At 62.0% G+C, this 56,095-nt stretch carries 56 protein-coding genes and 1 tRNA gene (1 of these 57 cut by a window edge); 24 read left to right on the top strand and 33 right to left on the bottom strand.

Translation table 11 applies throughout. From position 1 onward, the window contains the following. Positions 1 to 447, top strand: the 3' portion of a protein-coding gene (locus tag M2368_RS18635) for a hypothetical protein (protein WP_105659007.1). It extends 171 nt beyond the left edge of the window; 447 of the gene's 618 nt are visible here — the last part of the coding sequence; the start codon falls outside the window, past its left edge; its stop codon occupies positions 445 to 447. Between the two features lie 6 nt (positions 448 to 453). On the opposite strand, the gene disA is transcribed toward M2368_RS18635, so the two are convergent. Genes disA through M2368_RS18620 form a run of 3 tightly spaced genes read right to left on the bottom strand, consistent with a single transcriptional unit; the run spans position 454 to position 4,020 of the window. Continuing rightward, positions 454 to 1,527, bottom strand: a complete 1,074-nt coding sequence (gene disA / locus M2368_RS18630) for a DNA integrity scanning diadenylate cyclase DisA (protein WP_105659006.1) — start codon at positions 1,525 to 1,527, stop codon at positions 454 to 456. 34 nt (positions 1,528 to 1,561) lie between these two features. Then, positions 1,562 to 2,956 (bottom strand): DNA repair protein RadA, encoded by a 1,395-nt coding sequence (gene radA, locus M2368_RS18625; RefSeq protein ID WP_105659005.1) that lies wholly within the window; start codon positions 2,954 to 2,956, stop codon positions 1,562 to 1,564. Positions 2,957 to 2,991: 35 nt separating this feature from the next. Continuing rightward, complete coding sequence (locus M2368_RS18620) at positions 2,992 to 4,020, bottom strand: FUSC family protein (protein ID WP_483561607.1); 1,029 nt, start codon at positions 4,018 to 4,020, stop codon at positions 2,992 to 2,994. 326 nt (positions 4,021 to 4,346) lie between these two features. On the opposite strand from M2368_RS18620, the gene pstS reads away from it, so the two are divergent. The 6 genes from pstS (at position 4,347) to M2368_RS18590 (ending at position 9,348) form a co-directional block, all read left to right on the top strand. Next, the gene (pstS, locus tag M2368_RS18615) at positions 4,347 to 5,462 is read left to right on the top strand and encodes a phosphate ABC transporter substrate-binding protein PstS (protein ID WP_498724830.1); all 1,116 of its coding nucleotides are present in this window, start codon (positions 4,347 to 4,349) and stop codon (positions 5,460 to 5,462) included. Positions 5,463 to 5,581: 119 nt separating this feature from the next. Continuing rightward, entirely contained in the window at positions 5,582 to 6,517 is a 936-nt protein-coding gene (gene pstC, locus M2368_RS18610) for a phosphate ABC transporter permease subunit PstC (protein WP_105659002.1), read from the top strand. After that, positions 6,517 to 7,656, top strand: coding sequence for a phosphate ABC transporter permease PstA (pstA, locus tag M2368_RS18605; protein WP_105659001.1), 1,140 nt, complete (start codon positions 6,517 to 6,519; stop codon positions 7,654 to 7,656). The genes pstC and pstA overlap by 1 nt, the downstream gene beginning before the upstream one ends. A 47-nt stretch (positions 7,657 to 7,703) precedes the next feature. Then, on the top strand, positions 7,704 to 8,483 hold the full coding sequence (pstB, locus tag M2368_RS18600; RefSeq protein ID WP_105659000.1) for a phosphate ABC transporter ATP-binding protein PstB: 780 nt from the start codon (positions 7,704 to 7,706) through the stop codon (positions 8,481 to 8,483). A gap of 203 nt (positions 8,484 to 8,686) precedes the next feature. Beyond that, positions 8,687 to 9,151 carry a hypothetical protein gene (locus M2368_RS18595; protein ID WP_105658999.1) on the top strand — a complete coding sequence of 155 codons (465 nt, stop codon included), beginning with the start codon at positions 8,687 to 8,689 and terminating at the stop codon, positions 9,149 to 9,151. Then, positions 9,151 to 9,348, top strand: a complete 198-nt coding sequence (locus M2368_RS18590; RefSeq protein ID WP_105658998.1) for a helix-turn-helix transcriptional regulator — start codon at positions 9,151 to 9,153, stop codon at positions 9,346 to 9,348. The genes M2368_RS18595 and M2368_RS18590 overlap by 1 nt, the downstream gene beginning before the upstream one ends. Here the strand turns inward: M2368_RS18590 and M2368_RS18585 are convergent. The 4 genes from M2368_RS18585 to M2368_RS18570 all read right to left on the bottom strand — a co-directional run bounded on the left by M2368_RS18585 (position 9,345) and on the right by M2368_RS18570 (position 13,171). Beyond that, positions 9,345 to 10,373, bottom strand: coding sequence for an inorganic phosphate transporter (locus M2368_RS18585; protein ID WP_105658997.1), 1,029 nt, complete (start codon positions 10,371 to 10,373; stop codon positions 9,345 to 9,347). The genes M2368_RS18590 and M2368_RS18585 overlap by 4 nt on opposite strands. A gap of 5 nt (positions 10,374 to 10,378) precedes the next feature. Further along, positions 10,379 to 10,993, bottom strand: a complete 615-nt coding sequence (locus M2368_RS18580; protein ID WP_286134404.1) for a hypothetical protein — start codon at positions 10,991 to 10,993, stop codon at positions 10,379 to 10,381. Positions 10,994 to 11,230: 237 nt separating this feature from the next. After that, positions 11,231 to 12,442 (bottom strand): MFS transporter, encoded by a 1,212-nt coding sequence (locus M2368_RS18575; RefSeq protein ID WP_400344123.1) that lies wholly within the window; start codon positions 12,440 to 12,442, stop codon positions 11,231 to 11,233. Positions 12,443 to 12,505: 63 nt separating this feature from the next. Further along, positions 12,506 to 13,171 carry a hypothetical protein gene (locus tag M2368_RS18570; protein WP_105658994.1) on the bottom strand — a complete coding sequence of 222 codons (666 nt, stop codon included), beginning with the start codon at positions 13,169 to 13,171 and terminating at the stop codon, positions 12,506 to 12,508. A gap of 160 nt (positions 13,172 to 13,331) precedes the next feature. Here M2368_RS18570 and M2368_RS18565 point away from each other — a divergent pair. Beyond that, positions 13,332 to 13,404 (top strand) — tRNA-Lys (locus M2368_RS18565). 90 nt (positions 13,405 to 13,494) lie between these two features. On the opposite strand, the gene M2368_RS18560 is transcribed toward M2368_RS18565, so the two are convergent. From M2368_RS18560 to M2368_RS18530, 7 genes are all read right to left on the bottom strand, one after another. Further along, positions 13,495 to 14,085 carry a dienelactone hydrolase family protein gene (locus M2368_RS18560; protein WP_105658993.1) on the bottom strand — a complete coding sequence of 197 codons (591 nt, stop codon included), beginning with the start codon at positions 14,083 to 14,085 and terminating at the stop codon, positions 13,495 to 13,497. An 18-nt stretch (positions 14,086 to 14,103) separates the two neighbouring features. Continuing rightward, on the bottom strand, positions 14,104 to 14,355 hold the full coding sequence (locus M2368_RS18555; RefSeq protein ID WP_105658992.1) for a hypothetical protein: 252 nt from the start codon (positions 14,353 to 14,355) through the stop codon (positions 14,104 to 14,106). Positions 14,356 to 14,427: 72 nt separating this feature from the next. Next, positions 14,428 to 16,035 (bottom strand): ABC-F family ATP-binding cassette domain-containing protein, encoded by a 1,608-nt coding sequence (locus M2368_RS18550; RefSeq protein WP_498724829.1) that lies wholly within the window; start codon positions 16,033 to 16,035, stop codon positions 14,428 to 14,430. 212 nt (positions 16,036 to 16,247) lie between these two features. Beyond that, positions 16,248 to 17,030, bottom strand: coding sequence for a CPBP family intramembrane glutamic endopeptidase (locus M2368_RS18545; RefSeq protein WP_426736204.1), 783 nt, complete (start codon positions 17,028 to 17,030; stop codon positions 16,248 to 16,250). Positions 17,031 to 17,192: 162 nt separating this feature from the next. Next, positions 17,193 to 17,894: a demethylmenaquinone methyltransferase gene (locus tag M2368_RS18540; RefSeq protein ID WP_105658990.1), complete on the bottom strand. Its 702-nt coding sequence runs from the start codon at positions 17,892 to 17,894 to the stop codon at positions 17,193 to 17,195. 59 nt (positions 17,895 to 17,953) lie between these two features. Next, positions 17,954 to 18,925: an SRPBCC family protein gene (locus M2368_RS18535; protein ID WP_498724828.1), complete on the bottom strand. Its 972-nt coding sequence runs from the start codon at positions 18,923 to 18,925 to the stop codon at positions 17,954 to 17,956. A gap of 11 nt (positions 18,926 to 18,936) precedes the next feature. Next, positions 18,937 to 19,275 (bottom strand): ArsR/SmtB family transcription factor, encoded by a 339-nt coding sequence (locus M2368_RS18530; RefSeq protein WP_105658988.1) that lies wholly within the window; start codon positions 19,273 to 19,275, stop codon positions 18,937 to 18,939. A 502-nt stretch (positions 19,276 to 19,777) separates the two neighbouring features. Here M2368_RS18530 and M2368_RS18525 point away from each other — a divergent pair. The 7 genes from M2368_RS18525 (at position 19,778) to M2368_RS18495 (ending at position 27,393) form a co-directional block, all read left to right on the top strand. Then, complete coding sequence (locus tag M2368_RS18525; protein WP_105658987.1) at positions 19,778 to 20,377, top strand: TetR/AcrR family transcriptional regulator; 600 nt, start codon at positions 19,778 to 19,780, stop codon at positions 20,375 to 20,377. After that, positions 20,377 to 22,155 (top strand): alpha/beta fold hydrolase, encoded by a 1,779-nt coding sequence (locus tag M2368_RS18520; protein ID WP_133835049.1) that lies wholly within the window; start codon positions 20,377 to 20,379, stop codon positions 22,153 to 22,155. Before M2368_RS18525 ends, M2368_RS18520 begins: the two co-directional genes overlap by 1 nt. A 93-nt stretch (positions 22,156 to 22,248) precedes the next feature. Beyond that, positions 22,249 to 23,469: a GAF domain-containing protein gene (locus M2368_RS18515; RefSeq protein WP_498724827.1), complete on the top strand. Its 1,221-nt coding sequence runs from the start codon at positions 22,249 to 22,251 to the stop codon at positions 23,467 to 23,469. A 163-nt stretch (positions 23,470 to 23,632) separates the two neighbouring features. Next, positions 23,633 to 25,156, top strand: a complete 1,524-nt coding sequence (adh, locus tag M2368_RS18510; protein ID WP_105658984.1) for an aldehyde dehydrogenase — start codon at positions 23,633 to 23,635, stop codon at positions 25,154 to 25,156. Between the two features lie 149 nt (positions 25,157 to 25,305). Continuing rightward, positions 25,306 to 26,337: an alcohol dehydrogenase AdhP gene (adhP, locus tag M2368_RS18505; RefSeq protein WP_402741981.1), complete on the top strand. Its 1,032-nt coding sequence runs from the start codon at positions 25,306 to 25,308 to the stop codon at positions 26,335 to 26,337. 168 nt (positions 26,338 to 26,505) lie between these two features. Further along, on the top strand, positions 26,506 to 26,931 hold the full coding sequence (locus tag M2368_RS18500; RefSeq protein ID WP_013347532.1) for a DUF779 domain-containing protein: 426 nt from the start codon (positions 26,506 to 26,508) through the stop codon (positions 26,929 to 26,931). Positions 26,932 to 26,940: 9 nt separating this feature from the next. Beyond that, a complete protein-coding gene (locus tag M2368_RS18495) occupies positions 26,941 to 27,393 on the top strand; it encodes a pyrimidine dimer DNA glycosylase/endonuclease V (protein ID WP_105658982.1) in 453 nt (150 codons plus the stop codon). 20 nt (positions 27,394 to 27,413) lie between these two features. Here M2368_RS18495 and M2368_RS18490 read toward each other — a convergent pair whose 3' ends face one another. The 9 genes from M2368_RS18490 to M2368_RS18450 form a co-directional block, all read right to left on the bottom strand. Continuing rightward, a complete protein-coding gene (locus M2368_RS18490) occupies positions 27,414 to 28,397 on the bottom strand; it encodes a diaminopimelate dehydrogenase (protein ID WP_332595311.1) in 984 nt (327 codons plus the stop codon). Positions 28,398 to 28,511: 114 nt separating this feature from the next. Further along, a complete protein-coding gene (locus M2368_RS18485; protein WP_498724826.1) occupies positions 28,512 to 28,670 on the bottom strand; it encodes a DUF8730 family Cys-rich protein in 159 nt (52 codons plus the stop codon). 22 nt (positions 28,671 to 28,692) lie between these two features. Further along, a complete protein-coding gene (locus M2368_RS18480) occupies positions 28,693 to 28,971 on the bottom strand; it encodes a metal-sensitive transcriptional regulator (RefSeq protein ID WP_105658980.1) in 279 nt (92 codons plus the stop codon). A 27-nt stretch (positions 28,972 to 28,998) separates the two neighbouring features. Beyond that, positions 28,999 to 29,343: a thioredoxin gene (gene trxA, locus M2368_RS18475; RefSeq protein ID WP_105658979.1), complete on the bottom strand. Its 345-nt coding sequence runs from the start codon at positions 29,341 to 29,343 to the stop codon at positions 28,999 to 29,001. Next, on the bottom strand, positions 29,340 to 30,209 hold the full coding sequence (locus M2368_RS18470; RefSeq protein WP_133835054.1) for a sulfite exporter TauE/SafE family protein: 870 nt from the start codon (positions 30,207 to 30,209) through the stop codon (positions 29,340 to 29,342). Before M2368_RS18470 ends, trxA begins: the two co-directional genes overlap by 4 nt. 3 nt (positions 30,210 to 30,212) lie before the next feature. Continuing rightward, entirely contained in the window at positions 30,213 to 30,752 is a 540-nt protein-coding gene (locus tag M2368_RS18465) for a rhodanese-like domain-containing protein (protein WP_105658977.1), read from the bottom strand. Between the two features lie 32 nt (positions 30,753 to 30,784). Continuing rightward, a complete protein-coding gene (locus M2368_RS18460; RefSeq protein ID WP_105658976.1) occupies positions 30,785 to 32,170 on the bottom strand; it encodes an MBL fold metallo-hydrolase in 1,386 nt (461 codons plus the stop codon). Between the two features lie 119 nt (positions 32,171 to 32,289). Continuing rightward, positions 32,290 to 32,742, bottom strand: coding sequence for a hypothetical protein (locus M2368_RS18455; protein ID WP_105658975.1), 453 nt, complete (start codon positions 32,740 to 32,742; stop codon positions 32,290 to 32,292). A gap of 4 nt (positions 32,743 to 32,746) precedes the next feature. Further along, positions 32,747 to 33,415 carry a GntR family transcriptional regulator gene (locus tag M2368_RS18450; RefSeq protein WP_105658974.1) on the bottom strand — a complete coding sequence of 223 codons (669 nt, stop codon included), beginning with the start codon at positions 33,413 to 33,415 and terminating at the stop codon, positions 32,747 to 32,749. A gap of 130 nt (positions 33,416 to 33,545) precedes the next feature. On the opposite strand from M2368_RS18450, the gene M2368_RS18445 reads away from it, so the two are divergent. Beyond that, entirely contained in the window at positions 33,546 to 36,377 is a 2,832-nt protein-coding gene (locus tag M2368_RS18445; protein ID WP_208294307.1) for an FAD-binding and (Fe-S)-binding domain-containing protein, read from the top strand. A gap of 71 nt (positions 36,378 to 36,448) precedes the next feature. Here M2368_RS18445 and M2368_RS18440 read toward each other — a convergent pair whose 3' ends face one another. Beyond that, positions 36,449 to 37,909: an HNH endonuclease gene (locus tag M2368_RS18440; RefSeq protein WP_404598674.1), complete on the bottom strand. Its 1,461-nt coding sequence runs from the start codon at positions 37,907 to 37,909 to the stop codon at positions 36,449 to 36,451. Between the two features lie 333 nt (positions 37,910 to 38,242). Here M2368_RS18440 and M2368_RS18435 point away from each other — a divergent pair, with 333 nt between their 5' ends. Next, positions 38,243 to 39,724 carry an amino acid permease gene (locus M2368_RS18435; RefSeq protein ID WP_105662734.1) on the top strand — a complete coding sequence of 494 codons (1,482 nt, stop codon included), beginning with the start codon at positions 38,243 to 38,245 and terminating at the stop codon, positions 39,722 to 39,724. A gap of 599 nt (positions 39,725 to 40,323) precedes the next feature. Here the strand turns inward: M2368_RS18435 and M2368_RS18430 are convergent. From M2368_RS18430 to M2368_RS18405, 6 genes are all read right to left on the bottom strand, one after another. Further along, positions 40,324 to 41,304 carry a cyclase family protein gene (locus M2368_RS18430; protein ID WP_133835093.1) on the bottom strand — a complete coding sequence of 327 codons (981 nt, stop codon included), beginning with the start codon at positions 41,302 to 41,304 and terminating at the stop codon, positions 40,324 to 40,326. Continuing rightward, a complete protein-coding gene (locus M2368_RS18425; RefSeq protein WP_133835094.1) occupies positions 41,301 to 41,549 on the bottom strand; it encodes a hypothetical protein in 249 nt (82 codons plus the stop codon). The genes M2368_RS18430 and M2368_RS18425 overlap by 4 nt, the downstream gene beginning before the upstream one ends. Positions 41,550 to 41,566: 17 nt before the next feature. After that, complete coding sequence (locus M2368_RS18420) at positions 41,567 to 42,904, bottom strand: TRAP transporter large permease subunit (RefSeq protein ID WP_133835095.1); 1,338 nt, start codon at positions 42,902 to 42,904, stop codon at positions 41,567 to 41,569. Between the two features lie 33 nt (positions 42,905 to 42,937). Then, positions 42,938 to 43,714 carry an NAD(P)-dependent oxidoreductase gene (locus M2368_RS18415; RefSeq protein WP_133835096.1) on the bottom strand — a complete coding sequence of 259 codons (777 nt, stop codon included), beginning with the start codon at positions 43,712 to 43,714 and terminating at the stop codon, positions 42,938 to 42,940. A 20-nt stretch (positions 43,715 to 43,734) separates the two neighbouring features. Continuing rightward, positions 43,735 to 44,358: an RraA family protein gene (locus M2368_RS18410; protein ID WP_286172351.1), complete on the bottom strand. Its 624-nt coding sequence runs from the start codon at positions 44,356 to 44,358 to the stop codon at positions 43,735 to 43,737. A 318-nt stretch (positions 44,359 to 44,676) separates the two neighbouring features. Further along, positions 44,677 to 45,456 carry an IclR family transcriptional regulator gene (locus tag M2368_RS18405; RefSeq protein WP_133835097.1) on the bottom strand — a complete coding sequence of 260 codons (780 nt, stop codon included), beginning with the start codon at positions 45,454 to 45,456 and terminating at the stop codon, positions 44,677 to 44,679. Positions 45,457 to 45,594: 138 nt separating this feature from the next. Between M2368_RS18405 and M2368_RS18400 the strand changes: the two genes are divergently transcribed. The 4 genes from M2368_RS18400 (at position 45,595) to M2368_RS18385 (ending at position 49,003) form a co-directional block, all read left to right on the top strand. Beyond that, positions 45,595 to 46,095 (top strand): tripartite tricarboxylate transporter TctB family protein, encoded by a 501-nt coding sequence (locus M2368_RS18400; RefSeq protein WP_286172352.1) that lies wholly within the window; start codon positions 45,595 to 45,597, stop codon positions 46,093 to 46,095. A 1-nt stretch (position 46,096) separates the two neighbouring features. Further along, a complete protein-coding gene (locus M2368_RS18395; RefSeq protein WP_133835098.1) occupies positions 46,097 to 47,602 on the top strand; it encodes a tripartite tricarboxylate transporter permease in 1,506 nt (501 codons plus the stop codon). 39 nt (positions 47,603 to 47,641) lie between these two features. Further along, a complete protein-coding gene (locus tag M2368_RS18390; RefSeq protein ID WP_133835099.1) occupies positions 47,642 to 48,637 on the top strand; it encodes a tripartite tricarboxylate transporter substrate binding protein in 996 nt (331 codons plus the stop codon). A gap of 120 nt (positions 48,638 to 48,757) precedes the next feature. Then, on the top strand, positions 48,758 to 49,003 hold the full coding sequence (locus M2368_RS18385) for a hypothetical protein (RefSeq protein WP_166650884.1): 246 nt from the start codon (positions 48,758 to 48,760) through the stop codon (positions 49,001 to 49,003). Here the strand turns inward: M2368_RS18385 and M2368_RS18380 are convergent. Continuing rightward, positions 49,000 to 49,281, bottom strand: a complete 282-nt coding sequence (locus M2368_RS18380) for a hypothetical protein (protein WP_105658972.1) — start codon at positions 49,279 to 49,281, stop codon at positions 49,000 to 49,002. The genes M2368_RS18385 and M2368_RS18380 overlap by 4 nt on opposite strands. 453 nt (positions 49,282 to 49,734) lie before the next feature. On the opposite strand from M2368_RS18380, the gene M2368_RS18375 reads away from it, so the two are divergent. Both M2368_RS18375 and M2368_RS18370 read left to right on the top strand, forming a co-directional pair. Continuing rightward, a complete protein-coding gene (locus M2368_RS18375; protein ID WP_133835101.1) occupies positions 49,735 to 51,405 on the top strand; it encodes a thiamine pyrophosphate-binding protein in 1,671 nt (556 codons plus the stop codon). A gap of 73 nt (positions 51,406 to 51,478) precedes the next feature. Next, on the top strand, positions 51,479 to 52,516 hold the full coding sequence (locus tag M2368_RS18370; RefSeq protein ID WP_105658970.1) for an endonuclease/exonuclease/phosphatase family protein: 1,038 nt from the start codon (positions 51,479 to 51,481) through the stop codon (positions 52,514 to 52,516). On the opposite strand, the gene M2368_RS18365 is transcribed toward M2368_RS18370, so the two are convergent. Together M2368_RS18365 and M2368_RS18360 are read right to left on the bottom strand one after the other, a co-directional pair. Continuing rightward, positions 52,513 to 53,814, bottom strand: a complete 1,302-nt coding sequence (locus tag M2368_RS18365) for a D-arabinono-1,4-lactone oxidase (RefSeq protein ID WP_286134401.1) — start codon at positions 53,812 to 53,814, stop codon at positions 52,513 to 52,515. The genes M2368_RS18370 and M2368_RS18365 overlap by 4 nt on opposite strands. After that, positions 53,811 to 55,001, bottom strand: coding sequence for an alanine racemase (locus tag M2368_RS18360; RefSeq protein ID WP_105658968.1), 1,191 nt, complete (start codon positions 54,999 to 55,001; stop codon positions 53,811 to 53,813). Before M2368_RS18360 ends, M2368_RS18365 begins: the two co-directional genes overlap by 4 nt. A 113-nt stretch (positions 55,002 to 55,114) precedes the next feature. On the opposite strand from M2368_RS18360, the gene M2368_RS18355 reads away from it, so the two are divergent. Then, positions 55,115 to 55,879 (top strand): hypothetical protein, encoded by a 765-nt coding sequence (locus tag M2368_RS18355; RefSeq protein WP_105658967.1) that lies wholly within the window; start codon positions 55,115 to 55,117, stop codon positions 55,877 to 55,879. The last annotated feature ends 216 nt before the right edge of the window (positions 55,880 to 56,095 follow it).

Genomic DNA, 56,095 nt, shown 5'->3' with positions numbered 1-56,095 from the left:
CAGCAAACCCAGTCGGTTCCTTCGCCATCGCCAGAGCCGGAAGACGACGAAGCTGCGGCCAAGAAGTGCAAGAGCGACGAGGTCGAGATTACTGCGACTACCGATGCGAAAAGCTACGCCTCGGACAAGAAGCCGACCTTGCTGCTGGGCATCGAAAATGTTTCCAAGCGCGAATGCGAATTGAACGTCGGAACCACGCAGCAGGAGTTCCTGGTTTCCAGCGGCGCGGACCGCATCTTCTCCACCATCGATTGCCTGGATGGCGCAGAAGATGTGAACCTGGCCTTCAAGCCGGGGCAGAAGGAGAACGCGCGCTTCACCTGGAACCGCGAGCGTTCGGCTCCCGGGTGCAAGTCGGTCAGCGTGCAGCCGCGTCCGGGAACCTACAAGTTCACCGCCGCTATCGGCGACTTCGTTTCGGAGCCGGTCACCTTCACCTTGGAGTGAAAACGCCTAGATGTAGCGATCCAGCAACGAGGATTCGGCCATGCGGGCCAGCCCTTCCCGGATGGAGCGTGCACGCTGCTCGCCGACGCCCTCGATTTCCATGAGCTGGCTGGTGGACGCTGCCATGAGCAGCTGCAAGTTATCGAAGGACGCCACCAGGCGGTCCCCGACCAGCTTGGGCACCGTGCGGATCTGCGAAAGCAGGCGGTAGCCCTTCGGGGTCAGCTGGTCGTCTTGGCCAATGGTGGAGTGCGGGAACAGGATCTTGGTCAGGCCATCAAGCTCAATGAGCTGGGCATCGGAAACTTCATGCAGCGTCTCCAGGGCACGCTCGATATCCAGCTCCTGGCCTTCCGCGTCGGAATAGTCCCGCAGGAGCAACTGGTTATCCGCCTGGATGCCGGAGAGCAATTCCGCATGCTGGGCCGCCAGCAGGCGCCCATCGATGCCCAGCTCCAGCACGTAGCGGGAGATTTCTTCGCTGGTACGGCGCAGCATCTCGGTGCGCTGCAAGACAGCGAGCACTTCCCGCGCGGTGGCGACATCTTCAATTTCCGCAGCTGACAGGGCGCTGGTGACCTGGTCCAGGCGGTGGCGGTACCGTTCCAAGGTAGCAATAGCCTGGTTGCCGCGGGCCAGCAGGCGCTCGGCTGGCTCGAGCACATGGCGCTCGCCGTCGGCATAGAGGGTGATGGTCTGCATGGACTGCGAAACCGAAATCGTCGGGAACCCGGTTTGCGCGGCTACGCGTTCTGCCGTGCGGTGGCGGGTGCCGGACTCCTGGGTTTCAATCTGCGCATCCGGCATCAGCTGCACGCCGGCCTGCTGGATCTGGCGTCCTGTGCCGTCCAGAATGATCGCGCCGTCCATCTTGGCCAGTTCGCGGATGCGTGTAGGCGTGTATTCGGTGTTGATCCTGAAGCCGCCGGAGCTGATCGACTCCACGAGCCTGTCATGGCCCAGCACTATGAGAGCGCCAGTACGGCCGCGCTGGATCCGTTCAAGACCCTGGGCGAGCTCGGTACCCGGGGCAATCTGGGCCAGAACGGCAAGGAATCCGGGGGTTGGGTGCGCTTTCAACTTGCGTCCTTTCGGCGGGCAGCAACAATCAAGTTTATCCTGCGGGCTTCTGTCGCTGGTTAAACGCAATATCCAGCGCCTGCGCGATGTTCTCCACCTGGAATACGCGGATGCCCTCGGGGATATTCTTCAACGGTTCCGGGGTGGCCGGAGCCATCGCGAAAGAGAAGCCCAGACGCTGCGCCTCGGTGATGCGCCGTGAGATTTCCGGTACTTGCCGAACTTCGCCGGCCAAGCCGACTTCGCCGAAGGCCACGAAGTCCTGCGGCAGCGGGAACTCATTCATCGAAGAAGCCAATGCCAGCGCGCAGGCCAGATCCGAGGCGGGTTCGGCAATTTTCACGCCACCCACGGTGGCGATATACGAGTCCATGGACGACAGATCCATATGCGCGCGGGCCTGCAGCACCGCCACAACCATTTGCGCCCGCGCGGCATCCAAGCCACTGGTGGCCCGGCGGGCAGCAGGGGCATTGCTGCGCGAGAGCAAGGTCTGCACCTCGGCAACCAGCGGCCGGCGGCCCTCCATCGTGACGGTGATGCAGGTGCCCGGCACCGGGGTGCGGGTTCGGGTGACGAAAAGCTTGGAAGGATCGGTCAGCGATTCAATGCCGTCTTCATTCAAATCGAAGCAGCCCACCTCGTCGGTGGCTCCGTAGCGGTTCTTCAGCGCGCGCAGGATGCGCAACCGCGAATGCTTCTCGCCATCGAACTGGCAGACCACGTCCACCAGGTGCTCGAGCAGCCGTGGGCCGGCGACCGAACCTTCCTTGGTCACGTGGCCGACCATGATGGTGGACATGGCTCGGGTCTTGGCCGCGTTGATGATCGAGGCAGCGACTTCGCGCACCTGGGAAACGCCGCCGGCAGCGCCGTCCACCTCTGCCGAGGAGAAGGTCTGCACCGAGTCCAGGATCAGCAGCTGCGGATCGATCTCCTGGATCTGGCCCAAGGCCAGAGCCAGGTCGGTTTCGGCGGCCAGGAACAGCGTATCGGCGATGGCGTTGATGCGTTCGGCGCGGGACTTTACCTGCGCGGCGGACTCTTCACCGGTTAGATAGAGCACGCGCAAGCCGGTTTGCGCGGCTTTCGCGGCAACGTCCAAGAGCAGCGTGGACTTGCCCACGCCAGGTTCGCCGGCCAGCAGGATCGCAGCTGCCGGAACCAGGCCGCCACCGAGCACGCGGTCAAGTTCGGAGACGCCACTGGGGCGGAAGGCCGCTTCGGAGCCGTCAATCTGCGCGATCGGCTTGGCTGGGTGGGCCACCTTGGCCGCGGCTACGGTACGGGCGGAGACGACACCCACTTCTTCGACAGTGCCCCAGGCCTGGCATTCGCCGCAGCGGCCCACCCACTTAATCGTGGTCCACCCGCATTCAGAGCATTTGAACGATGCGGAAGACTTGCTGCGAGTGGAGGTTTTGGCCATGGCTCAATGCTATCGAGCTATGCGGACATTTTCGTTCAGGACAGCTTGGGCAGCACTTCGATGGCTTCTTCGTGTTCGCGGCCTGCCGCTTCGAGCAGATCCACCACCATCGGGCGCAGCAGCAAGACCAGGCCTTCGCCCTGGAGCCCCTCAACTCCCAGGGCGCGCGGATCCAGCTGGGCGGCGACGCCTTCGAGCTGCAGCTGGGCGGCCTTCTCGTATTTGCGTTGGCCAGCCACCGTGGTTTCGCGCACCGAGTGCGCCAAGGTGTTGACCGCCTCGGATAGCTCGCGCATCAGGGGAGCCAAGGTTTGCGCGCCTTCCGGGTTCAGTGCGCTGTTGCTGAGCACGGAAGCAAGGCGCCGGGCGAAGACCCGCGAGTTGCGGGCGGCCCAGTCGTAGTGGTTGAAACGCTTGGATAGCCGGTTCAGTTCATGGCGGTGGCGACGCCCGGTGGGGGAAATCGTTGCGATTTCCTTCGAAGCGCGGAAGGCGGCTGGCAGCATATCCAGGTACTTCTGGGTTCCGCGAGCCTTGATCAGTGCGTGGAAGGCTGCGCGCCGGTCATCGTCGCGGATGGCCCAGGCGCATTCCAAAAGCGCTTCGGAGAGCTCCTTGAACAGATCCGATAACGCGGACACCGGGCTGCGCCGCGGGTCGGTAGGCCAGAAAATAATCACCAGCAGGGCAAGCAGGGACCCGGTCAGGGCATCGACGGAACGGGCAAATGGCCCATCCGCGCTGATGGGCAGCAGCACTACCAGTGCCGATTGCATGCCCAGCTGGGTGGAGAAGATGGCACCGGAATCCAAATAGCGGGCAATGACCAGACTCAGCGACATCACCAGTGCGGCCTGCCAGATCCCCTGCCCGAACCAGTGCATGAGGGTATCGCCCAGCGCCACCCCCAGGGTGCACCCCAGGGCGACTTCGGCGGTTTTGCGCACGGTGGTGGAGGCGCCGAAGCCCAGGGAAACCAGCGCGCTGGTGGCTGCGAAAATCGGTTGGGAATGTCCCCAGATGCTTTCGGCGATCCAAAAGGCTCCGATTGCGCCAAGCGTCATGCGCAGGATTCTAGGCAGGGAGTTGCGCGAGCGTATCAGCCCAGCGCGATTGCGCTGCGCTATGAATCCGAATAGATGCGCTGGCATGCGCTTCACTTTCCGCCCAGTTGCCATGGCTTCAGTCTTCCACGTGTTCGGCGGCAGGTGGCAGAAGCTGCCGGGATATTGCGCTGGTGAGCAGGATCACTTGGCTTCAGGTATGTTGTTAACCTTATGTTCACCTTTGCCGGGGGAGCTGGTTACTTTCGATCTTTAACGTCGTAGATGAAGCGGGAAGACGCCGCTGAAGGTTTTACATCGATCTACCAACATGGGGAGTAAATCTCGTGAAGCTCAATCGCTTTGGCAGCGCAGCTGCTGTTCTTTCCGTAGCGGCACTCGCGCTGACCGCTTGCGGCTCGGATAACCCAACCGCCGCAGCAGGTTCTGAAGGTGCCGAGGCGTCGGCAGCATCCGGTGTCACCGGAACCCTGACCGGCATCGGCGCATCCAGCCAGAACTCGGCCATGGAAGCATGGATCACCGGCTTCAAGACCGCCAACCCGGAAGCCAACGTGCAGTACTCGCCAGATGGCTCCGGCGCAGGCCGCGAAGCATTCCTGGCAGGTGGCGCGCAGTTCGCCGGCTCGGATGCATACCTGAAGGAAGACGAAGCCGAAAAGGCCAAGGAAGTTTGCGGCCCAGAAGGCGCATTCAACATCCCGGCCTACGTTTCGCCGATCGCGATCGCTTTCAACCTCGAAGGCGTTGAAGAGATCAACATGGACGCAGCCACCATCGCCAAGGTGTTCAAGAAGGAAATCACCAAGTGGAACGATGAGGCTATCGCCAAGCAGAACGAAGGCGTTGAACTCCCGGACACCGCAATCACCGTGGTGCACCGCAATGATGAGTCCGGTACCACCGAGAACTTCGTCGAGTACCTGAAGGCCGCAGCGGCTGACGTTTGGAGCTACGATGTTTCCGGCGACTGGCCAAGCGACATCCAGTCGGAGAATGCCAAGGGCACCTCTGGCGTGGTTTCGACCACCACCTCCACCAACGGCGCAATCACCTACGCCGACTTCTCCGCAGTGGGCGGCCTGTCCACCGTGAACGTGAAGGTCGGCGAGGAATACACCAAGATTTCTGCTGAAGCAGCTGCCAAGGCCCTGGAGACCGCAACCCCAGTTGAAGGCGCAGCCGAGAACGACCTGGCTCTGGACCTGGAGCGCGACACCACCGAAGCGGGCACCTACCCAATCGTCCTGGTTTCGTACCACATCTTCTGCAGCAGCTACAAGGACCAGGCAACAGCCGATCTGGTCAAGGCCTTCGGCAACTACGTCATCTCCGAAGATGGCCAGAAGACCGCGCAGGCTTCGGCAGGCAACGCCCCGATCTCGGCAGCCATTGCCGAGAAGGCAAAGAAGTCGATCGACGGCATCACCGTCGCCGAGTAGTACCCCGCCGGGCAACCGGCACCAGGTGCGGGTGGACGAACTCACCCACCCGCACCAGCAGTACCCCTCCACCCCCGCAGTGAAAACTGCACCACCCCCGTTTCGTAAAGGCTCTAGCCATGACTACCAATGCTTTGACAAGCAAGTCATCGACTTCCGGCCGCGCTGGTGACAAGATCTTCTCCGGTGCCGCCCTGGGCGCCGGTGTCCTGATCCTGATCACGCTCTTCGCGGTCGCGGTCTTCTTGCTGATCCAAGCCCTGCCGACGTTCTTCGCCGATCCGGCGGAGATTTCCGGCGGCGCAGGATTCTTCGCTTACATCTGGCCGATTGTTATCGGCACCGTGATCGCAGCGGCTATCGCGCTGCTGATCGCCACCCCGATCGGCATCGGCGTGGCGCTGTTCATCTCGCACTTCGCTCCACGCAAGGTCGCAGGCCCGCTGGGCTACCTGATCGATCTGCTCGCCGCGATCCCCTCGGTGATCTACGGCGCGTGGGGCTACATGGTGCTCGCTCCGGCTCTGGTTCCAGGCTACGAATGGCTGGCCAAGAATCTGGGCTTCATCCCCATCTTCGAAGGCCCCGCCAGCCAGACCGGCAAGACCATGCTCACCGCCGGCATCGTGCTGGCCGTGATGGTGCTGCCGATCATCACCTCGCTGAGCCGCGAGATCTTCTTGCAGACTCCCAAGCTGCACGAGGAAGCCGCGCTGGCACTGGGCGCAACCCGCTGGGAAATGATCACCACCGCGGTGATCCCGTTCGCCCGTCCGGGCATCATTTCCGCCGTCATGCTGGGTCTGGGCCGCGCCTTGGGCGAGACCATGGCCGTTGCGCTGGTGCTCTCCACCGGCAACCTGATCCCATCGCTGATCAAGACCGGCAACCAGACTATCGCCGCGGAAATCGCCTTGAACTTCCCTGAGGCCTTCGGCCTGCGCCTGGCAGAGCTGATCGCCGCCGGCCTGGTCCTGTTCCTGATCACCCTGGTCGTGAACATGATCGCTCGTGGAATCATCGCCCGCCACAAGGAATTCTCGGGAGCTAACTGATGAGCACCATGACTACTAACCAGAGCAACAGGCCCGGGGCCCCGACTCCACCGGTGCGCAAGCGCAACTCCTTGGCCAAGGGCAAGCTGCCGAAGTGGGCCATCTGGGCGATCGCCGCAGGCGCCATCATTGTCGGCGCGGCAGCGTCCACGCTGACCGGCTTCAACGTTGCCTCCTTCGCCATCTACTCGGCGCTCATCTTCCTGGTGGCCGCCTCCGTGATCACCACCGCAGCTGAAGGCAAGCGCCGCGGCAAGAACGCGATGTGGACCTACCTGATCTACGCGGCGTTCATCGTCGCCGTAATCCCGCTGGTATCCGTGCTCTATACGGTGCTGGAAAAGGGCATGCCGGGCCTGAATAGCCACTTCCTGTTCAGCTCCATGAACGGCGTGACCGGCGCGGTGGACAATGAATCCGTCGCCAATGGCACCCCGGTAGTCGGCGGCGCGTACCACGCGGTGATGGGCACCTTGCTGATCACCCTGTGGGCCACCTTGATCTCCGTTCCGGTGGGCATGCTGACCGCTGTCTACCTGGTGGAATACGGGCAGGGCAAGGCGCTGTCCAAGGCGATCACCTTCTTCGTCGACGTGATGACCGGCATCCCTTCGATCGTTGCCGGCCTGTTCGCAGCGGCCTTCTTCGGCATGATCCTGGGTCCGAACGCCCGCATGGGCATCGTCGCGGCGGTCGCGTTGAGCGTGCTGATGATCCCAACGGTGGTCCGCTCCACCGAGGAAATGCTCAAGATCGTTCCCAACGAACTGCGTGAAGCTTCCTTCGCGCTGGGCGTGCGCCGCTGGCGCACCATCTTGAAGGTCGTCATCCCGACCGCGATCTCCGGCATCGCCTCGGGCGTCACCCTGGCCATCGCCCGCGTGATCGGCGAGACCGCGCCAATCCTGGTCACCGCAGGCATCGCAAGCCAGATCAACATGAACGTCTTCGCAAACTGGATGTCCACGCTGCCGACGTTCATCTACTACCAGATCCTGACTCCGACCAGCCCGACGAACATCGACCCGTCGGTGCAGCGCGCCTGGGCTGCTGCCCTGCTGCTGATCTTCATGGTCATGGCTTTGAACCTCATCGCCCGCCTGGTCGCTTCGATCTTCGCCCCAAAGAAGGGCCGTTGAGCTAAGGCTCCGGTCCGGACAAACCCGAACTTTTCAAGGATTACATCATGGCAAAACGCATTGACGTCAACGACCTGAACGTCTACTACTCCAAGTTCCTCGCCGTTGAAGGCGTCTCGATCAACATCGAGCCGAAGTCCGTCACCGCTTTCATCGGCCCCTCGGGCTGCGGCAAGTCCACCTTCCTGCGCACCCTGAACCGCATGCACGAGGTCATCCCGGGCGGCCGCGTCGAGGGCCAGGTCCTGCTGGACGGCGATGACCTGTACGGCGCCGGCGTCGACCCGGTCACCGTGCGCAGCCAGATCGGCATGGTCTTCCAGCGTCCGAATCCGTTCCCGACCATGTCCATCAAGGACAACGTGCTCGCCGGAGTGAAGCTGAACGGCCAGCGGATTTCCAAGTCCGATGCCGATGCCCTGGTCGAGAAGTCGCTACGCGGCGCCAACTTGTGGAACGAAGTCAAGGATCGCCTGGACAAGCCGGGCTCGGGACTCTCCGGCGGCCAGCAGCAGCGCCTGTGCATCGCCCGCACCATTGCGGTCAAGCCGGACGTGATCCTGATGGATGAGCCTTGCTCGGCATTGGACCCGATCTCCACCCTGGCTATCGAGGACCTGATCAACGAGCTGAAGAACGACTACACCGTAGTGATCGTGACCCACAATATGCAGCAGGCTGCACGCGTGAGCGACAAGACCGCGTTCTTCAACATTGCGGGCACCGGCAAGCCGGGCAAGCTCATCGAGTACAACGACACTGCAGCCATCTTCTCCAACCCGGAGCAGAAGGCCACCGAGGATTACGTCTCCGGACGCTTCGGATAAAGATTTCGGATACCGCCGCTCCTTGAGCCGGCGGTAGACGGACCGGAAGGGGGGTCTTCCGGGGATCCTGGAGGGGATCACCGCCAGCGGCGCACCGATTACGGTGCGCCGCTGCACTTTAACTATTCATGTAAAGCACCCTTGACTGTAAAGCACGCTTGTCAGTAAAGTGTGGTTTACATCAATAGGGATAGGGGACAACGATGGATTCAAAAGCAGTTGGCCAGAGCAAATGGGGCCGTTCGCGCTTCGGTGGCGGGTCGGGCGCCCTGATTGCCGTCAGCCTCAGCGCAGGGGCAGTGCTTTCAGCCGGTGCAGGTGTGCTCTTCGCCCGGCTGAACGCCCCGGAGCATTTCGTCTTGGCAGCGTTGCTCATGGCCGCTGGCTTGCTGCCGGTGCTTTCTACAGCTTGCTGGGCGTTGCTGCTGGATCGCGACACCCTGCGCGGTGCCACAAGGAACCCCGAGATATCGGTGGAGAGCCAGTGGTATGACCGAGCTGCCATCGGAGTGTTCCAGGATTTGCTGTTAGTTTGCGGCCTCGGTGGTGCAGTGTTTTCGTTCATTCAGATCCAAGCATCACTTGGCCTCGTTCTGGCTGGTGTCGTGCTGCTGGCGTTGCTTGACTTCGGAATCCGCTATTTCATCATTAAGCGGGCAGAAAGCTAGTGGAGAACAATCTCAGTGCATACCGCAGGGAACGCGGGTTCTCCCAGCAAGCATTGGCCGACCTGCTGGGCGTCTCCCGGCAGACCGTCATCTCGCTTGAAAAAGGCCGCTACGACCCGTCCCTGCCGCTGGCATTCAAGCTCTCGGCGGTCTTCGGCTGCAAGATCGAAGACCTCTTCATTCCGGGCGAAGACTAGGCGTTGCCCAGCAGCGGGTGCACCGCCAGGGTGAGAATCGCGCCGCAGGCAACGCAGGCAATCGGGGTCAGCACCCAGTGCAGCAGCACCTTGGTGACATTGCGCCACACCACCGATTCGAAAGACTGGTTATTGCCGGCACCGACGATGCCGCTGGTTACCGCCTGCGTGGTGGACAGCGGCAGGTGCAAGACGAGCGAGCCGAGGAACAGCATTGCCGCGGCTACGCCCTGGGCGATCATGCCGCGCAGCGGATCGAAGTTCACCAGCCGGCGGCCGAGCGTATAGGTGATGCGCCATCCGCCCAGGAGCACGCCAAGCCCCAGTGCCGAGGCCGCGGCCAGCTGGATAGCCCATGTCACGGGCCCCGGGTCCATTGCATGACCGGTGATCAGCACCAGTGCGATCATCGCGCCGGTGCGCTGGCCATCTTGCAGCCCCAGTCCCAGAGCCACGGCGCAGGCGGTGATGGCCTGGCCTGCGCGCGAGCCGTTGTTGACCGAACGCGAGGAGTTGTGGCGCATCAGCCAGGTCGCCGGAATCACCAGCGCATAGGACAACAGGTAGGCGATGACCGGGGTGATCAGCATGGGCAGCAGCACCGAGCCGAGCAGCAGACCCCAGGCCCCGGACATCGACAGGTCGCCCATGAAAGCCGAGGCGCCGCTGGCGCCCACCAATCCGGAGAACAGCGCATGGGTGGAACTGACCGGCAGGCCGCGCCACCAGCAATACAGGCCCCACGCGCCGGCGGTCAGCAGGCCGCAGATCAGCAGCTTCAATCCGACGACGCCATCGGGGAGATTGAAGTTCAGCTTGTCCACCAGCGCCACGCTCAGCCCCGAGGTCGCCAAGGTGCCGAGGAAGGCGAATACCGCCGCCACAGAGACCGCAATGGCCGGGCGCAGCGCCCTGGTGCGGACGGAGGCCGCAACGGCCGTAGAGGAATCCCTGAAGCCGTTGAGCACGCCATAGCCCAGGGTCAGGACGATCGCGAATCCGGTGAGGACCGAAAGGATGGTCATTTCCCCTAGGACTCCTTCACCAGCACGCGACCCAGGTGGTCGGCGAACTGGCGCAGGGTGTTGGCGGTAAGCATCAGGTGGTCGGCCACGCGCTGGTGGCGGTGGATGGTCCCTGGCTTGGCGAACTTCGCGATCTCATTGACCCACACCAGGTGGGTTCGGGCCGCGCGCTTGGAGAACTGCAGCATCTGCAGCCAGTTGTCTTCCAGGTCATCGAGGTTATGCAGGCGCTGGACCGAATCGGAGGCCAGCTCGGCCAGCTGCGAAATGAGTTCAAGCTGCTCCGAGGAACGCTCGGAAAGCGGGGTGGAGCCAACGGTCATGATCAGTTCGCCGGTGCCGCGCAGCTGTTCCATGGTTTCGTGCAGCAAGCGCGAAAGCGTGTACATGTCTTCGCGGGGAAGCGGGCTGATATAGCTGGTTCGCAGGTGGGTGAGCACCGCGTGCACCAGATCGGAGGCCTCGGCTTCCGCGGAGGCCAGATCCCGCAGCTGGTCCGCACGGGTATCGGGTGAGCCGATCATCTCGGCGACATTGGCAACGGAGGTGCGAATGGTCGTCGTCAACCCGCACAGCAACTCGATGCCGCGCGAGGCGGAGGGAAAGATCTGGAACTTCACTTTACGGCGCACCATTCGATTCGACGGCTATTGGTACCAACGCAGAACAGTTTACGACGTGGAAGTTAACACCGGGTATTTGAAGGTGCCGGACCGGGAACGCCTCTCGGCGGAAGGCCGCTCGAAGCGGCAGAATTTTGGAGCCCGGGGTTACCAGCGGCCCGGCACCGTTACCTAGTGTTCTCGCCCTACCGGTGTGCTGTCAACCGCAGGGCGGCGCTCGTGCGTTTTCTCACGCTAGCGGCGCACGCTCTTCTCCGCTCCGCTCAGGCAGAGCAGCGCGCAGCAGAACCAGATCGCTCCCGCCGGCCCCAAACCCGCGGCGACCGTACTCGAGATGATCGGCAAAGCTACTTGTCCGACCCGGTTTCCCATGAGCCGCACGGCCAATGCGGCACCGCGGTCCACCGCCGGTACCGAGGTGGAAATCATAGTCATGGTCATCGGCTGGCCCAGGCCCAGGAAGAAGCCGCCGACCAGCAACGCGGCCCCGGAGGCCCACAGCGAATCGATGAAGATCGGGGCCAGCGCGATGGCTATGCCCGAAATGTACAAACTGGTGACTAGCAGGTGGTTGCGTTCGAAGTGGGCCGAGAGCTTGGGGATGAACAGCCGGGAAACTACCGAAGCGAAACCTCGAATGGCCAAAAGCACACCAACATCTTCGGGTGTGACGCCATGTTTCTCCGCCACCAGCGGCAAGAAGGCCGTGAGGATGTCCAGCATGGCCAGCAAGGTCATCGAGGCGAACATGTGCGAAGCCATGCCCTTGATGCGCAAGACCGAGGGAATGGAGGCTTCGGACTTCGCCGGGCGGGTTTGCGGCGCCGTCTTGGAAATCCTCGGCTGCCAGCTCGGAAGCAAGAAGGGGACAGCTAGCAGTGAGCACCCGGCCGCAATCCACAGCGACAGGCTGATGCCGGCGATGCGCTCAGGGGAGGCGGCATCGGTACCGGAGCCGAGCACCACTCCGCCAATCAGCGGCCCGATGAATTGCCCAGCCGCGTAGGCGGCCGTGAACCAGCCAAAGCCCTTGTCCAGATCGCTGTCGGGGAAGAACCGGGCGATGGAAGATTGCCCGCCAATGGTAAACATCAGATGCCCGAGCCCGAGCACGGCACTGGCCAGCGCCACGGTCAAGGCATTCGGGGAGAAATTGATGCCGATGCCGCCCGCGGCCAGCAAGGCCACGCCGGCAACCATCAGGAACCGGATCCTGCGGATCCGCGAACTGGCCCGGCCCAGCATCATTGCGGTGAACAGCGGGAGGATGGCATAGGCGGCGGTCACCACGCCGACGGTGAACTCGCCGGAGCCAAAAGAGATGAGCTTATAGGTGGTCACCGGACGAATGAGGTTCAGCGCCGTTTGGGAAAGCAACGCCGTTGCGATCAGGATCAGCAACCAGCGTACGAGCCCTGAAGAGTTGGTCCTCGATGCGGCGCCCACACCCACCTGCCTAAAATTGAGGGGCAACTTCCTCAACCCATCCTAAGGGCGCGGGATCATGTTTCAGTCCAATGCGTCCTGGCGCCAAAGCCGGGCGCAGGCTTCCAGATCCACGGCGGTGCCCATCAGGGCCTTGGCCTGCTGGGTCAGCTTGGTTCCCCGATCGCTGCTGGAAAAATCCGCGGCATCGGCATGCTCGGTCATGCCCAGCGCCAGTACCCGGCAATAGGCGGCGGTGCGTTCCAAGGCGTGGGCGAAGTCGCCGTCGAAGGCGCCGGAGAGAATCGACCCGGTCATCTTCTTCATCTCCTCGGCGGTCGGCGGCTCGGCCACTCCGGCGACGATGCGTTCGACCTGGGCACGATGGGCTCCAGCCTGGAAGCGTGCAGAATGCACCTCGGGCTTGCTCATTGTTGCCGCGCGAACCGCATACAAGCGCCACAGGGCACCTGGCAGGGAGCGGGCCGGAGCCTCGCTCCACAGCTGCGCGAGCACCTCCAGCCCTTCTTCTTCGGCCACCGCAATCAGCCGGCGTGAAACTTCGGGGTCGTTGTTGGCAATGCCGCGCTGCACGAAAGCCTGGGCGGACAGATGGGCTGCCTCGGATACGCGCGCCGGATCAGCGCCTCCCTCGTAGGGCTCGAAATCTGCCGGGGCGAAGGGGCGTGGTTTGTGATGGCGGAATCCCGCATCCTGGGCAACTTTTGATCCTGCACGTGCACCTCTCATGCGCTCCAGAATACTCGCTGATCCTGAGTTCTGCGCCAACAAGTGATTTAGCTTGCAAACCCCAAGATCCAGCGGAAATTACGGGCTGCCGAATTGCGGAATACGCCGATTAATACTCATGCCGGTCCATCAGGTAGTATGGATTTTGGCCTTGTGCCGTGCGCCTTTAGCTCAGCTGGTAGAGCACTGGACTTTTAATCCATTGGTCGCGGGTTCGATCCCCGCAGGGCGCACAAAATGAAACCGGACCCGGCTTGCTAACGCAAGCCGGGTCCGGTTTTTCGATTTATTGTCCGGCATGGAACCAGCGGACTGCCCTCGTGCTAGACGTAGGGCTGAAGGAACTTGACCATGCGTTCCATCACCAACGCGCGAGCTTCTGGATCATGCGAGCGAAGCGAGCTGTCGGTGAACAGGTGCTGCTTGCCAGGGTAGGTGAAGAGCTGGGCGATATCGCCGCCCTCTGCTTCAACGAAGCGCTGAGCTGCCTCCAGGTCGCCTTCCTTCGCGAAGAACGGGTCCTGGTCCATGCCATGGATCTGCACCGGGACATTTTCCGGCCACGGCCCGAAGCTCCAGTCGGCGTCCAGATCCACGAAGGATTCGAGCAGGATCGCGGCGATGGCGCCGGGACGTTGCTGCGCGCACTGCTGGGCCAGGGCCGCGCCCCAGGAAGTGCCGATGTAGACCAGCTCTTCGGGCAGTTTGCCAAATAGCTTGTCGACGCGTTCCTGGATCTTGTCCGCGGTCAGCTTGCCTGCCATGCGCATCCCGGCATCGAAATCCTTGGGCAGCTTGCCGGCGTACAGATCCAGTGCGTGCACGGTGTGGCCAGCGGCGCGCAATTCTGCGGCCATCTCCTGCACCCCGGGGGTCAGGCCCTGGACGTGATGGAAAAGAACAATCGTAGCCATGGGTGCTCCTAGCGGTTTCTAGCGTTCGTCGACCAGGTTCTCGATGCGCTGCGGCAAGTGCTCAATGGCCATGTCCCAGCCGGGCATCTGGCTATTGATCTCCACGCTGTACCCCTCGACCAGCATGAATTCTGCGCAGGTGAGGATTTCCTGGCCGGAACCCGTTTCATAGATGAAGGCACGTTTGATGTCCTGCCAGAGCAGGGTTGCGGACTGGTCGATCACGAGGCCGCTTTTGACGACTTCGACGGTGCGCTGGGGGTAGGACATACTCAACTTGCTTTCGGGGTCCTTGGCGGTGTGCTTTGAACAAGTCTAAACCGGCAGCGCACCGCCAGGGGGTTAGCAAACTGGATTCGGGTAGGACTTCGCCAAGGTTCCCTGCGCATCCAGCTCCAGCAAATAGTCCAGATCCAGCTGCGACAGGAAATGCTGATCGTGGCTGACTACCAGCAACGCGCCCTTATAGGCGCCCAGTGCTTCGCTGAGCTGGCGCACGCTGTCCATATCCAGATTATTGGTGGGCTCATCGAGGATGAGCAGCTGCGCGGCTGGTTCTGCCAGCAGCAACGTCGCCAGATGGACCCGGAAACGCTCGCCGCCGGACAGCGCCGCCACTGGCCGGTCGGCGCTGGCCCCGCGCAGCAGCAACCGGGCAAGCATATTGCGCACGTCGTTCGCGGTTGCTGCTGGCGCCACCAGCGCCACGTTCTGGATCGCGCTTAGTTGGCCATCCAGGCCGTCCAGGCGCTGGGGCAGGTACCCGACCCGGTCCACGAAGAGCGTTCCGCCCGGTCCGGGGCCGGGATCTTCGCCGGCGAGCATCTGCTGGAACAGCCGGGTCTTCCCGGAACCATTGGGGCCGACAAGGCCCACGCGTTCGGCTCCCTGGATGATGAACTGGTGATCTTCTGCACCTAGCGCCGCGACCTGCTTGCCCGAGGGCAACCGGGGATCGGGCAGCTCGATGCTGATGTGCTCGGCCTGCCGAACCCGCCGATCGGCATCGTCGAGCCTGGCCTGGGCCGAATCGACCTTGCCATCCAGGTTTGAACGCATCTTCCCGGCGTTCGCCTCGGATTTCTGGCGAAGGTGGTTGGCCAGGATCTTCGGCATGCCTCCGGAAAGCTGGGTGGCCCGACCCTTGCGCTTGGCCCGCGCCAACTTCGTTTCGGCCTCTGTCCGTTGGCGCTTTTCCACTTTCAGGGAGGCCTGGGCAGTTCTGGCTGCCTGCTCGGCCGCCTGCTGCTCGGTTTCAAGCTGCTCGCGGTATGAGCTGTAGGGCCCTCCGAAAACGCTGAGCTTCCCGTCGTAGAGCTCCACCGTATGCTCCATGAGCTCGAGCAGCTCGATATCGTGGCTCACCACAACCAGCGTGCCCTTCCAGGCACGTACAAGGTCGTAGAGCAATTCACGGGCAGGGCGATCGAGGTTATTCGTCGGCTCGTCGAGCAGCGTGATCGGCGAATCGGCCAGTCGCAGGCCCAGTACCGCCAGCAGCATGACCTCCCCACCCGATAAGGTGGTGATTTGGCGGCCCAGATCCAGCCCGTCGAAGCCCAGCGGCGCCAGTTCAGCTCGAACCCGGGCTTCGGCATCCCAGTTCGCGCCCACCGCATCGAAATCCGCTGGGTCGACACTGCCGGACTCGATAGCTTCCAAAGCCGCCAGGACCCGATGAACCCCCAGCAGCTGGGCGACGGTCGTGTCCTGTTCCAGAGCCAGCGTTTGCGGCAGGTAGCTCAGCGGTGCGTTCGTTTCTGCCGTTCCGCTCGTTGGGCGCAGCTGCCCGGCGATCAGCTTCAGCAACGTCGATTTGCCGCTGCCGTTGGCGCCGATCAACCCGGTCCGCCCGGATGGAAACGTGCCGTCCAGATTGGCCAGGGCGCTTTCTCCCGTGGGCCAGGAAAAGCTGAGGTTGTTCAGGGTAATTGGTGGTGTCAAAGACATGCAGGTCCTCCCGCGAATGCGAAGGGGCTGCCGGCTTGGGGGATCGCAGAATTAGCTCAACCCCGCAGGGGAGCCGGAAAGGAAAAGGATACCGAAGCCGGTAGCCGAAATGAACAAGATGCACCGTTGGGAATCGATGCGGGGTCATCGGCTGGCTCAGTAGGTATCCATGCCAACGAGTGTAGCAGGGGGGAATTGGGGTGTTAACCCCCTCAGTACAAGAAGATCGGGAGCCATTCCCGGTTGTGCGCGTGGACCAGCGCGAGGAACAGGACGAAGTCGAAGATCAGATGCACGCTAACTACATAGGACAAGGACTTGGTCAGCTTGAAGGTATACCCCTGCAGCAGGGCGAAGGGAAAGGTCAGCAACGGCCCCCAGGATTGGTAGCCGATCTCCCACAGGAAGGAGGAGAAGATCACCGCTTGCAGGAGGTTGGCCTGCCAGTCCGGGAAATGCTGGCGCAGCAATGCGAATGCCGTGCAGATGAAGAACAGCTCGTCCCAGATGCCCACCGAATTAACTCCGAGGAAGAGCCGCCAGAAGATGACTGGGTCCGAGGCATCCGGCCAGTTCTGGTAGACGCCGGTGCTGATCAGGTACACCGGGAGGATGAAGAAGCCCAGCGCCACCACCCCCAGCAAGTACAGCTTCGCTGCCAGCGGCCACTTGCGGCCGGTGTTCACCGGGAACTTGATGATCTGCTCGCGCAAGGCGAAGCGCGAGATCAGCCAGGGCAGCAGGACTGCCGCGGCCAGCGCGCCACCCATTAATGCCATATGCCCCAGGCTCAGGTCGGCATTCAATGGAACCAGGCTGATGACCACCAAACCGGTTGCGATGAGTCCCAGATGCCGTGCAAGCCTGCGGTCGATGAACCCCGCGCACAGCAGGCTCAGCGCCAGCAGGCCGTAGCCCAACAGGTCGATTTCGGCGCCGAAGAGGAACACTGCGGAACCCGAGAGCAGGGAGGCTGGCAGCAGCTTCCAGCTCATCGCGGGGCGGTGCGATTCGGTTGGTATCTGGCTCACGGACACAAGCATGCCAGCTGGGCCGGCAGAAAGACACAGCCCGCCGCCGCGGAACCAGTGCTTTAAAGCTTCTGGCCCGCATCCGTCATTTCGGCTGCGGGCCAGAAGGAAAATTCTGGAGAAGTGCTACTTCCAGGCGCGGTGCACGGCGACGATGCCACCGGTCAGGTTGCGGTATTCCACGTTCTTCCAGCCAACGTTGACGAACTTGGCACCCAGTTCGTCCTGGTCTGGCCAAGCCGCAATGGATTCAGCCAAGTAGGCGTAAGCGGTCGGGTTAGGGGAAACCAGATAGCCCAGCGCAGGAATGGCGCGCGGCAGGAACTGCTTGTAGGCCGTCTTGATCGGGGCGACGGTCGGAGTGGAGAACTCGGCGACGACGATCCGTCCGCCGGGCTTGGCCACGCGGCGCATTTCGGACAGGGCCTTCTCGGTATCCGCGATATTGCGCAGACCGTAGGAGATGGTCACTGCATCGAAGGTGTTGTCTTCGAACGGCAGGTCGGTTCCGTCTCCGTAGACGAAGTTCAGCTGCGGGTAGCGCTTGCGGCCCTCATCGAGCATGCCGTGGGACATGTCGCAAGCGGTGACGTCAGCGCCGGCTTCCGCGAGCGGGACCGAGGAGGTGCCGGTGCCTGCGGCGAGGTCGAGAATGCGCTCGCCGGGCTTTGGCGCGATCGCTTCGGTGGTGATCTTGCGCCAGTAGTTCACGATGCCGCCGGTCATCAAGGTATTGAGCAAGTCGTAGCGAGGAGCCAGCTTGTCAAACATTTCCTGAACCTGTTCGGCCTTCTTGTCCAGGCCTGCGCGCGCATTCTGAGAACTCATGGGTCTAAGTCTTCCATATTTGCGCGCGCCAAGGCGCCGGATGTGGGGCGAATCGCCCTTTAGAGAATCGATTCGAGCCGGGCGTAGCTGGCCTCCATCCCGTCGGTCATTCCGGTGGCGAGCACCATGTCGCGGGTTTGCGCATCTGGGTAGGTGATCAGGATCGTCAGCAGGGTGCCGCCCTGGTTGGATGTCAGCGTTAATTCATTCACCGTGGCCGGGTAATCGGTGCCGATCATTTGCTCCGTGGTCCGCTCGTAGGACTGGGGCAGCGTTTCAAGCACGGTTCCAGTGAAACCGAAACCGGAGCCGTCATCGGCAGATAGCGGTTCCCACCAGTACCGGTAGGTCTCGCCGGCCTCTTGCGCCGTCACGCATTCAGCCAACTGCCATCCGTCGGGGCCGAGCATCCAACGCTTCATGAGCCGCTGGTCATGGTGGGCCTGCCAGACTTGCTCCACTGACCCGCGAACCAAGCGGGTAATGCGCACCTGGGTGTCCGACAGGATCTGTGCGTCGGTGATGAAATTTTCGGTATAATTGCGCAGGTCGATGAGGACTTGCTCGATCTGGCTCATGGCCGAACGGGTGCCGTCGATCATGCCCATTGCTACGACCTGCTCCAGGTCCTCGGCGGAGTCGAAAACTGCTGTAATCGTCAGTTTTGATCCTTCAGGCGTCGGGTCGAAGGAGAAAACCATGCGGTTGAGGGGCAGGTCGGGGTTCGGAGTGCCGTCGGCGTGCGCAAAGCCGTCGCTGACCTCAAAGAATTTGTGCTCGACGACTTCATTCCAGATCCAGTAACCGTGGAATTCTTCGCCTTCGGGAGAAGTCATGTGGTAGTTCGAGCGGCCACCAGGGGTGGCATCGTGCCGGGTGAAAGTTGCCGGGTATTCCACCGGCCCCCAGAATTTTTCAAGTTGCCGGGCGTCCAGGTAAGCATCCCACAGGCGGGAAACCTTGACCGGAAATTCTGCGTGGACAGTCAGTGAGAGTGCTTCGGAATCTTTGACAACGGATGTGACAGGCATGGGAATGCTCCTTATTTGTCCCCATCGGCGAGGAAATCATCGAGCCGGCTGATGCGTTGGCGCCAGATGTCTTCGAGGGAAGAGAGTAGCTCTTGCGCGTGCCGGATGGTATCCGGCTGCCCGCGAACTATGCGTTCGCGACCACGTGCGATTTTTGTGACCAGACCAGCGGATTCCAATGCCGCGACGTGCTTCTGAACTGCCGCAAAAGACATGTCATAGCTTGCAGCAATTTCCGAAACGCTCACCTCGGCGTTTAGCGTCCGCCGCACGATGTCTCGTCGTGTGGCATCTGCCAAGGCGCGGAAGACCTTGTTTGCCTGTTCTTCGCTCAACTCATATACAACCATTTGGTTGTATGTTACGCCCGGAATGGGCTGGAAGTAAAGAGGTGGATCAAAACTTTTGGAGGTAGTGTACTTATCCCCTATATAATCGACATTGTATAGGTGATATGTCACCTGCGAATTTTAGCCTTGGGATTGCGCGCCGCGGGGCCGCCCCCATGCCACTCGCGAGCAGCCGTTCCCATGTCGGGAACAGGGTGCTGATGCGCATCGTGCGCGGATTTCCGATTTGCCGAACCCGAGGCGGTGGCCGATGCGATCGCATCCCTTGCCTCGGCGAGGCGTCGGGCATGAGCGGAGCGAATTCCCCAGTGCGCCCTGAGGCGACTGCTTGCGCAAAGCCTGGACGGGGCAAGCATCATCCATGGCTCCGGTGATCATGATTCAGCGCTTCTGCAGCGTCGCGCCCAGGATTGCTTGGGCGCGCGTGGCAAGTGGATGCGCTGCCCGGGGCGTTCGAGAGGCCGGATTGTAAAAATATATAGACTGGTCTATTTTTAATTGTATGACTTCCAAAGGAGACCTCACCAAGGCACGGCTCGCAGAGTCCATGCTTGAACTCATCCAGACCAGCGGATACAGCGGCACCGGCCTCAATGCAGTGATCGAGCACGCTGCAGCACCAAAGGGGTCGGTCTATTTCCACTTCCCCGATGGGAAAGAGGGGCTGGGCGTGGCCGCAGTAGAACTGGCCGCCAAGCAATTCGAGACCATGATTATCCAGGTCGCCCAGAGCGCAGGAGGTGCTGCCGAAGCCGCCAAGCTTGCTATCCAAGCGTTGGCCGCCATCATCAGCGATAGCGGCTTCCGCTTAGGCTGCCCCGTGTCAGTGGTGACCTTGGAAATGGGAGACTCAAGTGAACGCCTGCGGCAAGCCTGCGCCACCGCATTCGAGTCATGGATCACTCCGACCACTGCCCTGCTCGAAGCCGATGGCGTGGGCAATGCCCAAGCGAAGTCCCTGGCAACTGTTATCGTCTCGACCATCGAAGGGGCCGCCATCGTTTCCCGGGCGATGAAAAGCACCCGGCCGCTTCTCGCCGCCGCCGACGCGGTAGCCGACCTCATTGGCCTGCGCCAACAGGGCGAAGGGGACCAGAATTGATGCACGGAGCCAACCTTCGCCATGCGCTGGTTTTCGGGGCATCGGGACTAATCGGCAGGCATCTGATCCTTGCCCTCCTCGACGCCCGAACGCAGGTAACAGCAGCTGTCCGGAATGCTGAATCCGCAGCGAAGGTCAAGAATTGGCTGAGCCAGCACGGACTGGAACAAGAGATCAATACCGCGATCGTCGACTTCGACGCCCCTGAAATCCTGGCTGGCGGACCTGCGGCCTTCACCAGCGTCACCGAAATTCACAATTGCGCCGGAACCTACCGATTCGGCATGAGTGCGCAGGAAGCCCGCAGCGCTAATGTTGGCATTGTCGAGAAGCTGGTGGATTTTGCTGCAGCACTGCCAGAGCTGCAGCGCATTGTGCATATTTCCGGCTACCGAGTCGGCGGGCAGGATCCCTCGAAGGTTCCGTGGCCGCAGGACTGCCGCGATCATCTCTACCGGAAACTAGGCGCTTACGAAGCCTCGAAAGTGGAGTCCGACGCGGTCTTCCAAGCCCTCGGCAAAGAACACGGAATCCCTTGGACCATCGTCAATCCGGCCAGCGTCATCGGCCACAGCATTACCGGGGAATCCGACCAGCACATCGGGCTGGCCGGCACCATTGAGCAGCTCTGGGAAGGGAAAACCGCAGCTCTTCCCGCAGGTGACTCGACTTTCTTGCCGGTGCTCACGGTCGACTATATGGCTGCGTTCATGGCGGCCGTGGCCATTGCGCCGGAGGCGATAGGCAAATCCTACTGGCTGCTGGATGATGCCACTGCGCCACTGGGGCGCTTGCTGGCCGAAACTGGCCGGCATCTTGGCGCGAAAGTCCCCAAGCTGCGCTTGCCCGTGGGTCTAATCAAGGCTCTTCCTTCGTGGGTCACCAAAGCCGATCCGGAAACGCTCCACTTCATGTCCGCGGACCGCTATCCGACCGGGCCCGCGATCGAATTCGCCAACCGGCACGGAATCCAGATGCCTGATGTTGGTTCCTCTCTGGAGCGCTGGGCCGACTATCTGGCCGCCCACCGATTCGGGGCCGCGGCATCTGGGGCACGCCGCTATGTAGATGTCGGGGGAGTGAGAACTTTTGAGCTGGGCGACCGCGAGGAACGCCGGTTGATCTTCCCTGGCCTTCCGGTAAATGCCGATACCTGGGCCGCAGTAGCTCAGGGCATTGGCGGACGGGCCGTTGACCTGCCAGGGCTTGGGCTCAGCGGCGGACGGGGCGTCCCGGATTGGGACCGGTGGCTTCCCGCTCTCCTGGCAGGCGGCCCGGTGGATCTGATCGGGCACTCCATCGGGGCAGCCGCCGCCACGCTCGCCGCGGGTCGACTGCCGGGCAAGGTCCGCTCGCTGACCTTGGTTGCGCCGTTTTTCTTGCAAGGGCACGCAGGGAAGGCGCCAAGGTTCCAGCCGCTGGTCCGCGGCTATTTGCGCCATGCGACCGCGGAGCAACTCTCACGTCAATTGACCGGCAACGAGGCGAGCTCAACTGCCTTGGTCTCCAGCGTCAGCGATCTGAAGCGAAGTACCGCCGCCGCGGTAGCTGGCCATCTCGCCCTGGCGAGTTCCAAGCAGTGGCGCCGGCAGTTGCGGGAGATGCTCGATCGCTATGACGGTCCGCTCCGAATTATCTGGGGAGCCGAAGACCCATTGGACCCCGCCGCAATCCGGCAGCTGGAGTCCCGGCCCGAGGCTGGACTGCACTCCATTCCCTCCGCGGGGCACCACCCGCAGCTGACCCACGAGGATGCCCTGATTGAACTGTTGAAGTAGGGGTTGGAGCACGCCTCTTCTCAAGCATCCCCTCTTCGCCTAGTCTGGTTGGAACTGCACAGAACCATCTTTCCGACGGGGTGAAGGGGGAGCGTGAGCACATCTGCCATCGACTGGTCCAACGCAACTCGCCGCGCACAAAAAGCCCGCGAGCTGCTCTCCTCGCAGGAAACCGGACTGGGCGACCTCCCATTGCGCAATGACGTGCGCGAATCCTGGAAACGGTCGCTGGCCCAAACAGGCTCGGTTCAAGAACCGCCGGTTCTGAGCAACGACCGGTTGCGCCTTGCCCGCGAGCGCAGCGAGCTCCAGCGGATTTGGCCTGTTTTCGAAAAGCTCCTTGTTCCCGCCGCAACCGACGCCAATCTCTTGGTCGCCCTTGCGGATGCCGGCGGAACCTTGTTGTGGGTTGCGGGAAGCACCAGTTCGATGAGCCAAGCCGAGCACGTGGGCTTCATGGCAGGTGCCGACTGGGCAGAAAAGAGTGTTGGCACATCCGCGCCGGGAATGGCGCTGGCAACCGGGGCCGGTTCGCAGGTCTCGGGGGCTGAGCATCTCTATGAGCAAGCCCAGCAGTACAGCTGCTCGGCGGTACCGATCCGCGATCCGCGCACTGGTCAGGTAATTGGCGCAATCGACCTGACCGGTGGCCCGGAAGCCGTTGCCACGCACTCCTTGCCGCTGCTGCAAGCGGCGGTCATGGCTGCGGAAACGCAGCTGCTCTTGCCGGGTGCCGGAGTCGTGGCCGATCCCGACTACCTGGACTTGGGGCGCTCTGACGGGGCCCATCTGGGATCAGTGCCGATTTCCCTTCGCCATGCAGAAATATTGACCCTTCTGGCGCACTACCGGGAAGGCCTGAGCACTGCCCAGCTGGTGGAAGAGCTGTTCGAGCGTCCCGATTCCGCGGCCGAGGGCACGGTCCGCGCCGAAATCGTCAGGCTGCGCAAGGTACTCGCGGGCCCAGGCGGGCGTGCCTTGACTTCACGCCCATACCGCCTTCAGTGGGACCTGCATACGACCCTTGGCCGCCTATGGCGTGCACTGGAGCAGGGCGATCTCGATACGGCCCTGCCGCTGTACTCCCCGGGCCTGCTGGCCCGCTCCCAGGCGCCAGGCATCGTCTCGCTGCTGTACCGGACCGAGGCCGCGCTGCGTGAAATGGTGCTGGATCGAGGAACTGCGCATCAGCTGCTGAACCTGGGCCGCCAGCTGGCTGACCCTGGCCTCTTGCGAGCTGCCTTGCGCGAATTGCCTGCGCAATCGCCAGCGCGCTCACTTGTCGTCGCCGAGGTCCAGGCCCTCGAGAACTAGGTTCCTTGCCATTGCCGTTCCTCCCGCCAGGCTCGAACATGCCATTGCGGTCATCCGGGACCCGTTGCAACCTGACTGCAACCTTCGTGTGACTAGAGTCACAAGCAAGGTTCCGCGATGATGCCATCGCGGCCAGGACATCCGACTAAGGAGACGTGGAGCAATGGCGGTTTACGCAAACCCGAATACCGATGAAGCACTGGTCAATTTCAAGCCGCGCTACGAGAACTACATCGGCGGTGAATGGGTAGCCCCGGTCAAGGGCATGTACTTCGAGAACATCACCCCCGTCACCGGCAAGGTCTTCTGCGAGGTGGCCCGTTCCACCGCAGAAGACGTCGAAGTGGCGCTCGACGCGGCGCATGCGGCGGCTGGCGCCTGGGGCAAGACCAGCCCGGCCGAACGCGCCGTCATCCTGAACAAGATCGCGGACCGCATCGAGGAAAACCTTGAAATGCTCTCCGTGGCCGAGACCTGGGATAACGGCAAGGCGATCCGCGAGTGCCTGAATGCCGACCTCCCGCTGGCAGTGGACCACTTCCGCTACTTCGCCGGAGCCATCCGCGCCCAGGAAGGCAGCCTCTCCCAGCTCGACGAGGACACCACCGCGTACCACTACCACGAGCCGCTGGGCGTGGTCGGGCAGATCATCCCGTGGAACTTCCCGCTGCTCATGGCCGTTTGGAAGCTCGCCCCCGCTCTGGCGGCCGGCAACGCGATCGTCCTGAAGCCGGCCGAGCAGACCCCGGCCAGCATCCTGGTGCTCATGGAGCTGATCGGCGATCTGCTTCCAGCCGGCGTGCTGAACGTGGTCAACGGCTTCGGCGTGGAATGCGGCAAGCCGCTGGCCTCCAACAAGCGCATCCGCAAGATCGCCTTCACCGGCGAAACCACTACCGGCCGGCTGATCATGCAGTACGCGTCGGAAAACCTGATCCCGGTCACCCTGGAGCTGGGCGGCAAGTCCCCGAACATCTTCTTCGAGGACATCGCGGCCAAGGACGACGCCTTCTACGACAAGGCGCAGGAAGGATTCACGCTGTTCGCGCTGAACCAGGGCGAAGTCTGCACCTGCCCATCGCGTGCGCTGATCCAGGAAAGCATCTACGACCGCTTCATGGGCGATGTGGTGGCCCGCACCAAGGCCATCAAGCAGGGCCACCCGCTGGATACCGACACCATGATGGGTGCCCAGGCATCCAACGACCAGCTCGAGAAGATCCTCTCCTACATGGACATCGGCAAGTCCGAGGGCGCCAAGGTGCTGCTCGGCGGGGGACGGGCGGATCTGGGCGGAGAGCTCTCCGGCGGCTACTACGTGCAGCCGACCATCTTCGAGGGCACCAATGACATGCGCATCTTCCAGGAGGAGATCTTCGGGCCGGTGGTCGCGGTGACCAAGTTCAAGGACTACGACGACGCGATCTCCATCGCCAACGACACCCTGTACGGATTGGGTTCGGGGGTGTGGAGCCGCAATGGCAACGTGGCCTACCGTGCCGGCCGCGCCATCCAGGCCGGACGCGTGTGGGTCAACCAGTACCACGCCTACCCGGCGCACTCGGCCTTCGGCGGCTACAAGTCCTCGGGCATCGGCCGCGAGAACCACCTGATGATGCTGGACCACTACCAGCAGACCAAGAACCTGCTGGTTTCCTACTCGGAAGACAAGCTGGGCTTCTTCTAGGAGCAGTAGCTGCCACGAGCAGCATGAGATGACAACAGACCTCGAAGGTACGGGGCCAGCCGGGACGGCGTCCGGGGATCGATTGGCCTCATCCCCCGCACGCCAGCCGGCACCCCGCACCTTCGAATGCCATGCAAAGGACAAAGTACATGAGCAAGATGAAAGCTGCAATAGTCGAGGGCTTCGGCGAAGAGTTCCAGGTGAAGGAAGCCGCGATCCCCGAGCCCGGCCCCGGCCAGGTGCTGGTGAAGCTGATCGCCTCGGGCGTCTGCCACACCGACCTGCACGCCGCCGAAGGCGATTGGCCGGTCAAGCCGAAGCTTCCGCTGATTCCCGGGCATGAAGGCGTGGGCATCGTGGAAAAGCTCGGCGAAGGAGTCACCGAGGTCGCGCTCGGGGACATGATCGGCAACGCGTGGCTGGCTAGCGCCTGCGGGCACTGCCAGTACTGCCGCACCGGCTGGGAGACGCTGTGCGAAGCCCAGTCCAATGGCGGGTACTCCGTGGACGGTTCCTTCGGCCAGTACATGCTGGTGGATTCCCGCTATGCCGCGCACATCCCGGAGGGCTCGGATCCCCATGAAATCGCGCCGGTGCTGTGCGCGGGAGTGACTGTCTACAAGGGCCTGAAGATGACTGAGGTCAAGCCCGGCCAGTGGGTGGCTATTTCGGGTATCGGCGGACTGGGCCATATCGCGGTGCAGTACGCGGTGGCCATGGGCATGCGGGTGATCGCCATTGACGTGGCCGATGACAAGCTGGCGCTGGCCTCGAAGCATGGAGCGGAAATCACCGTCAATGCCTTCGCCCAGGACCCGGCCGAGATCATCCAGCAGAAGGTTGGCGGAACGCACGGCGTGCTGGTTACGGCGGTGCATCCAAAGGCGTTCGGGCAAGCGATCGGCATGACCCGGCGCGGCGGAACGATCGTGTTCAACGGGCTGCCCGCCGGTGATTTCCCCGCACCCATTTTCGACATCGTGCTCAAGGGCCTGACCATCCGCGGATCGATCGTGGGAACACGGCAGGACATGATCGAGGCGCTGGAATTCTATGCGGCAGGGAAGATCAAGCCGACCTTCCATACCCGCCCGCTGGAAGATATCAACGCCGTATTCGACGAAATGCGCCATGGCAAGATCGATGGGCGCGTTGTCATCGACTACGCCGGCAAGGCGTAGCCGGATCCGCAATGGTTGATGGCACGGTACCGGATGCGGCTTTTCGAAGCGGCATCCGGTACCGGTGTCCTGGCCGCCCTGGCCGAGCGATGGACGGTGCGGCCCAAAAAGAGGACACTGGCCACAACGAGATAAATCCGGACGTGGACAACGAGGCAGGAGCAGGACATGAGCACCGTAACCGAAACGCGCGCCGCAATCGAGGGCGAAGAGTTCTCGCGGGTGGCCTTCACCTCCGAAGCCCTGGATCTGCTGCGCAAGCTGTGGGGGATCCACGGCCCGCTGATGTTCCACCAGTCCGGAGGATGCTGCGACGGGTCCTCGCCGATGTGCTATCCGGCCGGCGAGTTCCGCACCGGGGGATCGGACATCCGGCTCGGCGTGCTTTCCCTGGACGGCGCTGATGGCACCGCCCTGGGCGACATCGATTTCTGGATGTCCAAGGAGCAATTCGAATACTGGAAGCACACCAAGCTCACCGTGGACGTGGTCAACGGGCGGGGATCCGGTTTCTCCGTCGAAGCCCCGGAGGGCAAGCGCTTCTTGATCCGCAGCGAGATCATCGAGTTCCCGGCTGGCCCGAACCCCGACTAGGCTTGGCCCATGCGACTGTGGTCCCTGCACCCCTCATTGCTCGACGCCAAAGGGCTCGTTGCCTGTTGGCGTGAAACACTGCTGGCCCAGAAGGTGCTCGCAGGCCAGACCAAGGGCTATACCGGGCACCCGCAGCTTCTCCGGTTCAAGGCGCAGCCCGCCCCGCTGGTGCATATGGGCGGCTACCTGCAGGGCTTGTGGGACGAAGCGGCTGTCCGGGGCTATCGCTTCGACGCCGCGAAGATCCTGCATCCGGCAGCCGCCGCGCAGCTGGAAAAGATCCCGGTCACCCAGGGGCAGGTGCACTTCGAGCGCGAGCACCTGCTGCGCAAGCTCTCCGTCCGGGATCCCGCGCGCATCGCCCGCTTGGAACCGGCAGGGCAGGTGGCCCTGCATCCGCTGTTCGTGCAGGTCCCGGGGCCAGTGGAGGCCTGGGAGAAGGATGCGCTCGCCAGCGGATGAGCTGCTGGCCCGGCAAAATCCTAGAGCAGCTCTGCGCGCAACTGTGCGGGGGACTTGGGCGAGAGCAGCCCCGGGGCCACATCGTAAACGGTCTGCGCACCGGTGATGCCGCGCTGGTTCATCCGGAAGGCGGCCCGGGCGTAAGCCACCAGCACGCTGGAAGTGAATTCCGGGTTGGAGCCAAGTGCCAGCGAATACTCGATGACCTGCTTCTGCTCGTCGCTGGTATTGCCCGAACGGATCACGAACCCGCCATGCGGCATATTCGAATGCTCGGCGGCCAGGGTCTGCTCGTCGATGAACTGCACCGTGGTGTCGTACTGGTCGAAGTAGTGCTCCATGGTCACGATGGCTTCGCGCACCGACTCCGGATCGGCACCGTCTTGGAGCACGACAAAGCATTCGCGCTGGTGCTTCTCGCGGGTGCTCAAGGAAGGGCGCTCGCCGGCCCGGACCCGGTCGATAGCCTCCTGGCTCGGGATGGTGTACTGCACGCCGGCGGCGACGCCCGGGACGCGGCGGATCGCATCCGAATGCCCCTGGCTCAGCCCGCGGCCCCAGAAGGTGTAGGTTTCGCCGTCGGGCAGCAAGGCCTCCCCGAAGACCCGGTTGATCGAGAACATGCCCGGATCCCAGCCCACGGAGAGCAACGCGGTCTTGCCAGCTGCCTTCGCTGGGCCGTCGATGGACGCGTAGTACTCGGGGATGCGGGCGTGGGTATCGAAGCTGTCCACGGTGTTGAACAGCGCCGCGAACTTCGGGCCCTGCTGCGGCAAGTCCGATTTCGAGCCGCCGCAAAGGATCAATACGTCGATCTGTGCGGCGTGCTTTTCCAGCTCATCGATGCCGAACCGCCGTGCTGGCTGAGCCAGTTGGAGGGCCTGCGGGTCACGGCGGGTGTAGACGCCCACCAGCTCCATATCCGGATTCTTGGCGATCGCGGCTTGGACGCCGCGTCCCAGATTCCCATAGCCAGCAATACCGATGCGGATCTTTGAAGTCATGCCTGCCGTTTCCTTGGGGGAGTGAAGTTTGCTCAGCCGCGGATGGGCTAAATACTTCGGATTATGCCAACGAATCCCGGGGCAGTGAAACCCTTGACCCTCTATGACCCCGGTCTAGCCGAACAGGCGCTTGAAGAAGCCCTTCTTCGGTTCGGCTTCGTGGCCCTGGCAGCGGTCCTTATTGGGGACATTGCGCATAGTTGCTTCAACGTGCTGGCCGCAGCCAGCCCACGTGGTCTTCTGGCAGATATTGCATTGAACCTGGCGGCACATAATTTTTTCCTTGGGGTAGTGGTTAGGACAGGGAGAGGAAGAGCTTTTCGAGTTCTTCGACGCTCAGGCCGTCTTCTTCCTCGGAAGCCTTCTCGGGATCGGCGATGCAGTACTGCATCGCGGTGGAGACAATGGCGAATCCGGCGCGGTCCAACGCGGTGGAGACGGCGGCCAGCTGAGTGACTACCTCTTTGCACGAACCATCGGTTTCCACGGCGTTGATCACCGCATCAAGCTGGCCTCGGGCACGCTTAAGGCGGTTGAGGATCCGCTTGCGGGTCGCTTCGTCAGCAGTACGCATCAATTTCTCCTTGGTACGGGTAGCGGGTTAGTCGTCTTCTGCAATTTCGGCATCCAGGTGTTTGAGTTGGACGAGCAACTGCTCCATAGCGCCAGAGCTCAACGCTCCGGGTTTTGAATGTACAAGTATCCCATCCTTGAACGCCATGAGCGTCGGTATGGATGCAATCCGGGCTGCCTGCGCCAAATCCGGCTGGGTTTCGGTATTCACCTTGGCGAAGGCGATTTCAGGATGCGCCGCGGATGCTTCGTCGAAAATCGGGGCAAAGCCGCGGCAAGGACCGCACCAAGGCGCCCAGAAATCCACGAGCACCAGCCGGTTCCTTGCGATGAACCCAGCGAAGTTCGAAGCTGACAATTCAAGCGGCTTCATCGGGTTTCTCCTTTCAGAACGAGCGGGCAGCGCGCCCCCATCGCCGGAATTTTGTTGCACAGCAGCACCAATGCGCCCGCGAGGGCTGCAACCGCAACTACGACCAGCCCGCCGGGAGCCGGCAGTTCCTGGCTGAGCACGAACACGCCCATGGCCAAGACGAAGTAGCCAAAACCCTTGCGCAAAGCGCGTTCGTCGATCCTGCGCGAAAGCCGTGCGCCGATCAACGAACCGAGGATCGCGGTGGTCGCCAGCCCTGCGGCCAGCGGCCAATCCAGTGCAACTGAATTCAACTGCCCGGCCAGGCCAGTGATCGAATTCAGGGTGATCACCAGCAGGGAGGTGCCCACCGCCTGTTGCATGGACAGCCCGGCCAGCAAAGCCAGTGCAGGGACGAGCAGGAAACCGCCTCCGGCACCGACCAGGCCGGTGACCATGCCAATGCCCAAGCCGACCGGGGCGGACAGCCACAACGACTGTGTTGCGCTGCCAGTGTTTTTCCGTCCGCGGATCATCCCGCGGGCACCGGCCAGCATGATGATCGCGAAACCGAGCATCAGCAGCTGGGCAGGGATCCCGCTGGCCAGCAGCCCGCCGCCAAAGGCGCCAAGCATGCTGGTGGCCGCGAAGACCATCCCCTGTTTCCAACGCACATTGGCCTTGCGGGCATGCGGGATCAGGCTCGTTGCCGAGGTCGCACCGACCACCAGCAGGGAGGTGGCGATCGCTTCCTTGGCGGGCAACCCGGCTACATAGCTGAGCAGGGGAACCATCAGGATTGAACCGCCGCCGCCGAACAGTCCCAGGGACAGCCCGACGATGCTCGCTAGTGCAAGGGCCAGAACCAGCAGCGGTCCGAACTCCATGGCCTACTTCTTTACTTTGTTCCAGGGCATCTTGCCCAAGAAGCTGATCATCGGGCAAGAATCCCGCAGGGCTGAGAACACCAGTCCGCCACCGATGGCCGCCGAAAGATAGGCGAACTTCGGGGAGATGAACTTCGCTCCGAGCAACCCGGCGAGCACCACGGAACCTGCGGTCATGCGCATCTGGCGGTCCAGCGCCCAACGCTGCACGCCGCGCACCATGGTGCCGCCGGCATTTTCGTAGGCGGTGACGCCGCCAAGCAGTACCGTGCTGTGCTCGATCTGTTGCTCCTGCAGGGCACGCTGCGCCTTGGAAGCACGGTTGCCGCTGTGGCAGATCAGCACCGGCTTGCCTGGAATCTTGGCGAGCACCTCGGTGGCGTTGGCGGTGAATTCTTCGAGCGGCACGTTGTACGAGCCGGGAATGTGGAGGGTTTCGAATTCGCCCGCGGTGCGCACGTCAATCAAGGCGAGGTCCGTGTCGGGGGCTTCTACCAGGCATTTAAGTGCTTCGGCGTCCATGGTGGTCAAAGGGGTAGTCATTGAATGCAGTTCAGCTTTCGTGGCGGGGGTGGCTAGTTGGCGAAGGAGGACCAGCCGAGGTAGCTGCCCTCAAGCTCGACGACGTTGTAGCCGGCATCGCGCAGTGCGCTGGCGGCCACGGCATTGCGCATGCCGCTTTGGCAGTAGGTGACGATGGTGCCGCCGGCGGGCAGCTGATCGAGATTCCACAACACCCGTCCGCCGGACAGCTGCTTGGCGCCCGGGATATGCCCGGCGGCGAACTCGGTCTTGTTGCGGACATCCAGCAGCATCTCGTACTCGAAATCGTCCAGCTGTGCCGGGGTGATCGACTTCGGCTTCACCGTTGGCAGGCCTTCCAAGCTGGTGGTGAAACCCTTGACCGCGTCGATGCCCACGCGCATTAGGTGGGCGCGGATCGTCGCGGCGTGTTCGCCGGTCTCGGCCAGCACGATCAGGGCGCGTTGGTCCTTTTCCGGATCGTAGGCCCAGGCGCCGAAGCTGGCGGTCTTCGCCGTACCCGGGATGGACAGCGCGCCGGGAACGGTGCCTGCGGCGATCTGGGTGTGCCCACGGGTATCGACGAACACCGAGACCCCCGCCTCCAGCTGCTGGAGGAGCTGCTGGACGGGTATTTCAGCTAGGGGGTCGAGCTGGCCCAGGATGGCTGGGCCCAGGCGGTTCTGCCGCTTCATGCGGCCGAAGTAGGCGTGGGCGTCAGGCTGGCCGTTGAGCAGTTCGGCGATGAAGCCGTCCTGGTCGTCGTTGGCCAGGTAGGTGCTCCACCAGGCGAACTCGCGTTCGTAGCCCAACGTGGTGGAAGGGACCGCGCCCAGCGCTTTGCCGCAGGCGCTGCCCGAGCCGTGGCCTGGATGCACCTGGATGTAATCGGGCAATTCTGCCAGGGTTTTCTTCAGCGAAGCAAAGAGATCGCGGGCGCCTTCGAAGCGGGTATCGACACCGCCGGCGGCCTCGTCCAGCAAATCCGGACGGCCTAGGTCGCCGGCGAAGATGAAGTCGCCGGAGAGCAGGTAGCCAGGGTCTTGGCTGAAGGCTCCGTCGGTGATGGCGTAAGCCAGGTGCTCCGGGGTGTGGCCCGGGGTGTGGCGGGCGGCGATGCGCAGGTTGCCCAGCGTGATGATATCGCCATCCATCAAACGTTCTGCCTCGAATCCGTACTGCCAATCTTTGCCGCCCTCGCCCGAAACGTAGCTGGTGGCGCCGGTGGCGGCGGCTAGTTCGCGGGTTCCGGAAAGGTAGTCGGCGTGGATGTGGGTTTCAGCGACGGCCGTGATGCGCATGCCGTGCTTGGCAGCCAGGGCAAGGTAGTCGGCGATGTCGCGGCGCGCGTCGACCACGAGAGCTTCGCCTTTGGCCTGGCAGCCGATGAAGTAGCTGGCCTGCGCGAGATCTTCGTCGTAGAGGCGTTCAAGCAGCATGGTTGGTTCCTTTCAAGGTGGATTGGAACCAGACTAAACTATACCCCCGGGGGTATGTCAAAAATACGGGTGGGGGTATGTGCGGAGGCCCGCAATGCCGCTAGGTGGGAAAGGTGTTTTTATGCCCGGGTGAAAGTGCGCAGCCAGCCGGTTAGCCGCAGCTGCTCCGCGGGGTCCAAGGTTGCCAATAGCTGCAGGGTGCCGTCGTCTGCGGGGCGCAGAATACCCAGGTGATCGGCTGGAACATCGGACATCGCCTCGCCAGCCGGGGAATCGGGCGATGCGCTCGCCGCCCTGGAGATGAAGACCTCGTCGGGTGAACCGTTCCAACCCTCGAGGATCGAGATGGTGCCTTCCAGCAGGCGCAGGGCCTCGTGCGCGTGGATCCATGCGGTGGCATCCTTGGCAGCCAGCTCGAACCCGGCTTCGGGAACAATCTTGCGCAGGCCCGTGGCCAGGACGCGCGCTTTCGCGCTGAGCCCCTCGGCCTGGAAGGCGGCTACCGCATCCAGGCGCTGTGTCATGCGCGCGAAGTCCTGCTCAATGCTTTTCCTGCTTGCGAAAATGCCCATGCTCCTATCTTCGCCTACCTTGGGAAAGGCTGTCGAGGTGCTCGGCCAATCGGGTGCTGGCGCGGGAGAGGTGCTGGGCCAAAACCTCTGCCGCGCCCTGGGCATCGCCGGCGGCGATGCATTCGAGCAGGCGTTCATGTTCGCTGGCGATGTCCGCGGTGTTCAGCAGCGTTGCATCCTGGACGTGGGTCATGCACAGGCGGATCTCATCGCTGAGCTGACCGTAGATTGCGCTGGTACGGGTCGAATCCAGGGCCTGGACCAGTGCGGAGTGGAAGCGGACATCCGGATCGACGATCTGGATCGGGGAAGCATCGCGCAGTGCGGTGATTTCGGCATTGGCCTCGCGTGCAGCTTCCGGGACCTGTCCGGTGCTGGCCAGCAGCCGCACGGCCTCTGCTTCGATGATGGCGCGGGTGCGGTAGATGTCGCGGGCGTCGGCGGATGAGAGCAGCGTGACTTTCGCGCTCTGATGCGCGTTGCGCGTCAGCAGGCCGCTGGCAACGAGGTTCTCCAGCGCGGCCTTGGCGGTTGGCCGGGCCACTTCATAGTGCGCGGCGACGTCCACTTCGCCCAGCGGGGTGCCGGGGGACAGTTCCCCGCTGAAAATCCGGGCACGCAGTGACTTGACGACGGCCTGAACCACGGAAACCACACCTAAACGGGCCGCCATCAGGGTCCTTTCGAGCCGCGGAAAATTTACCTAACAAGTATCCCATGAATAGTACTACTATGGCTTGTATACTTGTAAGACAATTTTCGTATTCGGCAAGCGCCGCTTGCCAACTGCACAGGAGCGCACCATGGCATTGAGCACGCCAGCACTCGGAGAAACGACGGTTTCATCCGGCATCCTCGATCTGGTCGGCGACCAGGATCGCGTCAAGACCCGATCCATCGACCGCGTTGCCTACGCCTCGGATGCCTCGCACTACCTGTACACGCCGCAAGCTGTCGTGCTGGCCAAGGACGCCGCGGAAGTCTCCGCCCTGCTGGCTGCGGCCGCGCGCGGCAACCAGCCGGTCACCCTGCGCTCGGGCGGCACCTCGCTGGCCGGGCAAGCCAGCGGCGACGGACTGATGATTGATGTGCGCCGCAACTTCCGCGGCATCACCGTGCTCGATAACGGAGCGCGCGTGCGTGTGCAGCCCGGTGCCACCGTCCGCCAGGTCAACGCGCGCCTGGCCGTCTATGGCAGCAAGCTGGGGCCGGATCCGGCCAGCGAGGCGGCCTGCACCATCGGAGGCGTGATCGCGAACAACTCCTCGGGGATGGCCTGCGGCACCGAATTCAACACCTACCGCACCCTGGAATCCATGACTTTCGTGCTCCCCTCGGGTACCATGATCGACACCGCGGATCCGCAGGCCGACCGCAAGCTGGCCGCCGCTGAACCGCAACTGGTCGCCACGCTGGACAAGCTGGGCCAGCGCGTGCGCAGCAACCCGGCCTCGGTCGCCAAGATCGAGAAGCACTTCGCGCTGAAGAACACCATGGGCTACGGCATCAATGCCTTCCTGGACTACGACACCCCGGCAGAGCTGATGGCACACCTGATCATCGGCTCCGAGGGCACCCTGGCTTTCGTCGCCGAGGCCGTCTTCCGCACCGTGCCGATCCGCAAGCTGGCCATCGCCACCTTGGCCGTCTTCGATAACCTGGATCTGGCCACCCGGGCGCTGCCTGAACTCGTGGATTCCGGCGCCGCCACCCTGGAGCTGATGGATTCCACGTCGCTGCGCGTGGGCCAGTCGCTGCCCGGCGTGCCGGATGCCATCATGGGCTTCGACGTCGACCAGCAGGCCGCCTTGCTGGTCGAATACCATGCGGACACCGAAGAGGAACTGGCCGGGCTGCGCTCCGCTGGCCAGTCGCTGCTCGACGCATCGGCATTGCGCGCCCCAGCGGTGCTGTCCCCAGATGCGAAGAACCGTCAGGCCGCGTGGAAGTTCCGAAAGGGCCTGTATGCTTCGGTGGCCGGTGCCCGCGCCACAGGCACCACCGCGCTGCTCGAGGACGTCGTGGTCCCGGTAGAGTCCTTGGCCGAAACCTGCGACAGCCTGCAGGAGCTGTTCACCGAGTACGGCTACGCTGATTCGGTGATCTTCGGCCACGCCAAGGACGGCAACATCCACTTCATGCTCACCGACCGTTTCGAAGGCGATGTGGCGTTGAACCGCTACAACTCCTTCAACGACAAGATGGTCCAGCTGATTCTGGACAAGGACGGCAACCTCAAGGCGGAGCACGGCACCGGCCGCGCCATGGCGCCGTTCGTGCGCGCGCAGTACGGCGATGAGCTCTACGAGGTGCACCTGGAGCTGAAAGCCGCCTGCGACCCGCGCCTGATGATGAACCCCGGGGTGATCATCGACGAAGACCACGCCGCGCACATCCGCAACATCAAGCTCAACGAGACCATCGAGATCGAGGCCGACCACTGCGTGGAATGCGGCTATTGCGAGCCGGTCTGCCCGTCCAAGGACCTGACCCTGACCCCGCGCCAGCGCATCGTCGTGCGCCGGGCCATCGCCAAGGCCGAAGCCGAGGGCAACGCCGAGCTGGCGGCCGAACTGGAGCGCGACTACGAATACAACGGCGTGCAGACCTGTGCCGTGGACGGCATGTGCGTCACCGCCTGCCCGGTGGGCATCAACACGGGCCTGCTGGTCAAGCGCCTGCGCCGCGAAGACGCGCACCCGGTCCTGGAAGCCGGCTTCAAGGCCGCGGCCAAGGGATGGGGACCTGCCACGCGCGCTGGGTCGCTGGCCCTGAGCATCGCCGATAAATTCCCTGCTTCGCTGGTCCGCGGTGCCACCGATGCTGCGCGCAAGGTGGTCAGCACCGACACCATGCCACGTTACGATGCCGACCTGCCTGGTGGAGGCAAGGCGCGCAAGCCCATGGCCGGCAACTTGGGTGCAGCTGGCACCGAGCCGCTGGCCATCTACCTGCCAGCCTGCGTGAATTCGATGTTCGGCCCTGCAGGAGACGGGGAAGGAGTCGCCCCGGCGTTCACCAAGCTGCTGCACGCTGCTGGCGTCTCGGTTTACGTTCCCGAGGGCATTGAATCCACCTGCTGCGGTACCCCGTGGACTTCCAAGGGCTACGAACAGGGCCATGAGGTCATGGGCCAGCGCGTGCTGGAAGAAGTCCGTGCGGCCATGCCGGGCAAGGACCTGCCGATCATCTCCGATGCCTCCAGCTGCACCGAAGGCTTTGCGCATACCCTGGCCGAGCATGGCTACGAAGTGGTTGACCTGCTGGCGTTCACTTCGCAGCACCTGCTGGAGAAGCTGCCAGCGCTCGAGAAGATCTCCTCGGTCACCTTGCACCCAACCTGCTCGTCCACGCAGATGGGCCTGAACCCGGACATGCAGAAGATCGCAGAGGCTGTGGCAGATACCGTGAACACCCCGGTGAACTGGGGCTGCTGTGGTTTTGCCGGTGACCGCGGCATGCTGCATCCGGAGCTGACCGAGTCGGCTACCGCTCGCGAAGCTGCCGAGGTTCGTGAACTGGATGCGCAGGAACACGCTTCGTGCAACCGCACCTGTGAACTGGGCATGACCCGTGCGACGGGCAAGGAATACCGCCACATCGTTGAACTGCTGGCAGACGCCGCCAGCAAGTAGAGGTCGGAGCAAAGCCGGCGGCGTCGAGCGGCATTAAGCCATGGGTACGCGCAATGGTTGCTTGCCGGGAGTCAGGCTGCGAGGTCTTCGGGGCCGTCCTTGGGCTTCAGCCGTTCCTTGAGTTGCTGTATCCATTGCGAGTCGCGTCTCAATTGCGGGAACGGCTTGTGCGCGTAGCCCGTGGCTGGTGGCGCGGTGGACTTGTAGGACATCGCCGAGCCGGGACAGATCATGATGGTGTGGCCGTTGCCGTAGGTCGTGTATTCGTACCAGCCGGCGGCTTCCTTGGCCTTGTTGCAACTAGCGCATCGGCCATCGCCGTTGAAGACGGTGCTCTTGCCTCCGCGGGCGTATTGCTTGACGTGGTCTATTTCCTCCACGATGCCGTCGCAGAACGGGGTGCGGCAGTGCCGGTCGCGGATCGCGATGAACTTCTTGAGCTTTTCCGGGAAGATCCGGGCTTTGGAGTCCATGGCGATCAGGTCCTGGTCGCCGGGTGCGGTGTAGAGGCGGGCGAGTTCGGTGCGCACGTCGAGCTGTTCGATCAGCTCCGTGGTGGGTTTGGCGTCCATTTGGTCGAAGGTCAGGCTGTTGGGGATCTGGTGCCCGCTGATCCATTCGCGCACGCTCTGGGCGGGGATGAAGCCGTAGCCTTCCAGATAGGCTGGTTCGCGTTCGCCGGCGAACAGGGCCCGGTCGGTCATGACTACTGCGACTTGCAGGGCGATGGGCATTTTGGAGGGTTCGCCGACCATCATGTAGCTGAAGAGCAGGTCGGCGCGGATCTGGGTGCGGGTGCGGGGGTCGCCTTTTTTGCGCAGGGTTTTCGATTCTTCGTCGAGGTAGCGTTTGAGGCACATGCCCTGCAGCAGGGGGTATTCGCCGTGGATGATGATGCGGCCGTGCTGGTCGTCGATTTTCAGGGTGAGGTTGCGTTGCTCTTCGACGGTTTTCTGCTTGATGGAGTCGGGGTCGGAGATGTAGGCCAGGGCGAATTTTCGGACTGTTTCCTTGATTTGGGTGGTGCCCATGGATTCGAACATGTGCGGGTTCTGGGCGTAGAGGTGGTCGAATTCGGTGCGGCGCTGGGGTTTGAGGTCTTGGAGCGGGGTGAGGATGGCTTGGGTTTGGGCTTCGGTGAATTCGCCGCGGGCGCAGGCGGCGGCGAGGTTCGGGGTGTCTTCGAAGAGGATGCGGCAATTGACCAGGTAGTTGCGCATGCCGTGCGGTGATTGCTTGCGGGCCAGGGCGACGCAGGCGGCTGCGCCGCGGGTTTGGTCATCGAGGTGGATGCCGCGTTCTTCGTGGTCGCGGACGTATTCTTTTTCGATTTGGTGGGCGAGGCCGGCCTGTTTGCAGCGTGCTGCGGAGATGAGGGCTTCCAGTAGTTCGATGCCGTGGGCGCAGTCGGCTTTGCTGCCGTGTTCTTCGAGGGCGGAGAGGTCGTTTTGCACGGTTTGGACGTGGAGGTCGAATTCCTCGGGGGGTGCTGGTGGGGTGAGGCTGTTTCCGTGCGCCTTTGCTTCGGACATGTTCTAATTATACTTCGCTTGTTCGAATATGTCTTCTAATGGTATGGAAAACTTCAGGGGTTTTCGATAGGCGAGAGTGCGCGAAGCGGAATAAAATGCATAAATATGCATTCCCGATCATGAAATCCATCTCAAAAGCTGGCTGCCGAGCGATGCGCAAATACGGCTAATGCCAAGAAGAAGCGGGAATTAGTGTGAACCCGCCGGATTCCTGAAAAGTCGGGACCAGCTGGATTATGACATGATATTCCAGTTCAGAACTTCCACGCCCAGCGCCCGGCCGCATCCTAGGCAGGGGCGAGGCAGCACCACCATTTCCCTTGAGGATCCGCGATGAACCGCAAACCGTCCGTGAGCTCCAGTCCGGCCACCCTGCTGGGCGCGCAGCTGCGCCGCCGCAAGTCGATCACGAATATGATCGCCGAAGCGGAAACCAATGCAGGGGCAGGCCAGCTGCGCCGCACCTTGGGCATGTGGCAGCTGACCATGATCAGCGTCGGCGCCACCATGGGCACCGGCATCCTGGTGATCCTCGGCGATACCGTGCCGATCGCCGGTCCGGCCATCTGGATCTCGTTCGTGATCGCGGGCATTACCGCGCTGCTTTCGGCGGTGTCCTATGCCGAAATGGCCGGCATGGTTCCGGTTTCCGGCTCCAGCTATTCCTATTCCTATGCCACCATGGGCGAAGGCATCGCCTGGATCTGCGGCTGGTGCCTGGTGCTCGAATACGCGGTGTCGGTGGCTGCGGTGGCCGTGGGTTCGGGCCAGTACGTGAACGAAACGTTGCGCACCTTCGGCATGGAGCTGCCCGAGCTGCTGGCTGGCGGCCCGGCCGACGGCGGAGTGGTGAACCTGCCGGCGCTGATCGTCGTCGCACTGGCCACCTTGCTGCTGGTGCGCGGGGCGCGCGAGTCGGCCATCGTGAACTCGATCGTCGTGGCCATCAAGGCCGGCATCCTGCTCTTCTTCTCGGCCGTCGCCTTCAGCGCCTTCAATGCGGGCAACTTCGAGCCGCTGCTGCCAATGGGCGCCGCCGGCGTGACCGCGGCGGCATCGAGCGTGTTCTTCTCCTATATCGGCTTCGACGCCGCCTCGACGGCCGGCGAGGAAGCCAAGAACCCGAAGCGCGACCTGCCCCGGGCGATCATGCTCTCCATGCTGATCGTGACCATCAGCTACGTGCTGGTGGCCGTTTCGGCGATCGGCGCGCGCGAATGGAACTGGTTCGAAGGCGCACAGGCGCCGCTGGTGCAGATCATCGGCGAACTGACCGGGCAGCCGATCTTCGTGCTGGTCTTCGCGGTCGCCGCCGTGCTGGCCATCGCCTCGGTAGTGCTCACCGTGCTCTACGGCCAGACCCGCATCCTGCTGGCCATGTCGCGCGACGGGCTGGTGCCCGCGGTGTTCGGCAAGGTCTCGGCCCGCACCGGCACCCCGGTCGCCGGCACCTGGATCACCGGCATCCTGGTGGCGGTCACGGCCGGGTTCATCCCGCTGGGCGCACTGGCCGACGCCACCAGCATCGGCACGCTGTTCGCCTTCGCGCTGGTGGGCGCCTCGGTGATCTACCTGCGCAGAACCCAGCCCAAGGCCGAGCGCACCTTCCGCGTGCCGCTGTACCCGCTCACCCCGATCCTGGGCATCTTCGCTTGCCTGTTCCTGATGAGCCAGCTCGGTTGGCATACCTGGCTGGTGTTCATCATCTGGATGATCGTCGGCGCAGCGCTCTACCTTGGCTACGGCCGGCGCCGTTCGCGCCTGGGCCAGATGAGCGCGCAGGACTACGCGGCCAGCCACGGAAACGAAAAGTAGCTGCGCGCCTGAACAGCATCAGGTAGCTCAATTCGGACTTCCCCGACCCGCGGGAACCCCGTTGGCGGAGCTCGTGTGACAGAAGATCGAGGGGGAGAACGGGGCAGATTTTCCTCAGTTTCAACGTGAGGACGCGCATTTTAAGCAGGTGCAACAGGCCATCGGGGATCGCGTGAGCGAAACGTTCAAGTATCTGTAACACTCGATGCTCGAAGAACACGAGGACATAGCCTCTGCGGTTAAATCGCTACTCCGGAGCCCATTAAAGCAGCCGGGCACGAGCGGCGCGAGGCCTTGGGCCAAGTGAGTTCCGCTTCTGGCGACGCTACCCTGAAGGTATGGCGCGCTGGTCGGCGGTCATCCCGCGCAGTTGCGACGGAAACGACAATGCCTCCTAATGGCTGTCGCTGTCTGCCGGGCACCGCATGGAAATGACGTGCACTTCTTGGGGCAGATCTACACGGGGCTGGGCTGGATCCTAGCTAGTATTGCCAAGATCGGCCGGCGGAAGACATTGAACAGCTGCTCCAGACCTGAGCTCCATCTGGAGATGGCCGCCTGCGCTTCTTGGCAACGGCGGAAGGATAGCGATTCTACCGCTAGATCATCGCGGTGGCATTTGCTGGAGATCCCGTTCCGCCAATGACGTTGAGCGGCTTGATGGCGAGAAAACAATCCCAACGTTGCAACTGGTTCATCCGGCGGGCCAAAGGCCCCAGGCGCCACAACTCTCCGAGCGGAAGCCCGAGTTTTGCCAAGAACTCTTGGTGCATCATCCCGCGATCATTCGGAGCTGTGGTGATGAAGGGGGAATCGGCTACAGGCGGGAGGCATTCAACGGCAAAGTTATCTGCCGCCAGGATGCTCAGCCCCGAGTCCCACGCCATGTCCAGCAGTTCTTCGGACTGCGCCAACCCGGTCGCCTTGCCGGAATCACGTTGCCTGGATTTTTCTTCGGGGGACAGACCCAAGAACCATTCGCTCCAGCCGGTGTGAATCAGCAGCGCATCGCCCTGTTCCAGCTCAATGCCTTGGTGCTCCATGGCAGCAAGGAGCAGGGATAGCGGGATCGGCACACCATTTGCATGGTCCAGGTCTTGGCCCTGAGCTCTAGTGAAACCGTCAACGTCCACCAAGAGGCCACGAGTAACAATGGGTTGATCCGACCAGTACTGGATGCCCAGTTCGGTGGTTCCGGGGATGATCTTCTCATCGGGCACACCGTTGTAAAATCCCACTTCATCAGAACGCCGGTGGCGCAGCCCATCGATCTGCGACGAGCCCTGAAGGTAAAAGCTGTCCAGATAGTCATCGCGATGGGCCACATGGTTGCCGAAAATATGGTGCTTTGGCGCGCTACGTGTTTTGGACATCCCAGGTGAAAAGGCATCGATCGGATAATCAAGCCCGAAGGTTTCACCCAGGCGAACTGAAGCAGCCGCCTGAATTCGTTTGGCCGCATCGATTTTTTGGGGAACGCCAGCAGAAGGAGGGCTGAACAGGTCCCATGAAGTACCTGCAAGGGCGCCCGGACGTTGTTTCAGTTCGGCACGAGTAGGATACTTTTTCTGATCGCTCACTTTGACGAGTTCTCCTGCGCGTATTCCAGCGGGGTGGAGCCCACATGGAGCATCAGATACGCGGCAATCGAAGAGACGGACGCGCTGATGCAAAGTATCGTTTTGAATACCGTGTTGGGTGCGGCCAGAAGCATTGCATTGCCTGCAATAATCCCCACCAGCTGCAATAGGACGAAGACGATTCCGCCACACAACGCCACGGCCAAGGAAGCGACGAAGGTTTTTCGAAGTATAGATCGGTACATTTTGGCCCCCTGTGGGTTTAGACCGGCAAGATTCCGGAAGCAATCAGCACGCCGATTGCCAACAATGGAAGAGCATAGAACAGCATCATGCGGCGGAAGGTGTTATACGGGTTGACGCCGGCGATGCCGCACGCGACGTATAACGGGGCTCCTCCCGGCGGTACGGCTGCTTCACAAGAGGAGAACACCAGCACTGCGACCGCCGCAGTTGGTGCTGGAACACCGGCGGCAACCAGCGCTGCAACACCCACGGTTCCCACGGCGGCCATCGTCGCCGTTGATGACAGCGGAGCAGCCACTGCAACCACGATCAATCCAATCACCAGGGCAAGCAGCCATACCGGCAAGTCAAGCTGGTTCAGCACTGCAGTCAACTGCTCCGGCAAGCCGGTGCTTGCCAGGGCATTAGCTCCGGCGAAAGCGAATAGCACGGTAATTCCTACGATGCCGAAACGGGGGATGGAAGCCTCGATCATCTGCGACCATTCTTTGGCCGTTCGCGGCAGCTTACTGAATCCGAGCAGCAAACCCATAATGATCAATACGATAGGAATCCAGAAAATCGGGCTGACAGCTTTGGACACATCAGTTTCCGTATGCTCGCTCAGTACTTCGGCCATGAATCCGCTGGTGATGATCATTGGAAAAGCGACACCGACGAACAATAGCAGCGTGGTCCATCCTTGCTTGAATGCGACCGATAGCTGCTGCCGTTGTTCCTTCGGTGTTGATTGTGCGCCGCTCCGGCGGACCAAGATATAGGTAACGACCAGGCGGTGCGCAACGCACCAGAGCCCGCCAAAAATCAGCGGAACGATGAGCTCGTTTGCTGATAGCAATGGGCCGACGGTTGAGGAACCCACCAGGACGAACATCGAGGCACTGAATGGGAAAGTGATTCCCATGCCCGCGTTGCCAGCCACGATGGTCGCCGCCGTAGGACGGTCGATCTTTGATCGTTCCATCCATGGGATGGTAATTGAACCGACAGTTGCGGCGATGGCTGCTTGGTTATGCACGATGCTGCCCAACCCGGCCGAGGACACCGTGGACACGTAGGCGGCGCCGCCTTTGCTGCCGCCGATCAACGAGTCCAGCAGGTTGATCATGCGTTCCATGACCCCTGCGCGTTCGAGCAGGTAACCCATGAACACAAAGATCACTGTTGCATAGACAATTTCATCGGTGAGCGCTTCATAGAGCGCAACCCAGCCAACGGACATCATCTGCTTGCCACTGAATGCTGCGGCGACGATGAAGCCAAGAATCATTGCTTCACCGACGTTACGGCGTAGCAAGACCGTCCAAATGATGATGACCGCGAGGTAGACGCCCAGCGCCCAGATGCCAATCATGATGGTTCCTTCCGATGCTCGCCCGCGTCGCCGCTAGCCAGCTGTCATCCTATTATCGATTGCCATACGCTCCATTGCACTGGCAGAGGCATCGGTCATTTCACGGGGGACGCCCAAGTCTTCCAAATATCCGCCGGTGGAACGCATTTCTGCTGCACGGCGTACTGCGTGCTTGGCCGTACCGGTCAAGAAGCGGTCGATAGTTGCCTGGCCGTCGCCGGCCAGCATTTTGGAGATCTCTGCTCGGACCCATGGTTCAAGTCCCGCAGCGGCGCCAGCGCGAACTGCCTCGATCACCACGGACGCAAGGCCCTTGGTAAAGACGCTTCGCAGCAGCTTATGAGCCATGGCGCTGCCCGGTCCACCCTCCACGACTTCAACCGGTGCTCCCACAGATTTAAGAAGATCAGCAAAGTCCTCCGCTCCTTGGCCGCTGGCCATCAACGGTGTTTTTGCCCCCTGTGCAATGACGGGTCCGAGGATCGCGACGTCAATGAAGTTGACCTGGCCCGACGTGGAGCCCAGTTTTTCCATGATCTTGGGGGAAGAACTGGTCAGATCCGCATAACCAGAGCCCGCTTTCATTGCGGGCAAGCATTCTTGGGCTACCTCCGATGCAGCGCCAGCGGCGGTCAGAACTAAAACGACGTCCGCATCCTTGACTGCTTCCGCGGCTGACCGGGCCAGTTCCACGCGTTGCGGAGCGTCGCTGATGAAAGGATCATAGCCGGTGATTTCATGTCCAGCTTCGAGTAGCGCGGCAGCGTAAATCTGCCCGACTTCACCTAGTCCGATGAGTGCACATTTCATAGTGTTAGGGCCTTAGATAATTAGGAATGGGAGATATTTCGGTCAGCAAGAATGGCCGCGCGGCGCTGGCTCTCGTCGAGATGCACGGCTTCCGCGGCAGTGGCGATTTCCTCGGCACGGCTGGCTGGAACGATTACCAGACCATCCGAATCGCCGATGACAATATCGCCAGGGCTCACTGCAACGCCACCGAACGCGATGGTGCCGTTAATTTCGAAAGGGCCATTCTTGTATGGGCCGGCAGGGCTAGTAGCACGGGCAAACACTGGCAGGCGGATTTCTCCGAGATCCACTGCGTCTCGCACCGCTCCATCAATGGCAAAGCCGGCGACCCCCTTTGAAACAGCGCGTTCGCCGATCAGCTCACCGAGCAGCGCGCGGTCTGTGTAGCCGCCGCCATTGACCATGATGACTTCACCTGGTTGAACGTGCTTGAGCGCCTCATGAATCCCGGCATTGTCGCCGGGGGCTACCCAGACGGTGTAGGCGGGACCCGCCAACTTGGCTCCTTCCCAGACGGCTTGTATCTCCGCCGAAGCGATTCCAAGTCGTTGCATGGCATCGCCGATGTTGGCAGCAGGAAGCTCGGTGAGCCGGTCGATCGTAGATTGGCTGACTTGTATGTATTCAGTCGATTGGTTCACTGGTCACCTATTCCAAGGCCTGTGGCGCAGAATTTCACAAGAGAACATTTCATTATATGTTCTTAGATTTCACACTACGCAATTAATTGATGATGTATGGAATCATGACATGTTCTGCATCACAGTGTCAAGGAGGATTTCGCGGGGAGGTTTCGAAGGTTCAGCCTTGCAGGAGCGGGGCGCAAGCTGCGCGTGGCTCCAGGCAAAGCGATTCCGGGAGGGTTCTAGCGCCTGTGCCGCGGTATTTAATGGCGCGCAGGATCGAGGCGGCGCACGGACGCGAAAGGCGGAATTTGCGCGATGTTATCTGGTGGGCGGCTAGTAGACGCTGCTTGCCAGCAAATCGGACAGGCGTCGAGCTGCCTGGAGTAGTTCGGGGGCCTTGGCTTCCAGTGTGTCGCGGGGGATCGTGGCTATGGGTCCGGTCAGCGAGAGGGCTTCGGTGGGAAGGCCTTGGCGAGCTGGGACGGCCACGGCGATGGAAATAATTCCCAGTGCGCGCTCATCCTCGGAAATAGCGTAGTTCGAATCGAGGCGGGGTGTCCGAACCCTGATGGCCTCAAGATCGAAATTCTCCGCTTCGTACTGCAGGCGCCTTGAAGATTCGGCGATCCGGGTTAGTTCGTCATCATCGGCACCACGAAGGAGGATGCGCCCTGCAGCACCGGCAGTAAGCGGCAGGCGGCGGCCTTGCGGCAAGTTGTACCCAAGCGAAGTCTCTCCTACCACGCGTTCAACCAGTACGCGCTCGCTGCCGAGGCGAGTGTAGAGCGACGCTGTCAGCTTGGTTGCCTGCGAGAGCTGCTGGAGGATTGGTTGGGCCACCCGGGGCAGGGGGTCGTTCTCCAGGAAAACTCGGGCAGCAGGCAATACCGCTGGACCCAATCGGTAGCTCTTGTCAGTTTGGCTGACCAGGCCGGCTTCCTGCAGCACCCTGAGGATGCGCAGGGTCGTAGGCGAGCTCATCCCCATGTCGGCGGCAATTGCGCTGAGTCGCCGGGGGTGTTCGTAGCGCTGGATCTGCTCGAATACGGCAATGGCCCGGGTGAGTGACCTCATGCCGTTGGGAGCTTCAGACTTATCTTTTTCTACCGCCATGATTTCATTCTACGCAATTATTTTGTAATTTGGCACACTTCCTTGACTGCCACTTGTGCGTCATGTCACTATTTCATGGAGCGCTAAACAATTTTACTGTATGAAATTTCTGAACGAACTATGTAATCGGAGGAAGTCGTGTCGAGCGATCTAACGGAGAGGCAGAACCCTCCTGGCGTGTGGCCGGTAGTGGCCGGCCAAGCAATCATCGGCCTTGTCGGTCTGTACGCGCTTATAGGTTCGGTGAGTTTAGGACTATGGAGCAGCATGGGGCCGGGTGCCGGGTTCTTTCCTGCGGTGCTCGGCGCGTTCCTCGTTGTTCTAGCCATTGTCTGGTTCATCCAGGAGCGTTCCGCGCCACAGGAGCCGGGTGAGGCTGAGGCTTTCGAGCGGGCGCAAGTATTTGCGGTTGTGGCCAGCCTGGTTGTACTGGCGGCAGCGTTGCCGTTTCTCGGTTTCCAGCTGAGCATGCTGGCTTTCCTGATGTACCACCTGAACTTCCGAGCTCGGATCGGGTGGATTAGAGCAGTAGTGATTTCTCTTTGCGGGAGTGTAGGCGTGTTCTACCTGTTCACAAAGGTCCTGCACGTTTCGCTTCCTCTGGCATCTGTTCCGCCCTTGAATTTGATTGGACTTTGAGATGGATGTTCTCAACGAACTCATGATGGGTTTTGCCGAGGCGATGACGTGGCAAAACCTGCTGTTCGCATTTGTCGGCTGCCTATTGGGCACTGTTATCGGAGTTCTGCCCGGTATCGGGCCGGTCGCGGGAATCGCATTGTTGATCCCGCTGACTCTGAACCTCGATCCTGCTGGTTCCATCATCATGCTGTGCGCTATCTTCTATGGCACTACCTACGGTGGAACAATAACCAGCGTTCTGCTCAATACGCCCGGTGAAGCAGCCTCGGCGATCACCGCCATCGATGGCTATCAGATGACGAAGATTGGCCGTGCTGGTGTAGCACTGACTATCGCTGCTGTCGGATCATTCGTCGGTGGCACAATCGCCACCGTCGGCTTGGTCATTGCGGCCAAGCCGCTGGGAAGCTTGGGGTTGCTCATCGGCCCGCCAGAATTCTTCGCACTCGTTGTAGTCGGGATCTCGCTGCTGGTGGCGCTAGCGGGGAAGTCGATGGTCAGGGCCTTGATTTCTGGAGCGTTGGGCCTGCTGATTTCGATGGTGGGCATTGACCCGGTCATGGGCGCTCCGCGTTTTACCTTCGGCATGGATCGATTGCTCGACGGTGTGTCATTCGTGGCCGTGATCGTAGGCATTTTCGGCTTGTCTGAGATCTTGTCTTACCGCCCGGGAAAGAATCAATCCGTTGCGCAGGCCCCGGGCTTGCGAGCTTTGCTCCCATCGCGCACGGACTGGGCACGCAGCACGCCGGCCTTTGCCCGAGGTACAGGCATTGGCTTTGCCATGGGGCTCATTCCAGGCATGACCGGATCGGTTTCTTCCCTGCTTTCCTATGGGGCTGAGAAGAAATTCTCGAAGTACCGCCACCAGCTCGGGCAAGGAGCCATCGAAGGGGTAGCCGGTCCCGAGACTGCCAACAACGCTCACGCCAACGGGGCACTAATCCCGCTATTCACTTTGGGCATTCCCGCCTCGCCTACGATCGCGGTACTGATGGGAGCTTTCCTGCAGCAAGGCCTGACTCCTGGGCCGACGTTGTTCGCTGAACATAGCACATTGGCGTGGACAATTATCGCCAGCCTTTTCATCGGCAACGTACTACTGCTTATTCTCAACGTTCCACTTGTCGGCTTGTGGACTTCCATCTTGAAGGTTCCATACCCGATCCTGGCAGGCCTGATCTTGATGTTCATGGTCGTGGGGGCGTACACGATCAATTTTTCCGTTTTCGATGTCTTCGTGATGATCATCTTCGGACTGGTGGGCCTCGGTCTTCGCCGGCTGGATATTCCCCTTGCCCCAATGGTCCTGACACTTGTCCTGGGTCCGTTGATGGAGCGATCCCTTCGCGAATCATTGGATATTTCGCATGGCAGCTTCGCGATCTTCTTTGATCGTCCTATCACGATGGTGTTGCTGCTCGTCGCCTTGGCAATCGTCTGCAGTCCGCTCTTGAAATTGCGTAAGCCAGCTGTGCTGGCAGCTGAAGACCCCGAAAGCTAGACAACGCAAAATCTATTCACTCAACCCGAAGGAAACACAATGAAACGCATGATCTCGATTCTTGCCGTTGGAGCATTCACCTTGGCTGCAGCAGGCTGCGGATCAAGCAACGCAGCATCAGGTGGCGGAGGGGAAGAGTTCCCCAAAAACGGCAAATCCGTTGAACTAGTAGTAGCGTTCTCGCCGGGTGGACCTGTGGACACAGCTGCCCGGCTGATCCAGCCCATACTCGAAAAAGAGCTCGGGACCAACGTTGAGGTGGTAAACAAACCAGGTGCCGGTGGTCAGATTGGCTATACGGCGTTGGCCAATGCCAAGGCTGATGGCTACACCATTGGTGCCGTTGGGTCGCCTTCAATTGTCGTCATTCCCATGGACGAATCCCGCGGTGCGGCCTTCACCCGCAGCGACCTGCAGCCCCTGGGCCGCCAGGTTGTGGATCCGATGGTGATTGCGGTTCAGCCGGACAGCAAATATTCGAGTCTCAAGGATCTGATCGAAGAAAGCAAGGCAACCCCGGGTGCGCTAAATGCAACAACCACAGGGCAGATGGGCGGTGAGCATTTCGCGATTGCCCAGATCAACGAGGCCACTGGTTCTGCATTCAGCCCAGTGCACTTCTCTGAGGGAGCTTCCCAGGCATCTACCGCCTTCCTGGGCAAGCACGTGGAAGTGCTTGTCGGGAATATCAGCGAGGTAGTTGACTTGGCGAATCAGGGCAAAGCCAGAGTGCTCGGGGTGATGGATGCCGAACGCACCGACGCGCTGCCGGACGTACCGACATTCGCTGAAGAAGGATACGACGTGATCGCGACGACTGCCCGTGGTTATGCGGCACCAGAAGGCCTGCCAGAGGAAGTGGGCAAGAAGCTGGAAGCTGCCCTGCAAACTGCGATTGAAGACGAGGCAGTAGTTGAAAAGATGGAAAACCTCGGATTGGCAACTAGCTACCAAAATGCGACCGACTATGACGAATTCTGGACTCGCCAGGAGGGGGACTACAAGGCTGTCCTGCCATTAGTCCAGGCTAAATAGCAGTGGATCGGAACGGGCGGAGCTGAAATTTAGGACAGCAGCGGGGCTGGCCGTGAGTTCCATGAAATAAGCAGGAGGGCTTTGGATGGCAAATTTGCCAGCCAAAGCCCTCCTGCGTTGATGGGACGTTTGTGGCTAGTAGCTGAGCCCGAAGCCGTAGTCGAAGAGCGCTCCATCGGCAGTTTCGCCGTAGCCGGGCAGGTCGCTGGCCTCGTCCATGACGAATGGCTGGCGGATCGCACCGGGCGCTTAATGCCCGTCGCGCTGCTGAATTCGCCGTTCGCCGCGCTTGATGAGCAGCAGCGAAGTTCCGCGAAGTTGGGGGCGAGTGCGGCTCTCCGTACCGCCCCCAGTTCTGGCGCCTAGATTTCGCAGGTTTCGGCGGGCGCGTTGCGGATCAATCCGCGCTCGGCCACCAGCGTGCTGATGAGCAGAATGGCGGCGGCCGCGTTCCAGGGAACGAGCGGCAAGTAGCCTTCTGGCGGCAGGTCGGAAAGCAGCCAGCGGGTTACCAGGAACGTGGCCAATCCCAGCGCAAGCGAAATGGCGAATGCGATGCCCCGGTGTTTCTTGGAGACGCCCTGCCACGCGGGGATTGATCCGTCGGCAGGTGCTTCAGAGGTGATTCCCAAGAACTTCAGCATGCGTTCCTTCTCGATAATGTCCGGTAGTTGTCATATAAAGATCAAGTCAACTAAGTGTTATTTCGATAGTATCGAATCTGAAAATTGCTGTACATGGTACTTTCGGATGACACTTCGACCTCGAACACCGAGCCCGGGTGAAACTTTTGGCCCCGTGCACGGCGCCGTGGCGCCATTCGGCGTCCGGTGCAGCCAAGCGCGGGGACAGGACCGAGGTGCGTGGACGCATCGCTCGGAACGCTGCGAGATCGCCCCCGGGGGAAGTGTTAATGGGAAGGCGCACTAGCGGCCTAGCGCCAGGCGCGGTTCCTGCCTTATCATCAGTGAGTCAGGAACATGGCCCCGCCAGGTTCCGGCGCTCTCAAAAGGGGCGATACCCGTTGCGGTCCAGCAACCGGTAACGGCAGACATATATGGAATTTCTTCAGCACGATTTCTTGAAAAGAGTCCATAATGTCTAGCGTTTCAGCTGCCATTGCCCACGCCCTCAAGCCGCTGGCCCCGCGGATCTTCGGATTGATGGGCAACGGCAATGCCCACTTCCTCGACGCCGCAGTGCGTGCAGGCTTCGACTACACCGCCGTGCGCCACGAATCGGCCGCCGTTTCGGCCGCCGACGCCTACTTCCGCATCTCCAATAAGCTTGCCATCGCCTCCACCACTTACGGTGCCGGCTACACCAACACCATCACCGCACTGGCTGAAGCCGCCGCGGCCCGGACCCCGCTGCTGTTCGTCACCGGCGACGCGCCAACTTCCGGCCTGCGTGGCTGGGACGTCGACCAGGCCGCGATCGACACAGCAGTGCGAGCGCCGCGCTACGTCGTTGACCGCGACAACCCGGGTGCCACTGCTCTGGAGGCGGCCGCCCGGGCGTTGCGCGAACAGATGCCGGTTGTTTTGGCGATCCCTTATGATTTGGCCGCGGTGGATTCGCTCGAAGAGCAGCTGCCTGATTTCGCCTCCCTGCGCAGCACCCCTCCGGCACCGCAGCTGAACTCCACCCAGCTGGAGCAGATCGCTGGAAAGCTCAACGCCTCGCAGCGCACCCACATCCTCTATGGCCGCGGCGCGATCGATGCCGCCGCGCAGGTCCAGTCGCTGGCGCAGAAGCTGGACGCCACCACCTCGGGTACGTTGCTGGCCCGCGACCTGCTGGACTACGAGTTCGATTTGGGCATCACCGGAGGCTTCTCCACCGAGGCCAACGCCCGCATCATCGCGCAGGCCGATACGGTATTGGTACTCGGCGCCTCGTTGAACCAGTTCACCATGCGTTTTGGCGATCTGGTCGCGCAGGATGCCAGCTTGATCCAGATCGACCTGGGGTGCGCCGCCACCAACCCGCGCGTGGACTATTTCGCCACCGCCGATGCGGCCTTGGCCGCCGCGGACCTGCTCGGTGCGGTGGAGCAGGCGCAGGGCGGATGGCGTTCAGGCCTGGACCTGTCCAATCTGCGCACCCGTCCGGCCGGTGACGACCTGGCCGCCGACGGGCAGCTTGATCCGCGCCGCGTGGCCAGCGAACTGGAGAAGATCCTGCCGGCCAATCGCGTGCTGGTGCAAGACGGCGGCCACTTCATCGGCTGGGGGCCCATGTACTGGTCGACCTCCGGTGCACGCTCCTTGAGCTGCGTGGGCACCGCGTACCAGTCGATCGGCCTGGGCATCGCTTCCATGGTGGGCGCAGGCCCAGCGGCGCAGGGGCGCACGGTCGTGCTGGCCGCCGGCGATGGCGGCTTCCTGATGGGCCTGGCGGACCTCGAATCGATCGTTCGCACCGTGGAAAGTGGCGTAATCGTCATCTACAACGACTCCGCGTACGGAGCGGAAATCCACCAGTACGGATCCGTCGGCCTGCACGAAGACCCGATGCTGATCCCGACCGTGGATTTCGCCGGTATCGCCAAGGCCATGGGAGCCACCGGAATCCGCGTTGACACGCTCGAAGACCTCGCCGGGGTCCAGCAGTGGGTGGATGCCGGAGCCCGGGGCGTGTGCCTGGTGGATGCCCGTGTCTCGATGCATGTGCGTGCTCCTTATATGGACGAGGTCCTTTCCGCGAACAAGAAGGCCGCCGCGGCTGCGGCATTACAATCCGGTAAAGGTGGTGGCAAGCGGTAGCCGAACGTCGTAGGGTGGTTGAGTGCGCAAGTTATTAGTCGGAACAGCAAGTCTGGGTCTAGGGGCACTTTTGATGTTCCCCGCAACCGGCGCTTTTGCTGCACCCACTGGCCCTGGCGACTCGGCGGGTGCCAGCGCAGCGCAGCTTTCCGAGACCTCGCTTCGCGTGGCAACCATCCAGGCAAATCTCAGCGGCGAAACCCCCCAGGAGCTGCCCGCGAACCTGATGCGCGGATCCGACCGCCAGGCGGCGCAGGTTGCAGACAAGATCAGCAGCGCCAATGCGGACGTGGTGGTTCTGACAGATATGGACGCCACCCAGGACGCGGTTGATGCACTGAACGACCAGTATCTGAACAATCCCGACGATGCCCGCGCCGATGTGGAATACGGGTATTCCTACCTGGCCGTGGGCTCCAAGGGCCTGCAAAGCGGTGCCGATCTGAACGCTGATGGCGTCATCGGCGGCGCCGAGGATGCGTGGGGCCAGGCCGCATTCGCCGAGCAGGGTTCGATTGTCGTGCTATCGAAGTACCCGATTGCACAAGACCAGGTCACCAGCGTTTCCCAGCTCAAGTGGCAGGACGTTGCCAACGACATGATGCACCACACCGACTTCTCTGGTGTGCTGGCCGCCTCCATTCCGGTGATGAGCACCGGGCTGTGGGACATTCCCATCCAATACCGTGGCGAGCCGGTGCATATTCTTGCGACCCAAACCCAGCCAGATGCACAGGACCAGGAATTCGCCAAGGCACGCCAGGCTGATGAGTTGAAGGTTCTCACCGGCTACCTGGCCGGAGAGGACTACGTTCGCACCGATGAGGGCGAGCAAGCAGAAGGAGTCGGCGAAGACCGCTATGTCATCGCCGGCGCACTTGGCTTGCAGGAGAACGCGGCAGATCGCGTTGAACCATTCCTCCAGGGGCTCAAGCGCGCGAACGCTTTGAATGATTCCGGAAGCTACCTGGTCCCCAGCGCAACTTGGCAGGTATTGGGCCAGGGCCGCATCCAGGAGCATCCGCCAAGCAGTTCCCAGCCCCTGCCCGGAACGGTGCCGGACTTGGTGAAAGCATCAAGCCCGCTGATCTGGACCGATGTCCAGTTCTAGATGCCGAGCAAACCCCGCAGATAAGGATTGAGGAATCGTCCCTCCGGATCGGCAGTTTGGCGCACCCTCGTGAAATCGCTGAATTTCGGGTAGAGCTGCGCCAAATCCGCTGCTTGCAGGCTATGTTCCTTGCCCCAATGCGGCCGGCCGCCCAAAGAACGGAAGATCTCTTCCATGGCCGGGAAGTATCCCGGAGCCTTATCCCGAATGTAGCGGTGCACGGCAATGTACGCTGTCTGCCTGCCGCTGGCGGTACCCAACCAGGTGGAGTCCTCGGCCGCGGTACGCACCTCGACAGGGAAGGAAACTCCAACTCCCGAACGCCTGAAGTACGCTCGCACCTTCGCGAAAGCTTCATCGAAGCCAGCTAGCGGCAGCGCATACTCCATCTCGGTGAAACGCACCCGTCGCGCACTGGTGAAAGCTTCATTCCATGGCGCGATGCTGCTGCGCTCCGGCAGGGCGGCGCAAGCCACCTCATTCAATTTGGCAGTGGTCCGGGGGACCGCTGCGCTCAGCGAGCTGAGCAGCTGCAACGCGCCATTGGAGAGCAGCTCATCGTTCAGCCAGCGGGCCACCGCAGGCGGTTGATCGGCAGGGACCTGGCCGTCGAGCCGGGTATTGATCTTCACCTGGGCTTTGCTGGTGCCCGGGAACCAGAAGAATTCCAGGTGGTCTTCTTGCCGGGCACGATCAACAAAGCTTTCGGCGATCTGCCCGATGGGTTCGATGGATTCAGCCGCACGCATCATGTAGTAGGGAACGCACCGCAGCCGGACGTGGGTGAGCACCCCCAGTACTCCCAGGCCAAGCCGGGACGCCTCGAATAATTCGCTATTCTCCTGCGCGCTGGCGCGCAGATGGGTGCCATCGGCCAGCATGATCTGCACTCCCGTGACCGTTGCGCTGAATCCGCTGAATTCCAGGCCCGTGCCGTGGGTGCCGGTGCTGATTGCTCCAGCGACCGACTGCTTGTCGATATCTCCCATATTCTCCAACGCGAGGTTGAAGGGCCTGAGCAGGGCGGGGATCTGCCAGAGCCGGGTTCCGGCGCGGAACGTCACCTCGTGGGTGCGAGCGTCGACTTCCTCGATGCCGCGAAAGCCATCCAGATTCAGCAAGATCCCGTCGGTATCTGCCAGCGGAGTGAAGGAATGGCCTGCGCCGACGGTGCGCACCGGCTGGTGCTGGTCGGCGGCCTGCTCCAGGCTCTGCGCTAATTCTGCGATGCTGCGCGGAGAATGGACAGCTGCTGGGTGGGAGACCACGGTGCGTGCGAAATTCCTGAAAGTACTCACAGGAATGCTTTCCCTTCTCCACGGTAAGTAGGCCATTGTTCGACGATCCTGCCCTTGGAGTACACCGCCGCCTTATTAACCCGTTCGGCCGGTTCACCGGACTTGGCATGGCGCAGCCACACGGTATCGCCAATGGCAATGCGATGCGCCGAGGGGCCAGTGAGCGGAGTCTGCACTTCGCCGGCGCCTTCCATGGCCAGGTAGCGAAGCTTCTTGGGATGCTCGATGGTGGGCAAGCGGTCCTTGCCGGCTGGGCCCGATGCGGCCCATCCGCCACCAAGGATGGTGACCGTTCGCTCATCGGGACGGCGTACTACCGGGAATCCCAGGTACAGGGCAGGGGTGGGGCGGAATGCGCGGTAGGAATCGAAGAGCGCGGGCGCGAATAATCCTGAGCCCGCGGCGATTTCGGTTACCGCTGGTTCTTGGATGGTGCTTTCTACCGAACCGGTACCTCCGGCATTTACAAACCGCAGGTCGCCGAGCTCCCGTACCAATTCCACGGTTTCGGCCCGGCGGTCCGCCAGTTCGGCGGCGCTGGCTTGGCGCAGCTTGCGGGCGATCAGTGCCCTGGGGCTGAAACCCCCATCGGGGACCGAAGCGATTTGGGATTCGTAGCCCATCAGCCCGTCCAAGATGAAGTTGCGCCGGCGGTGCACCTGGGCGGCCAGTTCGGCGACCTGTTCCGGCCGGGTCAGCGGGGAACGCGCGGCGCCGATACGGAGGTTGCTGCTGGGGTAATAGGCAGCATCCAGTTCCAGGGCGACCTTCAGCGGCCCGTGCCCCGGTGCGATCCTGTCGATCAAATCCAACTGCTCTTGGGTATCCACCATGAGCGTTACCTCTTCGCGTGCCTGTTCGCTGGCGGCCCACCGGCTGATCGCTTCGGCATCGGTTTGCGGGTAGGCAACCACCAAGTCCTTCAAGCCATGGCTGGCCAGCCATAATGCTTCGGCCAAGGTGAAGCAGAGAACGCCGCGGAAACCGGGCTCATCCAGGACCCGTTCCAATGCCTTGCGTACACGCAGGGATTTGGACGCGATGCGAATCGGCAGACCTCCGGCCCGTTCGCGCAGGGCGATCACGTTGGAATCGAAGGCATCCAGATCGAGCAGCGCGACCGGATGCTCCGAGATCCCGGCGCTTTTCAAGGCGTGGTTATACCGTTTGGCCTGAGCGTTCTTCATAGGCCAACTCTTGCACCAGCGTCGGGGAGTTTCAAGGAATTTTTCAAGACGCTTGCTTGAAAGCGCAAAGACCAAGGTAACTCTCAGGGTCTTGCGGTTAAGCTGGAGCCATCATGAAAAACGATCCGATTTCAATGACTTTGATTGGCAAAGATGGAAAGCCGCGCTCCGGCGTGCAGGACGCCATCATGAAGGGCATCGGCGTGCAGCGCCCGCTGGTGCTTGCCTACATCAAGCGGCTGCGCAAAAAGCACCCTGACGCTACTACTGCCCAGCTGGCAGCTATTGTCGAGCGCGATTACCTGCGCGTAGTTACCGGTTCCGGTGCAGCCGTGGGTGGAACCGCAGCCGTTCCCGCTGTTGGTACCGGTATCGCCCTGGGCCTATCCATAGCTGCGACCCTGGGCTTCCTGGAAGCCTCGGCGCTGTATGCGCAAAGCCTGGCAGAGCTGCACGGCATAGCCATCGACGATCCGGATCGTTCACGAGTCCTGGTTATGGGCATCATGATGGGCGATGAGGGCAGCTCGATGATTGCCGGATTGACTTCCCAGGCCGCAGGTCGCGGTGGGGGTCCAATCCAGGGATGGGCCAAGTCCTTCGGTGCCAGCAAGTCCACGAGCATCTACTCTGCAATGCAGCGCACCATGCAGAAGAAGTTCCTGCGCAAGATCATTGGCACCCAAGCGGCTAGCACCATCGGCCGTTTGGTTCCGTTTGGGGTCGGCGCGGCCATCGGTGGCGTAGGCAATCGATATATGGCCAAGCGCGTGATCGAGAATGCGGCAGTGGCCTTCGCCGGCATTCCCACGGTGGCGCCAAGCTCTCTGCCCCTGGATGATCCTAGAGTCATTGACGCAGAGATCGTCGAGGACTAGCTGAATCGCGGTAGCCGGCCACTGAGGTGGTCGGCTACCGGCTTTTAAGACGAATTTTTATGCGTTTTACAGATTTTTGCGAGCACCGAACCGCATGAACCCGGGCTTTAATCGGCGCTCCGGAATTAAGTGTGCACGGTCACCGTCAAAAACCACCCACCCGATTTGCAGGACCCCCAAAACCTGTGTATAGTTTTTCCTTGTCGCCGAGAACAA

Source organism: Arthrobacter sp. JUb119 (assembly GCF_024807995.1).
Classification (GTDB): domain Bacteria; phylum Actinomycetota; class Actinomycetes; order Actinomycetales; family Micrococcaceae; genus Glutamicibacter.
The sequence above is the reverse complement of the archived record's forward strand: the minus strand, read 5'-3'. Positions and strand labels throughout refer to the sequence as shown.

Bases quoted from the DNA above. Each gene is read 5' to 3' on its own strand.
- radA (WP_105659005.1), bottom strand. From the start codon at position 2,956: ATGGCCAAAACCTCCACTCGCAGCAAGTCTTCCGCATCGTTCAAATGC.
- M2368_RS18620 (WP_483561607.1), bottom strand. From the start codon at position 4,020: ATGACGCTTGGCGCAATCGGAGCCTTTTGGATCGCCGAAAGCATCTGG.
- pstC (WP_105659002.1), top strand. From the start codon at position 5,582: ATGACTACCAATGCTTTGACAAGCAAGTCATCGACTTCCGGCCGCGCT.
- pstA (WP_105659001.1), top strand. From the start codon at position 6,517: ATGAGCACCATGACTACTAACCAGAGCAACAGGCCCGGGGCCCCGACT.
- pstB (WP_105659000.1), top strand. From the start codon at position 7,704: ATGGCAAAACGCATTGACGTCAACGACCTGAACGTCTACTACTCCAAG.
- M2368_RS18595 (WP_105658999.1), top strand. From the start codon at position 8,687: ATGGATTCAAAAGCAGTTGGCCAGAGCAAATGGGGCCGTTCGCGCTTC.
- M2368_RS18585 (WP_105658997.1), bottom strand. From the start codon at position 10,373: ATGACCATCCTTTCGGTCCTCACCGGATTCGCGATCGTCCTGACCCTG.
- M2368_RS18570 (WP_105658994.1), bottom strand. From the start codon at position 13,171: ATGAGAGGTGCACGTGCAGGATCAAAAGTTGCCCAGGATGCGGGATTC.
- M2368_RS18560 (WP_105658993.1), bottom strand. From the start codon at position 14,085: ATGGCTACGATTGTTCTTTTCCATCACGTCCAGGGCCTGACCCCCGGG.
- M2368_RS18555 (WP_105658992.1), bottom strand. From the start codon at position 14,355: ATGTCCTACCCCCAGCGCACCGTCGAAGTCGTCAAAAGCGGCCTCGTG.
- M2368_RS18550 (WP_498724829.1), bottom strand. From the start codon at position 16,035: ATGTCTTTGACACCACCAATTACCCTGAACAACCTCAGCTTTTCCTGG.
- M2368_RS18545 (WP_426736204.1), bottom strand. From the start codon at position 17,030: ATGAGCTGGAAGCTGCTGCCAGCCTCCCTGCTCTCGGGTTCCGCAGTG.
- M2368_RS18540 (WP_105658990.1), bottom strand. From the start codon at position 17,894: ATGAGTTCTCAGAATGCGCGCGCAGGCCTGGACAAGAAGGCCGAACAG.
- M2368_RS18535 (WP_498724828.1), bottom strand. From the start codon at position 18,925: ATGCCTGTCACATCCGTTGTCAAAGATTCCGAAGCACTCTCACTGACT.
- M2368_RS18530 (WP_105658988.1), bottom strand. From the start codon at position 19,275: ATGGTTGTATATGAGTTGAGCGAAGAACAGGCAAACAAGGTCTTCCGC.
- M2368_RS18525 (WP_105658987.1), top strand. From the start codon at position 19,778: ATGACTTCCAAAGGAGACCTCACCAAGGCACGGCTCGCAGAGTCCATG.
- M2368_RS18520 (WP_133835049.1), top strand. From the start codon at position 20,377: ATGCACGGAGCCAACCTTCGCCATGCGCTGGTTTTCGGGGCATCGGGA.
- adh (WP_105658984.1), top strand. From the start codon at position 23,633: ATGGCGGTTTACGCAAACCCGAATACCGATGAAGCACTGGTCAATTTC.
- adhP (WP_402741981.1), top strand. From the start codon at position 25,306: ATGAGCAAGATGAAAGCTGCAATAGTCGAGGGCTTCGGCGAAGAGTTC.
- M2368_RS18500 (WP_013347532.1), top strand. From the start codon at position 26,506: ATGAGCACCGTAACCGAAACGCGCGCCGCAATCGAGGGCGAAGAGTTC.
- M2368_RS18495 (WP_105658982.1), top strand. From the start codon at position 26,941: ATGCGACTGTGGTCCCTGCACCCCTCATTGCTCGACGCCAAAGGGCTC.
- M2368_RS18490 (WP_332595311.1), bottom strand. From the start codon at position 28,397: ATGACTTCAAAGATCCGCATCGGTATTGCTGGCTATGGGAATCTGGGA.
- M2368_RS18485 (WP_498724826.1), bottom strand. From the start codon at position 28,670: ATGTGCCGCCAGGTTCAATGCAATATCTGCCAGAAGACCACGTGGGCT.
- M2368_RS18480 (WP_105658980.1), bottom strand. From the start codon at position 28,971: ATGCGTACTGCTGACGAAGCGACCCGCAAGCGGATCCTCAACCGCCTT.
- trxA (WP_105658979.1), bottom strand. From the start codon at position 29,343: ATGAAGCCGCTTGAATTGTCAGCTTCGAACTTCGCTGGGTTCATCGCA.
- M2368_RS18470 (WP_133835054.1), bottom strand. From the start codon at position 30,209: ATGGAGTTCGGACCGCTGCTGGTTCTGGCCCTTGCACTAGCGAGCATC.
- M2368_RS18465 (WP_105658977.1), bottom strand. From the start codon at position 30,752: ATGACTACCCCTTTGACCACCATGGACGCCGAAGCACTTAAATGCCTG.
- M2368_RS18460 (WP_105658976.1), bottom strand. From the start codon at position 32,170: ATGCTGCTTGAACGCCTCTACGACGAAGATCTCGCGCAGGCCAGCTAC.
- M2368_RS18455 (WP_105658975.1), bottom strand. From the start codon at position 32,742: ATGGGCATTTTCGCAAGCAGGAAAAGCATTGAGCAGGACTTCGCGCGC.
- M2368_RS18450 (WP_105658974.1), bottom strand. From the start codon at position 33,415: ATGGCGGCCCGTTTAGGTGTGGTTTCCGTGGTTCAGGCCGTCGTCAAG.
- M2368_RS18445 (WP_208294307.1), top strand. From the start codon at position 33,546: ATGGCATTGAGCACGCCAGCACTCGGAGAAACGACGGTTTCATCCGGC.
- M2368_RS18440 (WP_404598674.1), bottom strand. From the start codon at position 37,909: ATGTCCGAAGCAAAGGCGCACGGAAACAGCCTCACCCCACCAGCACCC.
- M2368_RS18435 (WP_105662734.1), top strand. From the start codon at position 38,243: ATGAACCGCAAACCGTCCGTGAGCTCCAGTCCGGCCACCCTGCTGGGC.
- M2368_RS18425 (WP_133835094.1), bottom strand. From the start codon at position 41,549: ATGTACCGATCTATACTTCGAAAAACCTTCGTCGCTTCCTTGGCCGTG.
- M2368_RS18420 (WP_133835095.1), bottom strand. From the start codon at position 42,904: ATGATTGGCATCTGGGCGCTGGGCGTCTACCTCGCGGTCATCATCATT.
- M2368_RS18415 (WP_133835096.1), bottom strand. From the start codon at position 43,714: ATGAAATGTGCACTCATCGGACTAGGTGAAGTCGGGCAGATTTACGCT.
- M2368_RS18405 (WP_133835097.1), bottom strand. From the start codon at position 45,456: ATGGCGGTAGAAAAAGATAAGTCTGAAGCTCCCAACGGCATGAGGTCA.
- M2368_RS18395 (WP_133835098.1), top strand. From the start codon at position 46,097: ATGGATGTTCTCAACGAACTCATGATGGGTTTTGCCGAGGCGATGACG.
- M2368_RS18390 (WP_133835099.1), top strand. From the start codon at position 47,642: ATGAAACGCATGATCTCGATTCTTGCCGTTGGAGCATTCACCTTGGCT.
- M2368_RS18385 (WP_166650884.1), top strand. From the start codon at position 48,758: ATGGGACGTTTGTGGCTAGTAGCTGAGCCCGAAGCCGTAGTCGAAGAG.
- M2368_RS18380 (WP_105658972.1), bottom strand. From the start codon at position 49,281: ATGCTGAAGTTCTTGGGAATCACCTCTGAAGCACCTGCCGACGGATCA.
- M2368_RS18375 (WP_133835101.1), top strand. From the start codon at position 49,735: ATGTCTAGCGTTTCAGCTGCCATTGCCCACGCCCTCAAGCCGCTGGCC.
- M2368_RS18370 (WP_105658970.1), top strand. From the start codon at position 51,479: ATGTTCCCCGCAACCGGCGCTTTTGCTGCACCCACTGGCCCTGGCGAC.
- M2368_RS18360 (WP_105658968.1), bottom strand. From the start codon at position 55,001: ATGAAGAACGCTCAGGCCAAACGGTATAACCACGCCTTGAAAAGCGCC.
- M2368_RS18355 (WP_105658967.1), top strand. From the start codon at position 55,115: ATGAAAAACGATCCGATTTCAATGACTTTGATTGGCAAAGATGGAAAG.